Annotated in this window: 48 protein-coding genes and 2 pseudogenes (2 of these 50 only partly in view); 30 read left to right on the top strand and 20 right to left on the bottom strand. The window is 71.3% G+C overall.

From position 1 onward, the window contains the following. Positions 1–316, top strand: the 3' end of a protein-coding gene (locus tag VIS07_22670; GenBank protein ID HEY8518327.1) for an alpha/beta fold hydrolase. It extends 3,923 nt beyond the left edge of the window; only the last 316 of its 4,239 coding nucleotides appear in the window; its start codon lies beyond the left edge, outside the window; its stop codon occupies positions 314–316. A gap of 45 nt (positions 317–361) precedes the next feature. On the opposite strand, the gene VIS07_22675 is transcribed toward VIS07_22670, so the two are convergent. The 3 genes from VIS07_22675 to VIS07_22685 all read right to left on the bottom strand — a co-directional run bounded on the left by VIS07_22675 (position 362) and on the right by VIS07_22685 (position 4,102). Then, positions 362–1,195 (bottom strand): acyl-CoA thioesterase, encoded by an 834-nt coding sequence (locus tag VIS07_22675; protein ID HEY8518328.1) that lies wholly within the window; start codon positions 1,193–1,195, stop codon positions 362–364. A gap of 166 nt (positions 1,196–1,361) precedes the next feature. Beyond that, the gene (locus VIS07_22680; protein ID HEY8518329.1) at positions 1,362–1,916 is read right to left on the bottom strand and encodes a hypothetical protein; all 555 of its coding nucleotides are present in this window, start codon (positions 1,914–1,916) and stop codon (positions 1,362–1,364) included. 62 nt (positions 1,917–1,978) lie between these two features. Continuing rightward, positions 1,979–4,102: an AAA family ATPase gene (locus VIS07_22685; protein ID HEY8518330.1), complete on the bottom strand. Its 2,124-nt coding sequence runs from the start codon at positions 4,100–4,102 to the stop codon at positions 1,979–1,981. A 158-nt stretch (positions 4,103–4,260) separates the two neighbouring features. On the opposite strand from VIS07_22685, the gene VIS07_22690 reads away from it, so the two are divergent. From VIS07_22690 to VIS07_22700, 3 genes are all read left to right on the top strand, one after another. Next, complete coding sequence (locus tag VIS07_22690) at positions 4,261–4,788, top strand: hypothetical protein (protein HEY8518331.1); 528 nt, start codon at positions 4,261–4,263, stop codon at positions 4,786–4,788. A gap of 144 nt (positions 4,789–4,932) precedes the next feature. Continuing rightward, entirely contained in the window at positions 4,933–5,667 is a 735-nt protein-coding gene (locus VIS07_22695) for a hypothetical protein (GenBank protein HEY8518332.1), read from the top strand. Continuing rightward, positions 5,664–6,221: a hypothetical protein gene (locus VIS07_22700; GenBank protein ID HEY8518333.1), complete on the top strand. Its 558-nt coding sequence runs from the start codon at positions 5,664–5,666 to the stop codon at positions 6,219–6,221. The genes VIS07_22695 and VIS07_22700 overlap by 4 nt, the downstream gene beginning before the upstream one ends. Before the next feature lie 20 nt (positions 6,222–6,241). On the opposite strand, the gene VIS07_22705 is transcribed toward VIS07_22700, so the two are convergent. Beyond that, positions 6,242–6,769, bottom strand: coding sequence for an N-acetyltransferase (locus tag VIS07_22705; GenBank protein ID HEY8518334.1), 528 nt, complete (start codon positions 6,767–6,769; stop codon positions 6,242–6,244). Positions 6,770–7,005: 236 nt separating this feature from the next. Here VIS07_22705 and VIS07_22710 point away from each other — a divergent pair, with 236 nt between their 5' ends. Then, on the top strand, positions 7,006–8,229 hold the full coding sequence (locus VIS07_22710; GenBank protein HEY8518335.1) for a hypothetical protein: 1,224 nt from the start codon (positions 7,006–7,008) through the stop codon (positions 8,227–8,229). 27 nt (positions 8,230–8,256) lie between these two features. Beyond that, positions 8,257–9,042: an AraC family transcriptional regulator gene (locus VIS07_22715; protein HEY8518336.1), complete on the top strand. Its 786-nt coding sequence runs from the start codon at positions 8,257–8,259 to the stop codon at positions 9,040–9,042. A gap of 49 nt (positions 9,043–9,091) precedes the next feature. Here VIS07_22715 and VIS07_22720 read toward each other — a convergent pair whose 3' ends face one another. Next, positions 9,092–10,075: a DinB family protein gene (locus VIS07_22720; protein ID HEY8518337.1), complete on the bottom strand. Its 984-nt coding sequence runs from the start codon at positions 10,073–10,075 to the stop codon at positions 9,092–9,094. 180 nt (positions 10,076–10,255) lie between these two features. On the opposite strand from VIS07_22720, the gene VIS07_22725 reads away from it, so the two are divergent. Both VIS07_22725 and VIS07_22730 read left to right on the top strand, forming a co-directional pair. Further along, the gene (locus VIS07_22725; GenBank protein ID HEY8518338.1) at positions 10,256–12,148 is read left to right on the top strand and encodes a CocE/NonD family hydrolase; all 1,893 of its coding nucleotides are present in this window, start codon (positions 10,256–10,258) and stop codon (positions 12,146–12,148) included. A 141-nt stretch (positions 12,149–12,289) separates the two neighbouring features. After that, the gene (locus VIS07_22730) at positions 12,290–12,664 is read left to right on the top strand and encodes a hypothetical protein (GenBank protein HEY8518339.1); all 375 of its coding nucleotides are present in this window, start codon (positions 12,290–12,292) and stop codon (positions 12,662–12,664) included. Positions 12,665–12,810: 146 nt separating this feature from the next. Here VIS07_22730 and VIS07_22735 read toward each other — a convergent pair whose 3' ends face one another. The 3 genes from VIS07_22735 to VIS07_22745 all read right to left on the bottom strand — a co-directional run bounded on the left by VIS07_22735 (position 12,811) and on the right by VIS07_22745 (position 17,091). Continuing rightward, entirely contained in the window at positions 12,811–14,421 is a 1,611-nt protein-coding gene (locus VIS07_22735) for a hypothetical protein (GenBank protein HEY8518340.1), read from the bottom strand. A gap of 250 nt (positions 14,422–14,671) precedes the next feature. Next, positions 14,672–15,988 (bottom strand): acetyl-CoA hydrolase/transferase C-terminal domain-containing protein, encoded by a 1,317-nt coding sequence (locus VIS07_22740; protein ID HEY8518341.1) that lies wholly within the window; start codon positions 15,986–15,988, stop codon positions 14,672–14,674. Between the two features lie 95 nt (positions 15,989–16,083). Continuing rightward, entirely contained in the window at positions 16,084–17,091 is a 1,008-nt protein-coding gene (locus VIS07_22745; protein ID HEY8518342.1) for a hypothetical protein, read from the bottom strand. A gap of 271 nt (positions 17,092–17,362) precedes the next feature. On the opposite strand from VIS07_22745, the gene VIS07_22750 reads away from it, so the two are divergent. From VIS07_22750 to VIS07_22770, 5 genes are all read left to right on the top strand, one after another. Next, positions 17,363–17,848 (top strand): type II secretion system protein, encoded by a 486-nt coding sequence (locus VIS07_22750; protein ID HEY8518343.1) that lies wholly within the window; start codon positions 17,363–17,365, stop codon positions 17,846–17,848. Positions 17,849–17,906: 58 nt separating this feature from the next. Continuing rightward, a complete protein-coding gene (locus tag VIS07_22755) occupies positions 17,907–18,239 on the top strand; it encodes a hypothetical protein (protein ID HEY8518344.1) in 333 nt (110 codons plus the stop codon). 63 nt (positions 18,240–18,302) lie between these two features. Then, positions 18,303–19,256 carry a GNAT family N-acetyltransferase gene (locus VIS07_22760; GenBank protein HEY8518345.1) on the top strand — a complete coding sequence of 318 codons (954 nt, stop codon included), beginning with the start codon at positions 18,303–18,305 and terminating at the stop codon, positions 19,254–19,256. A 19-nt stretch (positions 19,257–19,275) separates the two neighbouring features. Then, positions 19,276–20,289 (top strand): methyltransferase, encoded by a 1,014-nt coding sequence (locus tag VIS07_22765; GenBank protein HEY8518346.1) that lies wholly within the window; start codon positions 19,276–19,278, stop codon positions 20,287–20,289. A 76-nt stretch (positions 20,290–20,365) separates the two neighbouring features. Further along, complete coding sequence (locus tag VIS07_22770; protein HEY8518347.1) at positions 20,366–22,009, top strand: sulfatase-like hydrolase/transferase; 1,644 nt, start codon at positions 20,366–20,368, stop codon at positions 22,007–22,009. Between the two features lie 101 nt (positions 22,010–22,110). Here VIS07_22770 and VIS07_22775 read toward each other — a convergent pair whose 3' ends face one another. Further along, entirely contained in the window at positions 22,111–23,532 is a 1,422-nt protein-coding gene (locus VIS07_22775) for an ATP-binding protein (protein HEY8518348.1), read from the bottom strand. Between the two features lie 161 nt (positions 23,533–23,693). Here VIS07_22775 and VIS07_22780 point away from each other — a divergent pair, with 161 nt between their 5' ends. Next, a complete protein-coding gene (locus tag VIS07_22780; protein HEY8518349.1) occupies positions 23,694–24,530 on the top strand; it encodes an alpha/beta hydrolase in 837 nt (278 codons plus the stop codon). Positions 24,531–24,688: 158 nt separating this feature from the next. Here VIS07_22780 and VIS07_22785 read toward each other — a convergent pair whose 3' ends face one another. Continuing rightward, positions 24,689–25,096 (bottom strand): response regulator, encoded by a 408-nt coding sequence (locus VIS07_22785; protein ID HEY8518350.1) that lies wholly within the window; start codon positions 25,094–25,096, stop codon positions 24,689–24,691. A gap of 144 nt (positions 25,097–25,240) precedes the next feature. Here VIS07_22785 and VIS07_22790 point away from each other — a divergent pair, with 144 nt between their 5' ends. Further along, positions 25,241–26,611 carry a hypothetical protein gene (locus VIS07_22790; GenBank protein HEY8518351.1) on the top strand — a complete coding sequence of 457 codons (1,371 nt, stop codon included), beginning with the start codon at positions 25,241–25,243 and terminating at the stop codon, positions 26,609–26,611. Between the two features lie 68 nt (positions 26,612–26,679). Here the strand turns inward: VIS07_22790 and VIS07_22795 are convergent, their stop codons facing one another. Beyond that, on the bottom strand, positions 26,680–27,138 hold the full coding sequence (locus VIS07_22795; protein ID HEY8518352.1) for a hypothetical protein: 459 nt from the start codon (positions 27,136–27,138) through the stop codon (positions 26,680–26,682). A 265-nt stretch (positions 27,139–27,403) separates the two neighbouring features. On the opposite strand from VIS07_22795, the gene VIS07_22800 reads away from it, so the two are divergent. Beyond that, on the top strand, positions 27,404–30,790 hold the full coding sequence (locus VIS07_22800) for a hypothetical protein (protein ID HEY8518353.1): 3,387 nt from the start codon (positions 27,404–27,406) through the stop codon (positions 30,788–30,790). A 33-nt stretch (positions 30,791–30,823) separates the two neighbouring features. Here the strand turns inward: VIS07_22800 and VIS07_22805 are convergent, their stop codons facing one another. Continuing rightward, positions 30,824–32,167 carry a TolC family protein gene (locus VIS07_22805; protein HEY8518354.1) on the bottom strand — a complete coding sequence of 448 codons (1,344 nt, stop codon included), beginning with the start codon at positions 32,165–32,167 and terminating at the stop codon, positions 30,824–30,826. 112 nt (positions 32,168–32,279) lie between these two features. On the opposite strand from VIS07_22805, the gene VIS07_22810 reads away from it, so the two are divergent. From VIS07_22810 to VIS07_22835, 6 genes are all read left to right on the top strand, one after another. Further along, a complete protein-coding gene (locus VIS07_22810; GenBank protein HEY8518355.1) occupies positions 32,280–33,419 on the top strand; it encodes a CaiB/BaiF CoA-transferase family protein in 1,140 nt (379 codons plus the stop codon). A gap of 217 nt (positions 33,420–33,636) precedes the next feature. Next, positions 33,637–34,293 (top strand): hypothetical protein, encoded by a 657-nt coding sequence (locus tag VIS07_22815; GenBank protein HEY8518356.1) that lies wholly within the window; start codon positions 33,637–33,639, stop codon positions 34,291–34,293. A gap of 145 nt (positions 34,294–34,438) precedes the next feature. Next, entirely contained in the window at positions 34,439–35,092 is a 654-nt protein-coding gene (locus VIS07_22820; protein ID HEY8518357.1) for a DsbA family protein, read from the top strand. A 14-nt stretch (positions 35,093–35,106) separates the two neighbouring features. Further along, positions 35,107–36,852: a glycerol kinase GlpK gene (glpK, locus tag VIS07_22825; GenBank protein HEY8518358.1), complete on the top strand. Its 1,746-nt coding sequence runs from the start codon at positions 35,107–35,109 to the stop codon at positions 36,850–36,852. Then, a complete protein-coding gene (locus VIS07_22830; GenBank protein HEY8518359.1) occupies positions 36,845–38,122 on the top strand; it encodes an MFS transporter in 1,278 nt (425 codons plus the stop codon). Before glpK ends, VIS07_22830 begins: the two co-directional genes overlap by 8 nt. A 10-nt stretch (positions 38,123–38,132) precedes the next feature. Beyond that, positions 38,133–38,705: a class I SAM-dependent methyltransferase gene (locus VIS07_22835; GenBank protein HEY8518360.1), complete on the top strand. Its 573-nt coding sequence runs from the start codon at positions 38,133–38,135 to the stop codon at positions 38,703–38,705. Between the two features lie 49 nt (positions 38,706–38,754). Here the strand turns inward: VIS07_22835 and cls are convergent, their stop codons facing one another. From cls to VIS07_22870, 7 genes are all read right to left on the bottom strand, one after another. Continuing rightward, the gene (gene cls / locus VIS07_22840; GenBank protein HEY8518361.1) at positions 38,755–40,236 is read right to left on the bottom strand and encodes a cardiolipin synthase; all 1,482 of its coding nucleotides are present in this window, start codon (positions 40,234–40,236) and stop codon (positions 38,755–38,757) included. A gap of 48 nt (positions 40,237–40,284) precedes the next feature. Then, on the bottom strand, positions 40,285–41,226 hold the full coding sequence (locus VIS07_22845) for an alpha/beta hydrolase (GenBank protein ID HEY8518362.1): 942 nt from the start codon (positions 41,224–41,226) through the stop codon (positions 40,285–40,287). A 58-nt stretch (positions 41,227–41,284) separates the two neighbouring features. Next, positions 41,285–42,601: an acetyl-CoA hydrolase/transferase C-terminal domain-containing protein gene (locus tag VIS07_22850; GenBank protein HEY8518363.1), complete on the bottom strand. Its 1,317-nt coding sequence runs from the start codon at positions 42,599–42,601 to the stop codon at positions 41,285–41,287. Beyond that, complete coding sequence (locus VIS07_22855) at positions 42,598–43,038, bottom strand: nitroreductase/quinone reductase family protein (protein HEY8518364.1); 441 nt, start codon at positions 43,036–43,038, stop codon at positions 42,598–42,600. Before VIS07_22855 ends, VIS07_22850 begins: the two co-directional genes overlap by 4 nt. Positions 43,039–43,201: 163 nt before the next feature. Continuing rightward, entirely contained in the window at positions 43,202–44,731 is a 1,530-nt protein-coding gene (locus VIS07_22860; protein ID HEY8518365.1) for an FAD-dependent oxidoreductase, read from the bottom strand. Positions 44,732–44,900: 169 nt separating this feature from the next. Next, positions 44,901–45,737, bottom strand: a complete 837-nt coding sequence (locus VIS07_22865; protein HEY8518366.1) for an SDR family oxidoreductase — start codon at positions 45,735–45,737, stop codon at positions 44,901–44,903. A gap of 190 nt (positions 45,738–45,927) precedes the next feature. Beyond that, positions 45,928–47,112: an amidohydrolase family protein gene (locus tag VIS07_22870; protein ID HEY8518367.1), complete on the bottom strand. Its 1,185-nt coding sequence runs from the start codon at positions 47,110–47,112 to the stop codon at positions 45,928–45,930. A gap of 209 nt (positions 47,113–47,321) precedes the next feature. On the opposite strand from VIS07_22870, the pseudogene VIS07_22875 reads away from it, so the two are divergent. Together VIS07_22875 and VIS07_22880 are read left to right on the top strand one after the other, a co-directional pair. Next, positions 47,322–47,888, top strand: a pseudogene (locus tag VIS07_22875) (DUF4215 domain-containing protein). Positions 47,889–47,917: 29 nt separating this feature from the next. Next, on the top strand, positions 47,918–48,682 hold the full coding sequence (locus VIS07_22880) for a hypothetical protein (GenBank protein ID HEY8518368.1): 765 nt from the start codon (positions 47,918–47,920) through the stop codon (positions 48,680–48,682). Positions 48,683–48,694: 12 nt separating this feature from the next. Here VIS07_22880 and VIS07_22885 read toward each other — a convergent pair whose 3' ends face one another. After that, a complete protein-coding gene (locus tag VIS07_22885) occupies positions 48,695–49,186 on the bottom strand; it encodes a nuclear transport factor 2 family protein (protein HEY8518369.1) in 492 nt (163 codons plus the stop codon). Positions 49,187–49,475: 289 nt separating this feature from the next. On the opposite strand from VIS07_22885, the gene shc reads away from it, so the two are divergent. The 6 genes and pseudogenes from shc to hpnH form a co-directional block, all read left to right on the top strand. Further along, positions 49,476–51,476, top strand: coding sequence for a squalene--hopene cyclase (gene shc / locus VIS07_22890; protein ID HEY8518370.1), 2,001 nt, complete (start codon positions 49,476–49,478; stop codon positions 51,474–51,476). Positions 51,477–51,556: 80 nt separating this feature from the next. Then, complete coding sequence (locus VIS07_22895) at positions 51,557–52,822, top strand: hydroxymethylglutaryl-CoA synthase (protein ID HEY8518371.1); 1,266 nt, start codon at positions 51,557–51,559, stop codon at positions 52,820–52,822. Between the two features lie 2 nt (positions 52,823–52,824). Then, complete coding sequence (gene hpnC / locus VIS07_22900) at positions 52,825–54,678, top strand: squalene synthase HpnC (GenBank protein HEY8518372.1); 1,854 nt, start codon at positions 52,825–52,827, stop codon at positions 54,676–54,678. Beyond that, positions 54,588–56,060 (top strand): annotated as a pseudogene (gene hpnE, locus VIS07_22905) (hydroxysqualene dehydroxylase HpnE). The gene hpnC and the pseudogene hpnE overlap by 91 nt, the downstream one beginning before the upstream one ends. Before the next feature lie 9 nt (positions 56,061–56,069). Beyond that, positions 56,070–56,861, top strand: coding sequence for a hypothetical protein (locus VIS07_22910; protein ID HEY8518373.1), 792 nt, complete (start codon positions 56,070–56,072; stop codon positions 56,859–56,861). A 1-nt stretch (position 56,862) separates the two neighbouring features. Then, a protein-coding gene (hpnH, locus tag VIS07_22915; GenBank protein HEY8518374.1) for an adenosyl-hopene transferase HpnH crosses the window boundary here: on the top strand, positions 56,863–57,541 show its 5' portion. It continues 320 nt past the right edge of the window; only the first 679 of its 999 coding nucleotides appear in the window; it begins with the start codon at positions 56,863–56,865; its stop codon lies off the right edge, out of view.

The following is a 57,541-nucleotide window of genomic DNA, read 5'->3' on the forward strand; positions in this document are numbered from 1 at the left end:
CGTCGAGATCATGAAGCGACGTCGCGCCGTCGATCGCCACGGTCGCGACGTCTACCTGCCGAACCATCGCAACCTGGCGAACGTCCCGATCACGTTCATCGCCGGCGAGCTGAACCAGATCTTCACGCCCGAGAGCTCGCTCATCACGCTCGAGTGGCTTCGCCACGTGAACCCGAACGGCACGTACGCGCGCAAGGTCTTCCCCGGCTACGCGCACATGGACTTCTTCGTCGGTCGCAACGCCTCCGACGACGTCTTCCCGTACCTCGTGAAGGCGCTGGGCGGTGTCCCGCCAGCAAGAATCGGCGTGCGCTAGGCGGTCCGGATCTCTCTGCTTGTCATCCGTGGGGACGAGGACGCCTCAGGCGTCCTCGTCCCACAGGCGCAGGATGCCGGACTGGCTCGCGGTCGCCATCAGCGTGCCGTCCTCGGCGAAGATGTGCATGCGGCCGTGCACGAAGCCCGCGTGGACGCCGTGGATGCGGATGTCGCAGCACATCCACTCGGTCTCGCGCAGCTCGCGGATGCGGATCGTGTTGTCGAGGCTGTTCGCGCCGGCGAGGCGGCCGAGCGCGTGGCCGGTCGCGGACGGCACGTAGTCGGCGATGATCGCGAGCAGGCCCGAGGTCACCGGACGGCGCTCTCGCGGGCGTCCCCACAGCACCGCGTGGCCGTCCTTGCTCAGCTCGCCTTTGCGCTTGTTTCCGTAGCGCCCCTTCGCGACGCGCATGTCGAACTGGTGGTGCAGGTCGCGCGTCTGGGCGTCGAAGTGCGGCATCGGCTCGCACTCGTCGGGCGGCGGCACGTCCGGCATCTGCGCCCACTGCGCGGAAACGTTCTGCGGACGCGCGCCGAGCGCCGCGTTGACGGTCAGGATCTCGCGGTCGCCGACGTGCCCGACGACGCGCGCTTGCGTCACGTGCTTGCCCTGCTTGGGCACGATCACGTCGACGTCGAGGTACTCGCCGGGCTTCGCGTAGGCGAGGTACTGCGCGGTCGCCCAGATCGCGGGGCGTCCCGTCGTGCGCTCCATCGCCGCGATCGAGGCGGCGAGCCCGACGCCGCCGAACAGGAACTTGTTCTCCGGCGGTCCGACGCAGATCCGCGTCTCGACGGGCAGGACCCAGCGGTGCGGGTTGTGGGTTTCGCGGAGGTCGAAGAGCTCGTGGGTGAGGGGTGGGACGACGGAACTCATGGCGTCCGTCCAGGGTATGCGACCACGCGTCTGACGCCAGTGTCGGCTGCTCGGATTCCGAGAGCGACGGGCCGCGCGTCGGTACGTAGGGTGTCAAGCCAAAGGAGACCCGAGCGCCCTTCCTGCACCGACGCCGATGCCGGCGCCGGCACCGCAGGGCGCTCGTTCACGTGGCCGTCGTGCTCGCCAGCCTCGTGGTGAGCCGCTCCAAGAGCTCGAGCTCGCGCGCCATGCCGAGCTGCTCGGCCTCGGCGCGTCCGGTGGCGATCAGCTCGGCGGCGCGCTCGCGGTCGCCGGGGGCATCGCGCTCGACCAGCATCTGCGCCCAGGAGCGGCGAGCGCGCACGACGTGCGGGCGGGCGCCGATCCGCTCGTTCATCGCCACGGACGCGGCGAAGTGGGCGTCCGCTTCCTCCCAGCGGCCGAGACAGGCGGCGAGCTTGCCGCAGTACGTCCCGAACGAGCCCCCGGAGATCAGCACGCCGGCCTGCTGGCACACCTGTCCCGCGACCGGGCGGAGCCGCTCGTAGAGAATCGCCGAGGTCGTACGGTCGTTCAGATCCGCGACGGCGTGGCTCAGGGCCACCATGTAGGCCGACCAAAGCCAGTTGACCGGTTGTTCGAACCCGTCGCTGCCGAGGATCGCGAGCTGCTCGCGCGCTTCGTCGAGCCGATCGGTCTCCGTGAGCGCCCGCGCCAGGGCGACGCGCCAGGTTTTCACGTCCGGGGCTCTCTCGACCTGGTCACGCAGCCCGTCGATGAACTCGCCGAGCCGGCCCTGGTTCAGCCGCAGATGAAGAGCTGCCCCCCCAGGGCGGTGGCGGCTTCGGGCTGCCCGCCGGCAACCCCGAACTCGAAGGCCGCGATGGCCAGCCGTTCCGTGTCAGGGTCTCCTCGCAAGCCCGCGAGCATCGCGGCGCCCAGGCGGGCGACCCAGCCGAAGAAGGGCTGGCGGAGCTCCGTCGCGAGGCGCTCGAGCTCTGCGAGTGAAGCCTCCGCTCCGGCGATGTCGCCCGCTTCGAGCAGCGCCACGGTGCGGTGGTACGCCGCGCTACACGCGAGCTCGCGATTTCCCAGCTCTTCTGCCAGCGACGTCAGCTCTTCGAGGAGCGTCAAGCGCTCGGCGAGCGTGAACGGGTTGCTGATCGCGACGATGCGCAGGACCAGCACCTGCGCCAGCCCGAGGCGGTCTCCGATCCGGCGCGCGATCGCGACCGCCTCGCGCGTCAGCGAGTTTCTGCGCTCCTGCTCGTGGGTGTGGAGCAGCTCGACGGCGAGCTGCCCGAGGACACGCGCCCGCAACAGGCTGTCGCCGTCGCCGAGGGCTGCGGCGGCCTCCTCGTAGAGCGCGATCAGCTCGCGGTCGATGACGTCGCTGCTGGCGTTGAAGCCGCCGGGGCGCGCCGTGGTCAGCACCGCGCGCGCGAGCCGCTCGCCGTCGCCGAGCGCGCGTGCTGCGTCGACCGCCTGCTGCACCGTCGCGCGATACTGCGGGTTCCCGGCGCGACGCTGCGCATCGCCGAGACCGATCAGCAGATCGCAGCGCAGCGCTTCGCCTGCGCGATCCCGTGGCGTCCAGACCCCGAGGGCGCGCTCGTAGTATTCGGCCGCCTCCTCGAACGCGAGACCCGCGAGCGCGCGCTCGGCTGCTTGACGCGCGTACGCCACTGCCTTTGCCGCGTCGACCGCTTCCGTCGCGGCGAGCCAGTGGTACGCGAGCTCCTCGACGCGTGCGTCGGGCGCTCCTTGCACCAGATCTTCGAGTGCTTCGGCGACCCGACGATGCAGTCGCGCACGCCGCGTCGCGCTCAGCTCCTCGTAGAGCGTCGTGCGGATCAGCGCGTGGCGGAAGACGAACTGGCCGCCCGTCACCTCGCGTACGAGCGCCGCCGCCGTCGCCTCGTCGAGCGCGTCGAGCACCGCGTCCTCGCTGGTCTCGGCGACTCTCGACAGCAGCGCGACGTCGAACTGCCGGCCGATCACCGCGCCGAGGCTCAGGATCCGATTCGTGGTTTCGGAGAGACGGCTCAGACGCCGCCCGATCACCTCGCGCACGCCTTCGGGGATGCCGAGCGCTTCGATCGTGCCGCGGTACTTCCAGCGCTCGCCTTCCTGGAAGAACGCGCCGCTCTCGCTGAGATGGCGAATGACCTCGCCGATGAAGAACGGGTTGCCCTCCGTCTCGCGTCGGATGGCGTGCGCGAGCGAGATCCAGGACTCGTCGAGGTCGTGGCGGGCCACCGCGCGAACGAGCGTTTCCACCGCCATGTCGTCGAGCCCCTGGAGCGACAGTCTCCGGACCTCGTTCTCACGCCGCAGGTCCGCGAGCACCGCCGTCAGCGGATGCGTGCGCATGAGGTCCGTGTCGCGGTAGGTGCCGATCACGAGGAGCCGCATCGGCAGCGCGGCGCGAATCATGTGCTTGAGGAGCAGTAGCTCGGGCATCCCGGCCCAGTGCAGGTCGTCGAGGATGAGCACGATCGGGCTCTCCTGCGACGCCGCCGAGAGCAGGCCCGTCACCGCTTCGAAGAGCAGGTAGCGCTCGGTCTCCGCCTCGGCCTTCTGCGGCGCGGGAAGGTTCGGCACGCGCCGCGCGAGCTCGGGGACGATGCGCGTGAGCTCTCCGCCGTGGCTCGCGACGTGCGTCGCGAGCGTCTCCTCCGAGGCGTGCGCGACGTAGTGGCGCAGCGCCTCGACGAACGGCCGGTACGGCATCCCGACGTCCTCGTCGCACGTGCCGAAGAGCACCGTGCCGCCCTCGGCGTGGGCGGCGCGTGCGGTCTCGATCGCGAGGCGCGTCTTGCCGATCCCGGGTTCGCCCGCGAGCAGCACGATCTGGCGCTGACCGTCTCTCGCTTTCGCCCAGGCGCTCTTCAGGGCCTCGAGCTCCTTGCTGCGGCCGAACATCGAGAACGCCGGTCGCGACGCGACCCGCGGCGGCAGCGGGATGCCCGCATTCGGCTTGTCGCTCCCAGGCGACGGCGCAGGCGACGACCGGCTCGGGTAGCCCCTTCAGCACCACGGGACCGATCGGCGTGAAGGTGTGACCGCCGCGGCCGCGCGCGGTGAGCCGCACCAGCTCGGCGACCAGGATCTGGCCGCCCTCGGCGGTGGCGCACAGGCGTGCCGCCTCGATCACCGGCACGCCGAAGCAGTCGTTCCCCTCCCAGGTGACGTCGCCCAGGCTGATGCCGATGCGCACCGAGAGCGATGGCCCCGAGCTCCGCCGGCTGTGTGCATCGACGGCCTGCTGCATGGCGACCGCCGCGCTCACGGCGTCCGCGGCGCCGGAGAAGGTCGCCATGATGCCGTCGCCGGTGTTCTTCACCACGGTTCCGTGGTGGGCGGCGACGGCGTCGGTGAGCAGACGATCGTGCGTGCGGCGGAGTTCCTCGGCGGCCGCCTCACCGATCTGCGTGCGCACCGCGGTCGATCCGACCAGATCGGTGAAGAGGATCGTCGCCGTTGTGATCTGCTGGTCGGACATACGGGCGAAGATCCCTCGCTATTCCCTCGCGTGCAGAAAAGGCCGCCTCGCCGGAAGGATCACGATGTGGGACGATGCGGGCCAAAAAACGGCTGCAACTTTATAGCGTTACAGACGGTGGTCCGTCGATGATCGGATCCGACAAGCGATTGATCTTTTCTGCCAGCCGAACGCGGGACGGCGCCGTGCGCAGCGCATGCGCGCTGCCTTGCCCGAGCGCACCCCTTTGGTAGGGACGACGCGAGCGAGGATGCACGAGTCCGCAACCGCGAGCACGGCGCAGCGCTTTCCCTGGCACGCTTACCTGGTGCTGATCCGCCCGAGCCGCATCGCCCGCGCGCTCGACGCGATCCGTGCGAGCGGCATCGTCGACCCGGTGCCGAATCTGTTCCAGATCGAGCTCGGCGTGCTGCGCATGTGGCACCGGATCGTCTTTCGCTCCGAGACGATCGGCACGACGACCGAGTTCCCGGTGCGCGACGATCCCTGGGCCCGGCTCCTCGAGCGGCGCTGGCTCCGCTTTCCTTTTCTATTGTGGGAGGGCTCGGTGGTGCCGTGGGACCTCTCGGGTCTGCTGAGCGACCCCGAGCGGCTCATGACGCACCTGCTCGGCACGCACCACGACGGCCTGCAGTTCGTCTACGACATGCAGATCCTGACCGCGTACCCCGGCGCGCTCGAGGAGCTGCGCGACCGCGCGCGTGCGGTCGTCGAGCAGCACACGCGTCGCCACCGCCGGCTCAGGAACCTCTGCGTCTACGAGCGCTACCACGAGACGCTGCTCGAGGTGGTCGAGCGCGCGCTGCAGGAAGGGATCACGCTGCCGCCCGATGAGGCCAACGACCCCGACATCTCGTTCCTCGCCCACCTCCGCTGGTGCGCGATGCAGCCCGCAACGCCGCGCGAGGCGTGGCGCGCGTGGCGCGAAGGGCGCTTGACGTTCGCGCCGTGCCGCCTCCCGTCGCCGGCCGCGGCGTCGCAATGACCGCCGAAGAATTGCTCGGCGCCGACCGGCGCACGCTGCGCGAGCTGCTCGCGCGCGGCCACCGCGTCGAGCCCGACGCGCTCGCCGGCTGGCAGTACCGAGGCACGAGCCTCGGCCTGCCCGAATTCGTCGACCGCCTCGCGTGGAAGACGTTCGTCAAGGCGTTCCATCGCGACCCGGGCGCGCCCTTCGTGCGCGGCTGGAACGTGCGCATCCGCCAGACCGGCCTGCGCGGCCCGATCGAGCCGCTCGTCAAGAACGGCCGTCCGTTCAGCTTCGGGCACTTCCGCGTCGTCGAGCCGCGCGGCTACCGCATGCCGCACGGCGCGGACCGCGGCCTGCTGCTCGACTACGGCCTCGGCGGAAATGCTTCGTTTGACCCGGTACGCCTGCTGCGCGATCCGATCGTCGCGCTGAACGAAGGAAGCGCGGATCTGCTGCTCGGGTGGAGCTATCTGGATCTGGGCGTCGCGCAGGTGCCGACGCCGAGCTTCTTCACGCTCGAGCGCTACGCGCCGGTCGAGGAGCCGGCTCCGCCCGCTGCGCACGGGTGACGCGGCCCGACGTCCGGCGCTCAGCTTTGCTGGCGAGACCCGCCGGCGTCCGCGTCGAGCGCGGGGTGGTAGCGCACGGTACCGGAGACTCCGGCGAGCGTGCCGTCGCGAAGCTCGAGCGCCATGAAGACGTCGTCCGCGACGTCGTACTCGGAGCGTAGACCGAAGAGCGACGCGGGCCGGAAGCCGAAGCGCGGATAGTACGCCGCGTGCCCGAGCACGACGACCGCGGCGGCGCCGAGGCTGCGGCATTCCTCGAGCCCGGCGGTGACGAGCGCGCTGCCGATTCCCTGCCGCTGGCGCTCCGGCATCACGGCCAGCGGCGCGAGGCCCATCAGCAGCAGGTCCGGCCGCGACGCGAGCGTCACCGGCGAGATCAGGATGTGCCCGGCGATCTCCCCGCCGTCCTCCGCGACTTGCGAGACGATCGGACGCGCGCGCTCGCGTAGGCGGTCCACGATGTCGGCCTCGGCGCGCCGTCCGAAGGCGAGCTCGTTCACGCGGCGGATCGCCGCCACGTCGCGCGGGCTCTCGGGGCGGATCGTCATCGCGAGATCCTACGCTTCCGACATGGGGCGTTCGAGCCTCCGCGCAGCCGCGATGCGCCTTGCCGGGGCGTTCCTCGAAGGCAAGGCGTGAAGCGGACGGTCGGGAACGATCGAAGTCGCGCGCCGCGAAAAAGTGGCATTTTGACTGCCGAAAGTCAGTCAGGCTGCCGATGAGGTCGGTAGTGGCAGCTCAGGCCCCGGCTCGGCGCCGCCGAGGCGACTTGTGCGGAGGACGCATGACGACTTCGAACGACACGACGCTCGACGTGAGGCGGCCGTGCGCCGGCTCGCCGATGCGCTGGCTGCTGCTGCTCGCGCTCGTGGCCGCGTGCAGCAACGCGGACTCGTCGTCGGACGACGACATCCAGTGGAACCTGCTCGAGGAGGCGCACGAGATCGTCGACGCGAGCACGGTGATGACCGCGCCCGAGGAGCCGCTCGCGACCTACAAGAGCGCCGACGATCCCAACGCGCCGGGCGACACCGAGGTGCCCGACGACGTGTGGCCGGACTACGAGCCGCCGCAGCCGTACCTGAAGAACACGACCCGCAACCTGCAGTTCAACCAGTCGTCGTTCATCGCCTCGCCGGGCGAGCCGGACGGGGTCACGCGCTACGTGACGACGAGCGACGGCTACACCTGGGCCGCGATGTCGTCGGCGAAGAGCGCGATGTGGCCCTACCGACGCTCCGACTACACGGGGCTTCCTGCGGTGAACGCGTACTACGCCGGCAACCTGGTGACGACGCCGCTCGCGGGCGTGGTCAAGGTGACCGCCAACTTCAAGGGCCAGTACATGAAGTTCTGGGCCAACGAGGACGGCGTCCCGCCGGACACGCCGGGCGCCGTACCGCTCGACCTGTACTTTGTCGTTGACGAGTGGGGCAACGAGTACATCATGCACGCCTCGGGCGAGCTCGATCAGGACGAGGTCGGTGCGGCGTTCGATGCCGCCGTGTTGCCGCCCGGGTGGAAGAAGTCGATCCGCCAGCTCGACGAGGATCTGATCCTCCGGCCCGCGAAGGGCGCGGACGGCAGCTACCACTACCTGATCTTCCGCGACAGCGCGGACAACACCTACCATCAGATCGGCTGGTCTTCGGCGGGATCGCTCGCAGCGCAGGTCGAGGGCATGCCGATCTGGGGCGGCCTGTCGGACGACGTCCTCGCGGGCGACGGCGGCGGCGCGTGGGACGACGTGATCCATGGAGCGGCCGGCAACGACGTCCTCCTGCCCGGCCTCGGCAACGACGAGGTGTGGGGCGACGAGGGGAACGACGCGGTCGTGCTCCCCGGCGCGCGCGCCGACTACGCGCTGGCCTCGAACACGGACGATCTGAGCGAGGTCGTGCTCACGCGCCGCGACGAGACGAAGAAGCTCTACTTCGTCGAGGAGCTGCGCTTCGACGACGGTGCGGTGTCGGTGAAAGACTTCGTGGCCTCGGCGCGGTCCCATTGACGCCGCAGCGACGCTACGCTGGCCGGCATGCCGCCCGGCCTGTCGGGGACGCTCTACACGCTGGAGGAGCACTTCCTCTACGTAGGGCCGCTGCTGCGCTCCGAGCCGCACGCGCACCACGCCGGACAGATCATGTGGGTGCCGGACGGCATCGCGCTGCGGACGCGCGAGGAGCCGCCGCGGCAGGTGACGTTCGCGGTGATCCGGCCGGACGAGGTGCACGAGCACGGCGACGCGGCGCGCGCGGCGGTGCTGTGGATCGACGGCGAGGATCCGCGCTGGCGTGCGGTCGCGCCGCTGCCGGTCGCGCAGGCACAGGATGGGCAGGCGGGGGCCGCGTCGTCGTCGCTCACCGAGGACGGTGCGCCCGTGGATCGGCTCTCGCCGGACGCCGCCGAGGAGCTCGCGCGACGCTTGTCGCACGCGCTCGGACCAAACAGCACCCCGCGCCCCAGCGCGCCACGCCACCCCGCCGTGCGCCGCATGTGCGCGCTGCTCGACGCCGGCGCGACCACGCCGTCGCACGAGATATGCTTGACGAGTCTCGCGCGGCGCTCGGGCTTGTCCGAGCGTCGCCTGCGCGAGGTGTTCCTGCGCGAGACCGGGCTCACGCCGCGCGCGTACCTGCGCTGGCGGCGCCTGCGGCGTGCGGTCGAGCGCATCCGGCAGGGCGCCTCGCTCACCGCCGCCGCGGTCGACGCCGGCTTCGCGGACGGCGCGCACTTCAGCCGCGTCTTCCACGCGCAGTTCGGCATGGCGCCGCAGCGCGCCTTCGCGTCGCTGCACTTCGGCGGCGCGCCCGCGCGCGTGTGACGCTACGCGCCGCTACGCCGAGCGCCCGCAACGTAGCACCGGCGCTCGCTCAGCCGCGCGGCTCGCGCTCGTCGAGGTAGTCGATGAACCGATCCGGCGCCGGCTCGAGCCCGAGCATGCGCATCAGCACGCCGACGTTGCCGCGGTGGTACGTGCCGTGCTGCACGACGTACAGCAGCACGTCGGCGCGGGTCAGCACCCTCGTGGCGCCGTCGGTGAAGCGGACCGAGAGACGCTCGGCGAGCGCCGCGCGGTCCACGCCGAGCGCGTAGTCGACGAACCAGCGGTCGACGCGCGCCACCTCCTTGCTCAGCTCGGCGAACGTCGCGGTCTCCGGCAGGCGCGGGCTCGTGAAGCCGTGCTCCGTGCCAAGGAGATGCGCCTGAAAGATCCGGTCGACGGCATGGTAGTGCCCGATCACCTCGCGGATCAGCACGGCGTGGGGCTCCGCTTCGAGCTCGGGGCGCGCGAGCAGCGCTGCGAGGAGATGCTCGTCCGCCCAGAGCTTGTAGCGCAGCAGCGCGACGAACGGCGCGCGCGCGGCGTCGTCGAGATCCACGTCGTCGGCGCGATCGCGGCGGTCCGTCGAAGTCGGGACGTCGGCGACGGACGGCGGCGGAGGCGTCTGCCCGTCCGCCCACTCGCGCGTGCCGCTGCGCGGTGTCAAGAATAGAACCGAAGCCGTGTCCGAGCAGAGCTCACCGCGGTGCGCGCTGCCTTGCGGGATCAGCAGCACGTCGCCGGCCTTCGCTTCGAGCCGCTCCACCGCGCCATCCGGGGCGCGCAGCGTCATGGTGACGCGCCCCGACAGGACGAGCAGCAGCTCGTCGCCGTGATCGTGGCGCTCCCAGGTGCGCGGACGGGTCCGGTCGACGGCGAGCGCGCCCACGAGCAGCGGCACGTCGCTCGCGAGCTCGCCGAGGAAGATCGGGGCGTTCACCCGGGCGGTGGCGGCGAGGGCGTGCGCGGGGTCGAGCGTGCCGCCGGTGCGCCCGTCCGCGCGTTGCGTTGCCTGCGATGCGTTGGCGTCCATGCCGGCATCTTGCAGCGCGCCCGGCGGACGCGCTTGAACGCAACGGCGGAAATGCGCCGCGGCGACCCTCCGTCTCGGCTCGTGCCGCTCTCCGTCACGTTCGTTCTTGAACGCCCGCGCGAAGTGGGCCAAGGTCGCGCGCCGTCACGAACGATCCACCAACGTCGAAAGGTTCTCGCCGTGCACCAGACGAAGCTCAGAGCCGTTCTGAAGATCCTCCTGCTGCCGACCCTGCTCGCGCTCGTGAGCGCCTGCAGCGACAGCGACTCGTCCTCGAACCAGATCATCACCGCGGTGCTCGAAGGGCAGACGATCAGCGGGCAGGCGATCCCGTGCGTCACCGAGGCCGACGGCGTGCGCGTCTGCCAGGGCGACATGAACAACGGCCCAGGCGGCGCCGACCTGCGCTTCCGGAGCTTCGACGGCGTGCCGCTCGCGGTGTGGGTGACGCTGCCGCCCGTGCCCGTGTCGGGGCCGGACGGCGGCTACCCGCTGGTCGTGCAGAACCACGGCTGGGGCGCCCCGCCGAGCGGACCCAACGACGGGCAGTACGGCGGTCCGACCGCGACGCAGTGGGCGCAGGACGGCTACGCGGTCCTGCAGTTCGCGGCGCGCGGCTGGGGCAACTCGTGCGGCACCCCCGACTCGCGCGCGGTGAACCCCGACGCCTGCGCGAAGGGCTACATCCGGCTCGACGACTACCGCTACGAGGTGCGCGACGTTCAGCACGCGGTCGGGCTGCTGGTCGACGAGGGCATCGTCGATCCGGAGCGGATCGGCGCGACCGGCGAGTCGTACGGGGCCGGCGTGTCGCTCGCGCTCGCGACGCTGAAGAACCGCATCATGAATCCCGACGGCTCGTTCGCGCCGTGGACGTCGCCCGGCGGGACGCCGCTGTCGCTCGCTGCCGCCGCGCCGTTCGCCGGCTGGAGCGATCTCGGCTACTCGCTGCGCCCGAACGGACGCACGCGCACGGACGCGATCACGCCGATCGACGCCGACGTGGTGCCGCCGGGCGTGCAGAAGCAGTCGATCAACACGGGCCTGTTCGGCGTCGGCGCGCTCTTCGGCTACTACGCCGCGCCCGGCAGCGATCCGGACGCCGACGTCGTGAACTGGTTCGCGTACGTGTCGGCCGGCGAGCCGTACGACCCGGTCGAGGACGCGCGGATCACCGAGCACTTCACGCGCTTCCGCTCGCCGTACTACCTGCTCGCGGGCGCCTACGGCGCGGAGCAGGTCGAGCCGGCGCCGGTGCTGATCGCGAACGGCTTCACCGACGACATCTTCCCGGCGGACGAGGCCCTGCGCTACGCGAACCTCGCGCGCTCGCTCTACCCGTCGTATCCGATCGCGCTTCTTTTGTTCGACGTCGGCCACCCGCGCTCGAACAGCAAGGCTTCCGACGTGCTCCTGCTGCGCGAGCGGATCTACGAGTTCTTCGAGCACTATGTGAAGGGGACGGGACCGCAGCCGACGCTCGGCGTGACGGCGCTCACGCAGACCTGTCCGCCCAGCGAGCCGAGCGGCGGACCGTACGTCGCCGACACCTGGGAGGCGCTCCACCCGGGCGTGGTCGAGTACCGCTCGGCGGAGCCGCAGACGATCCTCTCGACCGGCGGCAACCCCGCGGTGGCGCAGGCCTTCGATCCGGTCGAGGGCGGGCTCGCGTGCACGACCGCACCCGGCGAGCCGGAGGGCGAGGGCGTCGCGACCTACGACCTGCCGACGGTCACCGGCGAAGGGTTCACGCTGCTCGGCTCGCCGACCGTGACCGCGGATCTGACCGTGACCGGCGAGTACGCGTACATCGCCGCGCGTCTCGTCGACGTGGATCCCGCGTCGAACACGAAGACGCTGATCGCGCGCGCGCTGTACCGCATCGACCCCGCCGCGCCGAACGGCCGCCAGACCTTCCAGCTGCACGCGAACGGCTGGCACTTCGCCGAGGGCCACGTGCCGCGGCTCGAGCTGCTCGGTCGCGACGCGCCGTACGCCCGGCCGTCGAACGGCACGTTCTCGATCGAGGTCTCGAACCTCGAGCTGCGGCTGCCGATCGTCGAGGCGCAGTAGCGCGTCGGGCCACGCGCGGCGGCGGGGCGTTGGTGCGCCGCCCCGCCGCCGCGCGTAAAAATCCCTATTGACGACGCCGGTCTGCTGGACGACTCGAAACGGGCGGCGGGAGAATGCCACGCCGCGGAAAGGAGAGTCCCAGTGATCGGAAGAGCATTCCTGGCAGCAACCCTCGTCGTCGCGCTCGCGACCCCGGCCGCGGCGGGCATGCTGGCAACGCCGGTGATGTTCCGCGGAACGAACACCGTCGGGTTCGCCTGTGAGGCGGTGAACGTCGGCAGCAAGCCGATCAAGTCGGTGACCGTGCGGATCGTCCCCTTCGTCGGCCCAGTGAACCCGGTGTCGATCTGCACGAACCTCAGCCCCGGCTCCGTGTGCTTCGTCAGCACCGTCGAACCCGCCTTCCAGAGCGGGCACTGCCGGATCGAGTTCACCGGCGGCAAGCAGAACGTCCGCGGCTCGATGTCGGTGGTCGGCAGCGGGAACAACGTCCTGGAGCAGATCCCCGCGCTGTGACCTACGCCGCGCTCCGCGCGGACACGCCGCGAGCTCCTCGGCGGCTCGCGGCCCCGGAAACGACGACGGCCGCGTGAGCGCCGAGGCTCACGCGGCCGTCGTCGTTCGTGCTCGCACCGTTCACGACGCGGTGCGAGCGGAGAAGACTACTCGTCGAAGAAGAACTCGCAGTAGTCGCAGCGCGGGAAGTCCGTGTCGCCGTCCTCGTAGCCGAAGCAGATCGTGTTCATCAGCGCGGGATCGACCGGCGTGGTGACGCAGCTGCCGTTCAGGCAGATCCCGTAGTCGACGAAGCACTCGCAGTCGGCGGCGTCCTCCGGGTCGATGCCGCTGCACGCCACGGGGCAGTACGTCGGCGAGCAATCGATCTCGTGGTCGAACGGGATCCAGCAGTCGAAGTCCTCGAAGCACGGGCAGTCGCACGCGCTGCCGTCGTACTTGCAGTCGCTCGTGCACTTCACCTCGCCCGTGCAGTCGAGATCGGACGCGCCGTAGAGGTCGTAGCAGGTGATGTCGTCGGGAGAGATGCCGGCCTCGCCATCGCACTCCTCGCCGAGCTCCTCGTCGACCACGCCGTTGCCGCAGAACGGCCCGTCCGGCGTCGGGGTCGGCGAGGCGCCCGGGGGCGGCGTCGGGCCGGGCGTGGCGGTCGGACCCGGCGTGCCCGTCGGACCCGGCGTGCCGCTCGGACCGGGCGTTCCCGTCGGGCTCGGGGAGCCGCTCGGACCAGGCGTCGCGGTGGGCACGGGCGTGCCGCTCGGCGTGACCGTCGGCGTCGGGCCGGCGGTCGGCTGCTTCGCGGAGATCACGAAGTTCTGCAGACCCGTCTGCCAGTCGACGATCACGTCGCTCGTCGCATCGGGGAAGCCGGGCAGACGGAACGACGCCGTGAGGTCGGAGATGAACTCGCCGGCCGGCACCGTGACGGTGAAGGTCCGGGTGTCGAACGGCTCGCCGTCGACGAGGAGCACCGCGGTGTGCTCGCCGTCGCCGAGCAGGTTCGCGTTGAACAGGACGCCGAAGCCGTTGTTGGCGTCGCCGCAGATGCCCTCGGTGTCGCGGCGCGACGTGCCGTAGGCCGGGAAGATGTGCTTGTCGCCGTCGATCACGATCTCGACGCTCTTCGCGTCACAGAGCCAGCCCGAGAACACGACCACGCCGCTCACGAAGGAGCCCGGGCCGGGGTTCTCGAAGACGCCGACCGTGGTCGCCGACGGCGACGCGGTGCTCGACGCCTTGCTCGTCGTCTGGGCGTCGTCGGGCGCGATGCTGAAGCTCTGCGTGCCCTCCTGCCAGACGAGCCGCACGACCTTGCCCGGCGGAAACGGCACCCGGTAGGACGCCTCGAGGCCGGTCGCGAAGGGCTCCGCGGTCGGCTTCGTCACCTTGAAGGTGTGCGTCGCGAACGGGACGCCGTTCGCCTTGGCGACGGCCGTGTGCTCGCCGTCGCCCAGCAGATTGAAGTTGAACAGCGCGCCGAAGCCGTTGTTCTTGTCGCCGCACACCGACTCGGTGTCGCTGCGCGACGTGCCGTACGCGGGGTAGACGACGTGCGCGCCGCCGTCGATCTCGATGACGACCGACTCGGCGTCGCACACCCAGCCGGAGAACATGCCGATGCCGCTCTGCGGGGTGCCGTCGCCGGGGTTCTCGAGGACGGCCTGCGCGTGCGCCGTCGACGCGAGCGCGAGCACGCCGAGGGCGACGACGAACGAGCCTGGGCGACACAGGCGAGGACGACAAGAGGTGGTTCGCATGATCGTGATCCCTTTCAAAGGCGCGTAGTTTGGTGGTCGTTGCCCATGGTGGTCAATGTGGATAATTGCCCCACTCCGCTCGTGCGGCGCTGCAAGAACTTCGCAGACGCGATGGAGGGGCTGCGCGGTGCGTCACGTCGCGAGCGGGCTCCGAGAGACCCTCAAGCACGAAATTGAATCGGCCTCGCGAGCGGCGAGCTCCCGCACGTCGCGACGGTGAGGCGGCGCCATCCGACGCGCCCGCGCTCCGTCACGCCGGCAGCCGCACCTCGAAGTAGCGGATCGCCGCGAGCTCGCGCGCCAGCTCGGCGCGGAAGTCGGGGTGCGCGATCGCGATCAGCGCCTCGCCGCGCTCGCGCAGCGTCATGCCGTGCAGGTTCACGGCGCCGTACTCGGTCGCGACCCAGTGGACGTGGCCGCGCGTCGTCACCACGCCGGCGCCGGGCTCGAGCGCCGCGACGATGCGCGACACCTTGCCGCCCGCCGCCGTCGACGGGAAGGCGAGGATCGGCTTGCCGCCGCGCGACAGCGCAGCACCACGCATGAAGTCCATCTGACCGCCGATGCCGGAGTAGATCCGGTGCCCGATCGAGTCGGCGCAGACCTGCCCCGTGAGGTCGACCTGCAGCGCCGAGTTGATCGCCACCACGCGGTCGTTCTTGCGGATCAGCGCGGTGTCGTTGGTGAGATCGCAGGTGAGGAACTCGATCTGCGGGTTGTCGTCGACGAAGTCGAAGAGACGCTTCGTTCCCGAGACGAAGCTCGTCACCGTGCGCTGCGGGAAGACCTTCTTCAGGCGATTCGTGACCACGCCGCCCTCGATGAGGTCGATCAGGCGGTCGGAGAACATCTCGGTGTGGACGCCGAGGTCGTGCTTGTCGTGCAGCCGGGTGAGGACCGCGTCGGGGATCGTCCCGATGCCCATCTGCAGCGTCGAGCCGTCCTCGATCAGCGCCGCGACCACCTCGCCGATGCGCGCCTCGACCGGACCCTCGGGCTCCGGCACGTGCTCGAGCAGCGGACGGTTGGTGTGCACGAAGGCCGTGACCCGCGAGAAGGGTACGACGCCGCTGCCGAGCGTGCGCGGCATCTGCTCGTTGATCTCGGCGAGGACGACGCGCGCCGCATCGACCGCGGCCTTGGCGGTGTCGACCGAGGTGCCGAGCGAGCACATGCCGTGCGCGTCGGGCGGCGAGAGCTGCACGAGCGCCGCGTCGAGCGGGATCCGCCCGGACGTGAAGAGCCACGGGATGTCGGAGAGGAATATCGGCACGAAGTCCGCGCGTCCCTCGGCGATCGGCTGACGCAGCGCGGGGCCGGTGAAGAGCGACACCGAGCGCAGCCGTCCCGCGACCTCGGGCCGCGCGAACGGCGCGTCGCCCGCCGTGTGGAGGTGGTAGAGGCGGACGTCTTCGAGGTCGCTGCGCTCGGCGAGCGCGGCGAGCAGCGGCGTCGGCGTCGCGCAGGCGCCGTGCACGAAGACGTTGGTGCCGCTGCGCACGAGCCGCACGACGTCCTCCGCGGACGACGCACGGCTCCGCCATTCTGCTGCCGATGGGGCTGCCATGGCCCGGGGTTAGCCGGCCGCATCCCGCGGCTGCAAGTCGCGGCGTGTCCGACGCCCGCAGGCGCGGCTTGCGCTGCACGCCGCGCGCGATCGGCTCAGCGCTCGCTCGCGTGGCAGCCCGTGCAGATCTTGTCGCCCTCCATCCAGGTCTTCGGATCGTTGCTGGGGTCGTCGTCGAGGTAGAGGGCGGCGCGCGCGTCGGCCTGCGCGATGCGCTCGTCGAGCAGCTCGCGCAGCGTCCAGGTGTCGGAGTTCGGTGCCGAGCGTGCGCTCGCGTAGAGCGCGCGCGCCCGCCGAGCGTCGCCTTGCTTGACGGCGATGTCGCCGAAGGTCAGCAGGATGCCCTCCCAGACGTGCGCGACCACCCCCAGGTTGTTGCACATGCGCCGCGCGCTCGGCTGCGTGCCTTCAGGATGGACGAAGCCGAGGCCGTCCTCGCCGCTCGCGACGAGCCCGCAGCCCTCGATCGTCGCCTCCATCGCCGCGACGGCGTCGGCGAACGCCGGGTGCGAGCGAGGCAGCGCGCCGAGCGTGATCGCGCGCACGCCGTTCACGTACACCGGATGCAGCGGAACGGCGTCCGCGAGGACCGCGCGCCCGTACTCGACGCGCGATTCGTCGCCGACGTAGCTCCCGACCGTGACCTGCGCGACGCCGAGAAACGCTGCGGCGTGCTCGCTCTGCGGCCGCAGGGCGCGCGCGGTCTCGAGATGCTCGAGCATCGCCTGCGCTTCGTGCGCCATCTCGACGAGGTCGGGCTGCGGCGCCCCGCGCAGCTGCGTGAGGCGCCAGAGCCGCATGGTTCCGGCGTAGAACGCGCTCACGCCGTCCTGCGGGTCGCGGGCGACCGCGTCGTCGAGCGCCGCGATCACCGCGGGGAGCGCGTCGACGTCCGCGCGGACGAGCGCCGCGTACGCGTCCGCGACGGGATTGCCGCTCGGCGGCGTGGGCGGCTCGGGGTCTCCGTTTCCGCCGGGGCCGGAGGCCGTGCCGCCGCCGTCGCCGCACGCGCACAGCGCGGCGCACGCGAGCAGCACGTAGGCGGCGCGTCGCAGGCGTCGGAGGACCGAGTGGCGGCGGGTGAGCGGGGTCGTCGTACGCATTGGGAGCAGGGCGTGAACCACGAGATGTGAGCCTCCTCGCGCGGCGCGCGGCCCGCCGCGCGGACGCCTTAGTCCGGATCGCGGCCGCAGGGAAGCGGAGCCGTCGCGGCCGTCTCCGATCTCGAAGAGCGCCGGGGCGCGTGGCGCTGCGTTCAAGATGGGCAGCTCCGACCCGATCGTCCCTCTGAACGGCGTTCAGGCGAATTGAACGCCCCTCTCGCAGAACGACGGGCGCGAGCACGGCTCGGGCCCACGCGACAGGGAGCACGCCATGAACGCACGCAATCGGATTCGTCGCCAGGCCGGATTCACCCTCATCGAGCTGACCGCGTTGATCGCGATCGTCGCGGTCCTCGTCGGCACGCTGCTGCCCGCGGTGCAGCGGCTCGAGACCACGGCCACCGCCATGAAGCGCAACCCGAAGCTCGCCGACCTCGCGGGCGAGATCCTCGCCCTGCAGGACGAGGCGCGAAGCGGCGCGCAGACCTTCTTCCTCGACCTCGGCGCCGCCGCGGCCGACACGGACGATCCCCGGGCGATCGCCTCGCTCGACGCCCTCGAGCCCTTCTGCGACGCCGACGTGAGGCTCGCCAGCCTGCGCAAGGAGGTCGACCGCCGCGGCGCCGCGTCGAGCCTGCCGAAGGCGCAGCGCAAGCACCTGGCCGAGGTCAGCGGCGCGATCGACGACCTGCTGCCTGCCGTGCAGCGTCTCGGCGACCTGGTACGAGCCAGCGCCCACAGCCCGTGCGCTCGCTGAGCGCCCTCACCACCGAGCGACCTCCCTCACGCCGAGCCCCTCTTCAAGGAGACGCACGATGAACCTCACGACCAAGCTCAAGACCGCAACCGCCATCCTCGTGCTCGCCGTCTCGGTGGGCAGCGTCGCGGTCGGCACCGCGCACGGCGCGACCGACCGTGAGAAGCACCAGCAGCGCGGCGCCAAGTTCGCAGTGCCGCCTGGCTCCACGAAGCTGCGCGCGATGTGCATCTGTAAGGACGGCTCGTCGCGCCACGGCGCGCTCGGCAACCTCCGCCAGTTCCTTCACAACGACCTGGTGTACGTGTCCTGCAGCGTGCCGACGTTCACGGCGGCGGGCCAGACGAACGGCTCGTACGCCTGCTCGACCTTCGAGCCGCTCGTGAAGTGACGCGAGCGGCCGCGGCTCGCGAGGCGGCTGGTCTCGGCGCCGCACGGTGATAAGGGTGGCCGGGTGAGCCGCGTCACGATCCGGCCGCTGCGCGACACCGACCTCGACGAGGCGGATCGCATCTTTCGCCTCGCGTTCGGCACGTACGTCGGCCTCCCCGATCCGATGGAGTTCGCGGGCGAGGCCGACTACGTGCGTACGCGCTTTGCGACCGCTCCCGAGGCGGCGATCGCGGCGGAGCTCGACGGCGAGCTGGTCGGCTCGAACTTCGCGCTGCGGCGCGGCAGCCTCGCGTACTTCGGTCCGCTGACGGTGCGGCCGGAGCTGCAGAACCAGGGCATCGCCCAGCAGCTTCTCGCCGCGACCATGGACGTCTTCGCTCGCTGGGGCGTCGAGCACGCGGGGCTGTTCACCTTCCCGCACAGCGCGAAGCACGTCGCGCTCTACCAGAAGTTCGGCTTCTGGCCGGGGCACCTGATGGCGATCATGGCGGCGCCGGTGACGCACGAGGCGGTGCACGGCGCGCCGCTCGCCGGCACGGCGCTGCTCTCGGAGCTCGCCGCGCCCGAGCAGGAAGCGGCGCTCGCAGGCTGCTGCGCGATCGCGGACGCGCTGCTGCCGGGCCTCGACCCGAGCGACGAGATCGCGGCGATTGCGCGCCTCGGGCTCGGCGACACCGTGCTGGTCCTCGACGGCGACGACGTGCAGGCGTTCGCGTTCTGCCACTGCGGACCCGGCACGGAAGCGGGCGCCGACGCGTGCTTCGCCAAGCACGCGATGGTGCGTCCGGGCGCGGGCGAGGCGACGCTCGGACGGCTGCTCGACGGCTGCGCGGCGCTCGCCGCCAGGCGCTCGCTCGGAACGCTCACCGCGGGGGTGAGCACCGCGAACCGCGCAGCGTACCGTCATCTGATCGGGCGCGGCTTCCGCACGCAGCTGCACGGCGTCGAGATGCACCGGCCAGAAGGCCCGGCGTACCACGTGCCCGAGGCGCTCGTGCTCGACGACTGGCGCTGAACGAGGAGGGGAGCCGCAGATGACGCACGACCCGAGTCCCGCAGGTCTGTTCGAGGAGTTCTTCGCCTTCTTGCGCACCGGCGTGCTGAAGGCGGCGCTCGAGCTCGACCTCTTCACGCGCCTCGCGGACGGTCCGAGGACCGCCGAGCAGCTCGCCGCGGCAACCGCGAGCGATCCACGCGGGGTGCGCATCGTGCTCGACTCGCTGTGCGTCTTCGGGCTGCTCGAGAAGAACGCGAGCGGCGCCTACGCGCTGCGTCCGCTCGCGCAGATGATGCTCGTGCGCAGCTCGCCCGCGTACGCCGGCGGCTTCATGCGGATCACCGCGAACCGCCGGCTGTGGGACGCGGCGGGAGATCTCGCGTCGATCGTGCGCACCGGCGAGCCGCCGGAGGCGATGGTCGAGACGCCGGGGCACGAGTTCTGGGTCGAGTTCGCGGAAGCGTCGGAGCAGATGTCGACCATGGGCGCGGGGCTCGTCGCGGAGCTGCTCGAGCTCGATCGGGATGCGTCGCTCGAGGTGCTCGACGTCGCGTGTGGATCGGGCGTCTACGGCTTCGCGGTGCTCGACAAGGTCCCCGGCGCGCGCTTGACGTCGCTCGACTGGCCGAACGTGCTCGAGCGCGCGCGCCGGATCGCGGAGAAGCGCGGGCTCGCGGATCGCGTCACCTGGCTCGGCGGCAGCGCCTTCGACGCGCCGCTCCCCGAGGGCAAGTTCGACCTCGTGCTGGCGAGCCACTTCTACCACCACTTCTCGCCCGAGCAGAACGTCGAGCTCTCGCGTCGGCTGCTCGCGACGCTCAAGCCCGGTGGCACGCTCGCGATCCAGGACTGGGTCGTCGACGACGACCGCACGGGGCCGCCGCAGGCGGTGCTGTTCGCCGTCGTCATGCTGGCGTCGACGCGCTCGGGCGACGTCTATACGCTCGGCGAGTACCGCCGCATGCTCGAGAGCGCGGGCTTCGCCGACGTCGCCGCGCGCGAGGTGCCGATGATCGGCGCGCAGCTCGTGCTCGCCCGCCGTCCGACCTGAGCTCCGCAGCGTCCCCGTCCTCCTGACTAAGGTAGGAGGGCGCACACGCCGACATCGCCCGACGGAGGAGAAGGCGATGGCGATGAAGCGGCGTGACCAGCGACGACGTCGGGCATCGGCGGTCGACAGCAGCGGCAGCGGCGGCATGACGCGGCGCGAGTTCCTCGCCGCGGGCGCCGGCGCCGGGCTCATTGCGGCGCGCCCCAGGCTGCCGATCATCCGCCCGCGCAGCGATCGACCGCGCAACATCCTCGTCCTGATGACCGACCAGGAGCGCTACCCGACGCACTGGCCGGCGGGATGGGCGGAGCAGAACCTGCCCGCGATGGCGCGCATCAAGCGCAACGGGCTCACGTTCAACCGCGCTTACACGGCGGCGGCGGAGTGCTCGCCGAGTCGCGCCGTCATGCTGACCGGCCAGCACGCGAACGTGAACCAGGTCGCGATCACGCTGAAGCCGCCCGGCTTGCCGACCAAGAACCAGCTCGTGAACGTCGCCTCGCTGCTGCAGCAGCACACGGACTACATCGTCTCGTGGAAGGGCAAGTGGCACCTGAGCTTCTCGCTGCAGGGCAACGAGAGCTGGACCGAGGCCGACATCGCCGGGATGGCGGATCGCTTCGGACCGCTCTTCTGGAATCCGCCCGACGCCGGCACCTCGGCGGGCGGCGAGCGCATCGAGACCCTGGGTGGCGGGATCCCGAACAACGACGGCCGCTACGTCATGGGTCCCGACGTGGACGATCCCGGCCAGACGCCGGGCTTCGGTCAGAGCGTGCTCGAGTTCCTCGCCGAGATCGGCAGCACGCCGCGCGCGAAGCGGCGGCCGTTCTGCCTCTTCGTCTCGCTCGTGAACCCGCACGACGTGGGCTACTTCCCGAACGGCTGGGAGGAGGGCGGCTACCGGCTCGAGGACTTCGCGAACCTCGGCATCCCGCTCCCCGGCAACGCGAACGACGATCTGCTGACGAAGCCGAGCGTGCAGCTCCGCTTCCGCAACTCCTACGACGCGGTCGCGCCGCTCGACGGGCCGACGCAGTGGAGCAACTACGTCAACTTCTACGCCTACCTGCACACGGTGGTCGATCAGCACATCGGACGTGTGCTTGACGCGCTCGACGAGTGGGATCTCACCGACGACACGATCGTCCTGCGCCTCGCCGACCACGGCGAGATGGGCCTGTCCCACGGGCTCCGGCAGAAGAGCTACAACGCGTACGAGGAGACGATCCACGTCCCGCTGATCGTCTACAACCCGCGTCTCTACCCGACGCCGCTCGAGACCGACGCGTTCTACTGCCACCTCGACCTGATGCCGACGATCGCCGAGCTCGCCGGCATCCGCGGCGTCCCGGTCGGGCGCGGCGTCAGCATGGTGCCGGTGCTGAACCACCCGGACTTCGCGGTGCAGGACGGGATCCTGTTCACCTTCGACGACGTCTTCAACCTGTCCCCCGACGTCCCGGGCGGGCACATCCGCGCGCTGCGCACCGGCGACTGGACCTACGCCGTCTACTTCGATCTCGTCGGCGGGGCGTTCGAGTACGAGCTCTACGATCTCGCGAGCGATCCGGGTCAGCTCCACAACCTGGTCTTCGGCGATCCGCCGCCCGACGTGCGCAACGAGTGGAACTACCTGCACGCGCGGCTCACGGAGAAGATGCTCGAGGCGGACGCGATGCCGGAGGGCGTGATCTGGCCGGAGCGTCCGGCGGGCTGATGCTCGACGGCGACGTGCGCGTGGCGGTGTCGCGCGCGGCGCGGCAGGAGTGGTCTCGCGGCTAGGCCGCGGCGTTCCTCGACGCGGCAGCGCGCGGTGCGCTAGGCCGCGGCGTCCGTCGACATCGCGGCGCGCGCGCCGCCGATGCTCGCGCCGACGCCCGGTGCCGCGATCAGCCGCGCGGTGAAGTGGAAGCGGCTGCCCTCGCCGAGCTTGCTCTCGACCCAGATCTGGCCGCCCATCAGGCGCACGAGGCGCGCGCAGATCGCGAGCCCGAGGCCCGCGCCGTCGGTGCGCATGGTGCGCGCGGCGTCGCCCTGCACGAAGGCGTCGAAGATCTCGTGCTGCTGCGACGGCGCGATGCCGACGCCGGTGTCGGTGACGCAGAAGTGGAGCTGCCGGTGCGCGCCGCGGCCGCTGTTCGCGCGCCGCACGTCGACGTGCACCGAGCCCTCCGGCGTGAACTTGATGCCGTTCGCGACCAGGTTGACGAGCACCTGATTGAGGCGCTCGGCGTCGCCCTCGAGCACGTCGGGGACGTCCTCGGCGACCGTCCACGACAGATCGAGCCCCTTGTCCTGCGCGAGCCAGCCGAGCGGCTCGAGCGCGTCCTCGAGCCAGCGCCGCAGCGCGAACGGACGCGAGGTGAGGCGCAGCTTGCCGGCGTCGATCTTGGCGAAGTCGAGGATGTCGTTGACCAGCGTGAGCAGGGTGTTCGCGGCGCCGCGCGTGCGCTGCAGGTAGCTGCGCTGCTCCGGCGTGAGCTCCGACTCGAGCGCCATGTCCGTCATCCCGAAGATGACGTTCATCGGCGTGCGGATCTCGTGGCTCATGGTGGCGAGGAACTCGGTCTTGGCGCGGCTCGCGACCTCGGCGAGCTCCTTCGCCTGCGCGAGCTTGACCTCGCGCTCGCGCAGCTCCTGCGTCAGCAAGAAGTCCGAGCGCAGGTAGCGCTCGGTCAGCTCGGCGCCGAGGATGCCGACGCCGACGAGGACCAGCGGGTAGATCACGAGGACGTCGATCGGGCCGCTGACCTGGACCCCACCCGTCACGCCGAGCACCGTGCCCTTCACGAACAGCGACGCGATGTACGTCGCGACCGGACCGAGGCATGCCCACGCCTGCGCGCGCCAGCCCCAGGGTAGGACCACGCACGCGGTCGAGCAGATCCCGATCACGATCAGCAGCGAGCGCTCTGCCGACGCGCCGGTCGACCAGTGGTAGAAGTTCGACGCGATCCCCGCGAGGTTCACGCCGAGCACCGCGATCAGGATCGAGAGGTTGACGTTGCGGCGCACCGTCGCGAGCAACGCGCCCGCGATCATGACGAAGACGAAATCGGTCGCGAGCAGCGTCAAGCGTCGATCGGGGAAGTGGATCCACTCGAGCGCCGCGCCGGCGAAGCCGCACGCGAGCAGGATGCCGACGGCGAGCGGCAACCGCTCCGCGACGCGACGCCGTGCTTGGTCCCGGAACGCAGATTCGAAGGGTCCAAGGGTGACGGCGTCCTCGGGTGGCAGCATGGTGCGACACCTATAGGCTTACGTCCGATCGCTACGCAACAAAATTTCACTTGAGAGGATGATCTTCGGCGGCGTCCGGTCGGATGGATGCTTTCACCCTCGTCGCGGACCGTTAAGATGAAGCTTCTGGCCCGGGGCCGGGGAAGGGAAGCGATGAAAGAATGAGCACCGCCAGGATCGGAGACGTCGAGCTCTACTACGAGGAGCACGGAAGCGGCGACCCGCTGCTCCTGATCATGGGGCTCGCGGCCGACTCGCAGGCCTGGATGTTCCAGATCCCCGACTTTGCGCAGCGCTACCGCACCATCGCATTCGACAACCGCGGCGTCGGCCGCAGCTCCAAGCCGCCCGGACCCTACACCATCCACGGCATGGCCGACGATGCGGCGGGCCTGCTCGACTTCCTGAGGATCCCGCGTGCGCACGTGGTCGGCGTGTCGATGGGCGGCATGATCGCGCAGGAGCTCGCGCTGCGACATCCCGAGAAGGTGCGCGGGCTGGTGCTCGCCTGCACGTACCCCGAGCCCGACAGCGACGTCGAGGAGCGCCGCCGCTTCACGCTGCACCAGTTCGGCGGCACGCTCGACGAGTCGGGCACGATGAAGGTCGACGTCTCGACCATCAACCCGATGCTGTTCCTGCAGCAGCTCCTGCCCGCCGTCTTCAACCAGGAGTTCATCGAGCGCGAGCTGGCGAAGCTCATGCAGATCTTCGGCGGCGCGCTGCAGTGGGGCTTCTCGATGGAGGCGATCCTCGGTCAGGTGTCGGCGGTGATGAGCCACCGCACGACCGACCGCCTGAGGAACATCAAGAGCCCGACGCTGGTCATCACCGGCGACGCCGACCGCCTGGTGCCGCCCGCGAACTCCGACATCCTGGCGCGCGAGATCCCGGGCGCGAAGCTGGTCAAGATCCCGGGCGGCAGCCACGGCTTCAACTTCGAGACGCCGGAGATCTTCAACCGCGAGGTGCTGGCGTTCCTCGAGACCGTTCCTTGACGGCGTCGCGCTCGTCGAGCGGGACGGCGTCGCGCTCGTAGACCGGCTCGACGCTCGGCTCGACCGCGAGCGGCACGAGCGCGGTCCTCCTCGGGCTCTCTCGCGAGAACGTCATGGTGCGGTCGGCATGCTGGATCGTCGCGAGCCGCGCGACGCGCTCACCGCTCGCGCTGCGTGCCTGTGGACAACCCGTGCCGGCCATCGTTGCACAGGTTCGCGACCAGGCTCAGCAGCGCGCCGAAGTCGCCGCCCTTCTCGAGCGTGCCCGCGACGCGCAAGGTCTCGAGCCCGCGCTGCGCGTGCCCCGCCGAGTAGATCACGGTCGGGATGTCGCGCAGCTCGGGGTCGTCCATCTGCGCACGACGGAACGCCCAGCCGTCCATCCCCGGCATCGCGAGGTCGAGGATGATGAGACCGGGGTGGAGGCCGTCGTGCAGGCACCGCAGCGCCTCCACACCATCCCGGGCCGTCGCCACCTCGTAACCCTCGTTCTCGAGCAGCAGGCTGAGGATCTCGAGGATCTCGGCGTTGTCGTCGACCAGGAGAATCGATGGCCGTGACGACATCAGGGTTCCTTTGCGTCAGCGCAGAAGCTCGATCAATAGGGTTTGCAAGAAATTGAACGAGGGTCGCTGGGCGCGACGTCAAGTATGTCGACCACGCGCGATTGCTGCTTGCGGAGAGCGAACACGACGCTGTACCGCCGAGGCATGGCCCGAAGCGGCGGCTCGCACGTCCGATGGCATCTCGCGCTCGCGGTGGTCACGGCGCTCGGCGCGCTCGCCGTCGAGTCTGCGATGGCGGCGGGTCTCGAAGGACGCGAGCACGATCCGGTCGTCGTTCCGCTCGCGCGCCTCGACGGGCTCCACGTCGGCGACGGCTCGCTGCTGAGCCTACAGCGCGTCGAGCAGGGGCGACTCGTCCCGATCCCGTTCCAGCTCGATCCGCGCGATGCCGACGGTGAGCCGATCGTCGACGCGCCGCTCGATGCGCCGCTCGACGCCAACGACGAGCTCGTCTTCATGGCGCGCGACGCGGGCGAGCGCGCGACCCCGGAGCTCCTTCCCGCGAGCTGCACCGCCGCGCTCGAGATCGAGCTGCGCGATCCGCGTCGCGACGCGCGCGCCTGGGCCTATCTGCTCGCGCACTCCGAGCCGCCCGAGCCCCTGCCGTATGCGCCGTACGTGGTCTACGACTGGACCTCGCGCCAGGCGCGCTCGGACGCGTACCACGTCGACTACGCCGACGGTCGCAACTACTTCACCGGCCTGCGCGTCCTCGAGGTGGCCGGCGGCAACCGCGTCAACCTGCTGCGCCAGTCGCGGATGCGCGGCAGCCCGACGTTCTCGCTGCTGCTGACCGACTTGACGCTCGACTTCACCGAGCAGAGCACGCTGGTCGAGATCGAGGGCGTACGCGCCGGACCGGTGCGCGTCGTGCGACGCGTGCGCCTCTCGGTCGAGCTCGGACCGCTCTTCCCCGAGCTGCCGAACGGCGTCGCGACCACGTACCACTACCGCACGTCGTACTTGACGGCTTCGAGCATCCGCATCCCGTGGATCATGCTGCAGGCGCTGCGCGACTTCCGCTTCGAGAACGTGCTCGACTTCCAGCCCGAGACGCTGCCGATGCGCTACTTCGATCCCTGGTACCCCGATGGGATCGAGATCGCGCCGCACAACCGGCTGATCGTCGCGACGACCGAGGATCGCCCGTGGTGGGTGCACAGCAGCAGCGCAGGCACCGTGCTGCACTCGCTCGGCATCCCGCGCGTGTGGCGCGAGTGGGGCATCGTGCGCGGCACCGTCGTGCGCTCGGGCGTGCGCGGCGACGAAGCGGACGCGAAGGCCGAGGACGAAGACCAGCGCGTCGCCGACGCAGACGCCGACGCGAGCTCGAGCGAAGGCGCTTTCGCCGCGGGTTTCACCCTGCGCAACATGACGAGCCTGCGCGAGGGCGGCGCGTACGACATCAGCATGGCGAGCGTCGTCCTGCCGGGTCCGTACCAGCCGGGCGACGAGGCGCCGGCGATCGCGATGCTCGACGAGCCGCTCGCGGTCGAGGTGCGCCGCCTGCGCTGACGCCGACGAGCCTCGCTGCCGCGCGCGCAGCGAGTCCGGGTGGTCGTCGCTGCGCCCGAGCGCGGTCGCTACTGGCTCGGCGCCGCGAGGCCGCGGTTCACGCGCCCGTAGGCACGGATCGTGTCGAGCAGCAGGTTCGCGACCATGGCGACCGTCTTCTCGCGCGGCGATGCGTCCGGTGCGATCGGCACGATGCCGCGCACGCCACGGCGCGTGCCGAGCTTGCCGCGCGTCTTGCGCAGGTTGGGCGCCGCGGTGAGGCAGACGGCGAGGAAGCGATCGTCGTCGAGCAGATCGATGGGCTCCGTGTTGGGCAGTCCGGCGGCGGTGAGCACGACGCGCAGCACGCGGACGCAGGCCTCGCGGGCGGCGGCGAGCTTGTCCTCCTCGGTGTCGAGGCCGCCGTCTCCGGCGCCGACGTCATCGTCATCGGCCTCGTAGAGGGCGCCGAACAGGCCCGTGAGCTGGCGCGCGAGGACGACGACGTCGCCGAGCTCGCTGCCGGTATCGGGTGGGAACGTCGACATGGCGTTTCACCTGGCGGCGATGCCGGACGATCGGCGCGGCCCGGTCGAGCCAGACGCCGCGCAGCACCGCGAGCCTGTCCTTCCTCATATACGATCCGCGCGGCCGACGGCGAACCCAGGAACGACGTGTCGTATCTCTCGACAGGCCGCTCGCGCACCTCGACGGACCGCTCGCACGCCTCGGTGCCCGCCTGAGCGCCGCGGCGCGTCGCGTCGGCGAGATTCGCTTGTCCCGACCGGCGCGATTGTGATTGTGTGCGCGGCCATGACCGAAGCTCGAACCACCATCACGCTGGCCTTTCTCTGTCTGCTCGTCCCTGCGGTCGCTTCAGCTTCGTTCGACACCTTCGAAACCGGACAGGTGCGACCGCTCGCGATGTCGCCAGACGGCTCGCGGTTGTTCGCGATCAACACGCCGGACAACCGCCTCGAGATCTTCTCGCTCGCGAGCGGCAGCCCGATGCACACCGGCTCGGTCGAGGTCGGCCTCGAGCCGATCGCGGTCGCCGCGCGCACGGACGCCGAGGTGTGGGTCGTGAACCACCTCTCCGACAGCGTGAGCATCGTCGACGTCGCGTCGGATCCGCCGCGCGTCGTGCGCACGCTGCTCGTCGGCGACGAGCCGCGCGACATCGTGTTCGCGGGACCCGGGCGCAATCGCGCCTTCATCACCACCGCGCACCGCGGCCAGAACAGCCCGATCGATCCGCAGCTGACGACGCCGGGCGTGGGTCGGGCCGACGTGTGGGTGTTCGACGCTCTGAACCTCGGCGCGCCGCTCGGCGGCACGCCGATCAGCATCGTCACGCTGTTCGGCGACACGCCGCGCGCGCTCGCGACCGATCCGAGCGGCGAGACGGTGTACGCGGCCGTGTTCCACTCGGGCAACCAGACCACGACGATCAACGAGGCGGCGGTGTGCGACGGATTCGACGCCGCCGGTCCGTGCGTCGTGCACGGCGTCGTCATGCCGGGCGGCCTGCCCGGTCCGTCCACCAACTACGCCGGGGTGCCCGCGCCCGAGACCGGTCTCATCGTCAAGTACGACAAGGCGTCGGGCGAGTGGCGCGACGAGCTCGGTCGCAACTGGAACAACGCCGTCCGCTTCAACCTGCCCGACCTCGACGTGTTCGCGATCGACGCGATGGCGAACCCGCCGGTCGAGAGCAGGTCGTGGCCCTCGGTGGGCACGATCCTGTTCAACATGGCGGTGAACCCGGTGAACGGGAAGGTCTACGTCACCAACACCGAAGCCAAGAACGAGGTGCGCTTCGAGGGTCCGGGCATCTTCGGCGGCAGCACCGTGCGCGGTCGCCTCGCGCTCGCGCGCATCACGGTGATCGACCCGGCGCAGCCGAACCCCGACCTCGGCGTCACGCCGCGCCACCTCAACAAGCACATCGACTACGACGTCGTGCCGAGCCCGCCGGGCACCGCCGACCGGAGCCTCGCGACGCCGCTCGAGATGGCGATCACGTCGGACGGCCAGACGCTCTACGTCGCCGCGTTCGGCTCGTCGAAGATCGGCGTGTTCTCGACGAGCGAGCTCGAGAACGACACCTTCGTTCCGAGCGCGTCGTCGCACATCGAGGTGAGCGGCGGCGGTCCGAGCGGCGTGCTGCTCGACGAGGCGAGAGGCCGCCTCTACGTGCTTACGCGCTTCGACAACTCGCTGTCGGTGATCGACACCACGACCGCGAGCGAGATCGCGCACCTGCCGCTCTACAACCCGGAGCCGCCGCACGTGCAGATCGGTCGCCCGGTGCTCTACGACGCGCGCGCGACGTCGAGCAACGGCGAGGCGTCGTGCGCGGCGTGCCACATCTTCGGCGACTTCGATAGCCTCGCCTGGGACCTCGGCAACCCGGACGACGACGTGCTGCCGAACCTGAACGTGTTCCGCGTCGGCGATCCGCTCGGGATGTCGTTCCCCGACCACCACCCGATGAAGGGCCCCATGACGACGCAGAGCCTGCGCGGCATGGCGAACCACGGCCCGATGCACTGGCGCGGCGACCGCAGCGGCGCGAACGACGTTCCCTTCAAGCCGTTCGACGCGAAGGCGGCGTTCCTGCACTTCATCGTGGCCTTCGAGGGGCTGCTCGGCCGCTCGGGGCCGATCCCGGATCAGATGATGGAGGAGTTCGCCGACTTCATCCTCGAGGTGCGCTACCCGCCGAACCCGATCCGCAACCTCGACAATAGCTTGACGCCGGAGCAGCAGGCGGGGCGCGACTTCTTCTTCAAGCCGGAGCCGTCGGACGTGTTCCAGACGTGCAACGGCTGCCACGTGCTGAATCCGGAGGCGGGCTTCTTCGGCAGCGACGGACGCTCGAGCTTCGAGTTCGAGACCCAGCTGCTCAAGATCCCGCACCTGCGGAACATGTACCAGAAGGTCGGCATGTTCGGGATGCCGGCGAACGACTTCATCAACGTCGGCGACAACGACCACAAGGGCGATCAGATCCGCGGCTTCGGCTTCCTGCACGACGGCAGCGTCGACACGCTGTTCCGCTTCCACAACGCGCGCGTGTTCAACCAGGTCAACCCGGCCGGCTTCCCGATCCCGAACCCGGGCGGCTTCCCGAACGGCGCGCCGGGCGACCCGCAGCGTCGTCAAGTCGAAGCGTTCATGCTCGTGTTCGACTCGAACTACGCGCCGATCGTCGGCCAGCAGGTGACGCAGTCGCCGGCGAGCGACGTCGAGGTGAACCAGCGCGTCGCGCTGCTCGCCGCGCGCGCCGCGGTGGGCGAGTGCGATCTGGTCGTGCGCGGCATGCTCGGCGGCGAGCGTCGTGGCTGGTACCGGCTCCCGAACGGGACGTTCCAGAGTGACCGCTCGAGCGAGCCCCCGGTGTCGCTCGCGACGCTGCAGACGCAGGCGGGCGTCCCCGGACAGGAGCGCACGTTCACCTGCGTGCCGCCGGGCGCCGGCAAGCGCATCGGCGTCGACCGCGACGAGGACGGCTTCTTCGATCGCGACGAGCTCGACGCCGGCACGGATCCGGCGGATCCCGAGAGCTTCCCGGGCGCGGCGCCGATCGTGACGATCCGCTCGTCCGCGTTCGACCTGCAGGACGACCCGGTGCCGCCGTTCGAGCCGAAGAAGCGCAAGGTGCGCTTCCGCTCCGCGAAGAAGGGACAGTCGCCGAGCGGCGTCGTCCTGCCGGCCGCGGGCGGCGACGGCGACCCGACGCAGCACGGCGCGACGCTGATCCTCTACCGCGCCGACGGCACCGGCGACGCGGTGACGATCGCGCTGCCGGCCGCGCGCTGGAAGAAGGTTGGCCCGACGGCCGTCAAGCGCTGGACGTACAGCGATCCCAAGGGCGTCGACGGGCCGGTGCGCGCGGTGTCGCTGTCGGCGACGGCGCTCACGCTGCGCGGTCAGGGCGCCGGGCTGTTCTCGCTCGCGAACGCGCCGCAGGGCGCGATGGCGCTGCGGCTGCAGCTCGGCACCGAGGTGCAGTTCTGCGCGTCGGCGCCGGCCAAGGCGACGGGCAAGCCGCCGACGACCGCCAAGACCGACACCACGGCGAAGTTCGTCGGCGCGCCGAACACTCCGGCGCCGCTCACCTGCCCGCCGCTGCCGTCGGTCGGCTCGGCGTCGCGCGCGTTCCTGGTCGAGACGTCGACGCTGGTCGACTTCTGAGCTCGCGCGTACGGGGCCGGCTCGCGTCGTCGCTCACGACGACGAGCCGGCCCACAGCGCGCGGTGCAGGCGGCGCTCGGCCGAGATGAGGTCGCGCACCGCCTCGAGGTAGCCGCGGCGACCCTCGATTTCTTCTTGACGCGCTTCGAGCGCGAGCACGACCTGCGCGTCGTCGCTGCTGTCGACGTCGGCGGCTCGCGCGACGGCCTTCAGCTGCAGCGGCTCGAGCCGCGTACGGTAGAGCTCGACGTGCTTGCGGTAGAACGCGCGATCAGCGAGCGCGTTCAGAATCTCGCTGCGCACGCGGGCCTCGAGCGCGCGCAGGCGCTTCTGCCGCTTGCGGAGCTCGTACTCCGCCTTGGCGATCTGCGCCTGGTTCTGGTCGAACACCGGCACGGACATCTGCGCTCCGGGGCCGCCGGAGTCGCCGGTGCCGAAGCCGCCGGTGTAGATGCCGCCGAGCTGGATCGGGCCGAGCACCGAGCGCCGCTCGAGTTCGACTTGACGCTCGGCCGCCGCGACCTCGTGGCGCGCCGCCGCGACGTCGAGCCGCCGCTCGAGCGCGAAGGCGACGGCGGCTTCGGCCGTCCAGCCGTCGGGCGGCGGCGGCTCGAAGCGGCCGGAGAGCGTCGGCAGGCGCGACGGATCGTCGAGCCCGAGCACGGAAGCGAGGCGCAGGCGCGCCGTCTCGAGCTCCTTCTCGGCGCGTGCGACGGCGAGGTCGTGCTCCACGATCTCGGCTTCGATGCGCAGCATCGCGAGGTCGGCGTCCGCGGCCAAGCCGATGCGCTTGCGTGCGCGCGCCGCGAGCTGGTCGTGCAGGTCGCGGTGGTTGCGCTCCACCTGGAGCCGCGCCTCGCGGTAGAGCACCTCGTCGTACGCCTTCATCGCGTCGGTCGCGGTGAGCACGATGGCCGCGGCGACGCGCCGCAGCGCCGCCTCGCTCTTCTCCTCGGCGACGGCGCGCCGCGCCGGCACGGTCCAGAGATCGGAGATCATGGCCAGCAGCGACACGGCGCTGTTGCCCGTGGCGAGCGGCAGCGCCGGCGCGATGCTGAGCTGCGGATTGCTCGGCAGGCCCGCCTGCACGAGCTTCGCCTGCGAGATGCCGACCTCCTCGAAGGTCGCCTGCAGGCTCGGGTTGTTGAGCAGCGCGATGCGGATCGCCTCCTGACGGGTCATGCCGTCGGCCATCAGCCTCGCCATCTCGTCGGCGACCGCGCTCTCGTCCTCCGCGTCGACCTGCCAGCGCGGCGTCGCGTCCGTCGCCGGGCGGGAGAGGTCCTGCACCTGGCGCCAGCTCGCCGAGGGGTCGACGGCCGCGCACGCGCTCACGCAGCAGGCGAGCACGACGATGCGAAGCAGGGCGCAATGCATCGTCTTCGATTGGCGGCTCGCCGGCGCCCGAAGTTTATCGCGCGCGCCGCTTGCCGCCGGGCGCGATCCCGGCCAAGAGGTTTCCTCCGCTCCACCACCGACGAGGTTTGCCATGGCTCCGCCCCTGGGCACCTACAAGATGCTCGATCTCTCCCGGCAGCTGCCGGGTCCGTTCTGCTCCACCATGCTCGCCGACCTCGGCATGGAGGTGCTCGCGATCGCCGCACCCAACGATCCGTTCGGCGTCGGCATCCCGTTCTTCGCTCGCAACAAGCGCAGCATGACGCTGAATCTCAAGAGCGAGGCGGGGCGTGAGATCTTTTTTCGCCTGGTCGACGGCGCAGACGTCGTGCTCGAGGGCTTCCGGCCCGGCGTCACGCAGCGCCTCGGGATCGACTACGCGACCCTCTCGGCGCGCAACCCGCGCCTCATCTACTGCTCGATCTCGGGCTACGGCCAGGACGGCCCGTACCGCGACAAGGTCGGGCACGACGTCAATTACCTCGGCTATGGCGGCGTGCTCGAGTTCATCGGCGAGCAGGGCGGGCCGCCCGTGATCCCCGGCGTGCAGATCGCCGACATCGGCGCCGGCTCGCTGATGGCGACGGTCGGCATCCTCACCGCGCTGCTCGCGCGCGAGCACACCGGACGCGGGCAGGCGATCGACATCGCGATGCTCGACGGCGTCGTCGCGTGGAACGTCTACCACATGCTGCTCCACCAGCTCTCCGGACGTCTGCCCGGACGCGGCGCCGAGCAGCTCACCGGACGCTATCCGTGCTACGCGGTCTACGAGACGCGCGACGGTCGATACTTGACGATCGGCGCCTACGAGAACCACTTCTGGGCGACGCTGTGCAGGCACTTCGGGCGCGAGGAGTGGATCGCCGAGCAGTGGGCCGAGGATCCGAAGCGCTCGGAGATGCTCGCGTTCTTCCGCGCCGCCTTTCGCGAGAAGACGCTCGCCGAGTGGATGAGCGAGCTCGGCGCGCTCGACATCTGCGTCGGACCGGTGAGCACGCTCGACGAGGTCTACGCCGATCCGCAGGTGCGCCACCGCGGCATGATCGTCGAGATGGAGGGGCCGTTCGGTCGGCAGCGCATGCCGGCGAGCCCGATCCGCCTGTCCGACACGCCGCCGTCGCTGCGCACGCCGCCGCCCGCGTTCGGCGCCGACACCGAAGCCGTGCTGAACGAGCTCGGCTACGGCGCCGCCGACGTCGCCCGGCTGCGCGACGAAGGCGTCATCTGAGGGCGCAGCGCGAGGCCTTCGCGTTAGACGCTGTGCGTCGGACGCACGATCCAGCGCCGATCAAACATATACTCTTATGTAGTTCGCCACGGCGTGCACAAGAGCGTATTTTCACGTGCTCGACCGCGGCGAAGAGACCGTATACGGACCGCCCGACCCCGAAACCGGATGGCATGCTCTTGACGTCATCCTCAAGCCGATTCCCAGGAGGGCAAACATGAGGAGGTCCGTAATCGCCGTCGCAATCGCGACAACCGTCGTGCTGACGGCCGGGAGCGCAAGCGCGCAGTACGCGTACCCGAAGGCAGGAAACAAGTACCAGGCGACGTTGGTCACCGCGTACGCGCCGTGTAACGCGCCCAACACCACGACGTCGGGAGCCGTGGCGCTGCCGGCGTGTAGCCCGGCGGTGCCGAACGACACCGTGTGCGGCTTCGACGTCTCGAACCCGGCCAAGCCGACCGGCCAGGGGCAGATCCAGGCGACCGTGGCGGGCAAGGGGGCCAAGGCGGACATCAAGCTGCAGGTCAAGCTGCAGGGGCTGAGCGCCGGCTGCATCGGCCAGACGCTCTGCATCGTGCCGTCCGTGCGCGCGTCGAGCGGGGCTTGCGCCGACAACAACCCGGGCGGCTGCACCGTGCTCGAGGCCCTGAGCAACCCGTTCCCGCTCGGGGGCGCGGCCTGCGGTGTCGTCGACGCCAAGGGCAAGCTGCAGATCAAGACCACGGTCGACACGGCGGCGGGCACCGACCTCATCTCCGGTGGCAACCGTCTGCAGCTCGACCTGTCGCGCTCGGGCGTGCGCCGCACGACCGGCCCGAGCCTGCCGCCGGCAGGCGCGCTGACCTTCGCGGCCGGCGTCACCATCCCCTGAGCTGAGGCATCGTTCGCGTCCGCGCGCGATCGCGCGACGCGGCAAGGGGCCGGGGAGGTTTCTCCCCGGCCCCTTTTTTCGTGCCGGGCCCCATTCGGGCGCGCGCGCTCCCACCCGGGCGACATCCCTGCTAGAGGTCGCCCGCATGTCGCTATCCTTCGAGCTCTACTGGTCCTTTCGCAGCCCGTACTCGTACCTCGCGACCGGGCGCATCGTGCAGCTCACGCGCGAGTACGACGTCGACGTGGACGTGCGCATCGTGATGCCGCTCGCGATCCGTAAGCCGGACTTCTTCGAGCAGGTGAACCCGCTGTGGCCGATGTACCTGCTGCGCGACACGATGCGCATCGCGCAGTACCACGGCATCGACTACGCGTGGCCGCAGCCCGACCCGGTCGTGCAGGAGTTCCCGAGCCGCAAGGTGGCCAAGGAGCAGCCGCATTTTCCGCGCTTGACGCGGCTCGGCCAGGCGGCCGTCGAGAAGGGCAGGGGCCTCGCTTTCATCGACGAGGTGTCGAAGATCATCTGGAGCGGCAAGGTCGTGAACTGGCACGAGGGGAGCCACCTCGCCGACGCAGCGAGCCGCGCGGGCCTCGACTTCGCCGAGCTCGAGCGTCTCGCCGCGGAGAACGCCGCGCGCTACGACGCCGAGGTCGACAAGAACCAGGAGCGTCTCGAGGCCGCCGGACACTGGGGCGTGCCGACGATGGTGTTCGAGGGCGAGCCCTTCTTCGGCCAGGACCGCATCGAGCTGCTGGTTTGGCGGATGAAGCAGCACGGCCTGCAGCCGCGACGCTGACCGGAGGAGAGCGCATGCCGTACGTCCTCGCCCTCGATCAGGGAACGAGCAGCTCGCGCGCCATCGTCTTCGACGAGACCGGGCGCAAGCTCGGCGTCGCGCAGCACGAGTTCACGCAGCACTTCCCGCAGCCCGGCTGGGTCGAGCACGATCCCGAGGAGATCTGGCTCACGAGCCTGACCAGCATCCGCGAGGCGCTGCACGCGGCCGGCATCGCGGCGAGCGACGTCGCGGCGATCGGCATCACCAACCAGCGCGAGACCGTGGTGCTGTGGGAGCGCTCGAGCGGCCGCCCGCTGCACCGCGCGATCGTCTGGCAGGACCGGCGCACCGCGCAGCGCATCGAGCAGCTGCGCGCCGCCGGCAAGGAGAAGCGGATCCAGGAGAAGACCGGCCTGCTGCTCGACCCGTACTTCTCGGCGACCAAGCTCGAGTGGCTGCTCGAGCACGTGCCGGGAGCGCGCCAGCGCGCGCGCCAGGGCGAGCTCGCCGCGGGCACGATCGACTCCTGGCTCGTCTACCGCCTGACCGGCGGCACGACGCACCTCACCGACGTCACCAACGCGTCGCGCACGATGCTGATGAACCTGCGCACCGCGACCTGGGATCCGGAGATGTGCGAGCTGTTCGGCGTGCCGCAGGCGGTGCTGCCGCGCATCGTCCCGACCAGCGCGCGCCTCGCCGACACCACGCGCGATCTGCTCGGCGCGTCGCTCCCGGTGTGCAGCATCGTCGGCGACCAGCAGAGCGCGCTCTTCGGACAGCTCTGCACCAAGCCCGGGCTCGCGAAGAACACCTACGGCACCGGCTGCTTCATGCTGCTGCACACCGGACGGAAGCCCGTGCCGAGCAAGAACCGGCTCTTGACGACGGTCGCCTGGAAGATCGGCGACGCCCCGCTCGAGTACGCGCTCGAGGGCAGCGTCTTCATGGCGGGCGCGACGATCCAGTGGCTGCGCGACGGCCTCGGGATCATCCGCAGCGCGCCCGAGGTCAACGACCTCGCTTCGCAGGTCGGCGACTCGGGCGGCGTGACGCTCGTGCCCGCCTTCACGGGTCTCGGCGCGCCGTACTGGGATGCGAGCGCTCGCGGGACGATCGTTGGCTTGACGCGCGGCACGACCGCGGCGCACATCGCGCGCGCGACGCTCGAGGCGATCGCGTTCCAGGTCGCGGACGTCCTCGCGGCGATGCAGGCGGATGCAGGCGGTCGCCTGCGCGAGCTGCGCGTCGACGGCGGTGCCGCGGCGAGCGATCTCTTGATGCAGCTTCAGGCCGACCTGCTCGGCGTGCCGGTCGTCCGCCCGGCGGACCTCGAGACCACGGCGCTCGGCGCGTTCTTTCTGGCCGGGCTCGCGGCCGGCGTGTGGCCGAGCATCGACGCGCTCGCGAGCCAGGTGCGCATCGAGCGCACGTTCACGCCCGAGATGCCGAAGCGCGAGCGTGACGCGCGGCTCGCGCAGTGGCGGCGCGCGGTCGAGCGCGCGCGGGCGTGGGACGTCGCCGCGACGCCGAGTGTGCAGCGCGGCGCCAAGGCCAGCGCGCGCGGCGCGAAGGTGAGCACGCGCGGCGCCAGGGCTGCCGCAACCAAGCCCGCGAAGAAGGCCACGGCGACGCGCGCCAAGACGTCGGCCGCGGCACGCGCGAAGAAGGCCACCGCGACGCGCGGCAAGAAGACGGGTGCCGCTGGCGGCAAGACTCGCGCTGCCGGCGGACGCGGCGCGGGCGCGGCCAAGCGACGTCGGGCGAAGCGTGCCTGAGGTCGGACGCGAGCGCGCCGGCCCGCGGCCGCTCGCGATCGTTGCCGGCATGTCCGGCAACCTCATGGAGTGGTACGATTTTGCGCTCTACGGGGTGCTCGCGGCGACCCTCGCCGAGCTCTTCTTCCCGCACGGCAGCCGCCTGACGGCGCTGCTGTCGGTCTTCGCCGTCTTCGCGGCGGGCTACGTGATGCGTCTCGCCGGCGGAGCCCTGTTCGGCCACGTCGCCGACCGCGTCGGCAGGCGCCGCGCGCTGCTGCTCTCCGCGGTCGCGATGACGACGGCGACGGTGCTCGCCGGGCTGCTGCCGCCGTACAAGGACGTCGGGGCGCTGGCGCCGATCCTGTTCACCGCGCTGCGCCTCCTGCAGGGGCTCGCGGTCGGCGGCGAGTTCACGACCTCGATCGTCTACCTCGTCGAGCACGCGCCAACCGACCGGCGCGCGCTCTTCGGCACCTGCGCGTCGCTCACCGCCGGCATCGGCATGCTGCTCGGCTCCGCGGTCGGCAACGCGCTGTTCGCGCTGTTCCCGACCGAGCGCATCCTGGTGTGGGCCTGGCGCCTGCCGTTCCTGCTCGCGCTGCCGCTCGGCCTCGCGATCGTGCTGCTGCGCTCGGCGCTGCCGGTGGACGAGATGACGACCTCGGAGCGCAGCGAGCGGCGGTCGCCGGTGCGTCGCGTGCTGCGCGAGCACCCGCTCGAGGTCGTGCGCTGCGCGCTGCTCGCCTGGGGGCCGAACGCGTCGTTCTACGCGATCGCCGTGTTCCTCGCGTCGTTTCTCGCGACCGAGCGCATCCTGCCCGAGGACTCGGCGCTGACCCTCGCGACCGCGACGATGGCCTACATCGTGGTTTTGACGCCCGTCGCCGGTTACCTCGCCGATCGCATCGGCCGGCGGACGATGGTGGCCGTCGGTACCGCGGCGTGCGCCGCGCTCGCGGTGCCGCTGTTCGCGGTGCTGCGCGGCGCTGCGGACCCCGGGCGCGACCTGCTCGCCCAGCTCGTCTTCGCCACCGCGGTCGTCACCTGCCTCCCGCCTTGCCAGGTTTGGCTCGCCGAGCGCTTTCCGTACGCGGTGCGCGCGAGCGGGCTCGGCGTCTCCTACAACCTCGCGGTGGGGATCCTCGGCGGCGGCACGCCGCTCGTCTGCACCGCGCTCGCGGAGTGGAGCGGTAGCCCGCTCGCGCCCGGGGCGTACCTCGTGCTCCCCGCGCTCATCGCCTTCGTGGTCGCGCTGCGCAGCGACGACACGCGCGGACCGTTGCGCTGAGGCGAGACGCATGCCGCTGCGGACGTTCATCGAGCGGATGAAGGAGCGGCCGAGCCCGTCGGTGCTCGAGCTCGGGACGCTGCGCGTGCAGGGCGAGGAGAGCACGCTGCGCAAGCGCTTCGTGCCGCACGCCGCCGAGTACGTCGGCACCGACTTCCGCGCCGGACCGGACGTCGACGTCGTCGCCGACGTGCACGAGCTGACGCGTACCTTCGGCGAGGAGCGCTTCGACGCCGTGATCTCGTGCTCGACGCTCGAGCACGTCAAGTATCCGTGGATCGCGGTGGTCGAGATCAACCGCGTGCTGAAGCCGGGCGGGCTGGTCTTCGTCCAGACGCACCAGACCTTCCCGATCCACGCCTACCCGAGCGACTACTGGCGCTTCACGCGCGAGGGGCTCGAGGCGCTGTTCGCGGCGCAGGTCGGGTTTCGCACCGTCGCCTCGGCGCACGAGTTCCGCTGCGCGGTCGCGTCGGCGCGCGAGCCGCGGCTCGCGCTGCTGCCGGCCTACCTCAACGCGCTGCTCACGACCGAGAAGGTCGCGCACGCCGGTCCCTCGTTCCGCTGGACGAGCGACCTCTAGGACGTGCGTCCGCGAGGCGTCGCGCGAGGCTCGCCGCGCCGCGGTGACGTCAGAGCAGCGGCTGGAAGAGGTAGCAGAAGTTCTCGGCGAGCCGCCGCGTCATCGAGCGCGCGCGGTGTGCCGCGAGGTCGACCTCGACGCTGTGCGCGAGCTCGCTCTCGATCTGCGCGTTGAGCCGCGCGAGGAAGGCCTCGTCGACGACCTGCACGACGCTCTCGAAGTTCAGGTGCAGGCTTCGGTAGTCGAGGTTCGCCGAGCCGAGCACGGCGTACGAGCCGTCGACCACCATCGCCTTGGCGTGCGAGAACGGCGGGCGACGCTCGAAGATCCGCACGCCCGACTCGAGCAGCGGCGTGTACAGCGAGCGCGCCGCGTAGTCGACGTACCAGTGGTTGCCGAGCTGCGGGACGACCAGGCGCGTGTCGACGCCGCGCAGCGCCGCGGCGCGGATCGCGTGCAGCACGGGCTCGTTCGGCACGAAGTACGGCGTGACGATGCGGATCGACTTCTTCGCCGCACCGATCGCGGCGAACAGCAGATCGGTGAGCGCGAGCGCGCCGGCGAAGGGACCGGTCGCGAGCACGTCGACCAGCGCGTCGCCGCGACGCTCGGCCGCGGGGAAGTAGCGCGGCAGGACGACGTCCGCGGGCGGCTCGCCGGACGCGAACGTCCAGTCGGCGACGAACTGGAGCTGCAGCTCGGCGACCGCGGGCCCCTCGATGCGCACGTGGTAGTCGCGGATCGGCGCGCCGTCCGTCGCCGCGCTCAGGTTCAAGTCGCTGATGTTGATGCCGCCGGTGAAGCCGATGCGGCCGTCGATCACCGCGACCTTGCGGTGGTTTCGTAGATTGACCTGGAAGCGTCCGCGCAGCGGGCTCGCGTGCGAGATCGACGCGACCTTGACGCCCGCCTTGCGCGCCTTGCGGAACATCGTGCTGTAGTGCGCGTAGGTCGAGCCGAAGCGGTCGTAGAGCAGGCGCACCGTGACGCCTTCCGCGGCGCGGCGCGCGAGCCGCTCGACGAGACGCCGTCCCGTCGCGTCGCGCGCGATGATGAACGACTGGATGTGGATCGAGTCCTGCGCGGCGTCGATCGCGGCGTCGAGCGCCGGGTAGAACTCGTCGCCGTCGATCAGCAACTCGATCGCGTTGCCGCCGAGCTGCGCGAGCTCACGCCGGCGAAAGGTCGTCGTGCGCAGGATCTCGGTGCCGCGACCTTCCGGGACGGGCGCGCGCCGCGCGAGCGCCGCGGCGCTCGCCTCGCCCTCGGGCTGCGTCAGCTCGCGCAGGATCGCGCGGCAGGCGTCGCGCGCCGCGGCGCCGCGCTCGACCTGGTCGATGCCGAAGCACAGGTAGACCAGCGCGCCGAGGAACGGGAACGCCCACAGGATGCCGAGCCACAGCACCGCCGACACCGGACGGTGCTTGTGCAGCAGCACGTGCAGGCTCAGCACCACGCCGATCAGGACGTGCGCGAGGCCTGCGAGCGTCAGGTCCTGGAGCAGCGTGCCGAGTATCGTTCCGCCGGTCACCGGTTCGTCGCGATCCTCCTCAACCCGGCCGGCGGCGCGTCGCGCGGCTCAGTGCGGCTTGAGGAACGAGCGCTTGAGCGCCTCCGCCGCGTCCTGCATCGCGACCTTACCCTTGGCGAGTACGTCGGGCATGCTGAAGAAGCCGTGGATCACGCCGTCGTAGCGCTTGAGCTCGGTCGGCACGCCGGCCTCCTTCAAGCGCGCGGCGTACGCCTCGCCCTCGTCGCGTAGCGGATCGAACTCGGCGGTGATCACCGTCGCCGGCGGCAGACCCGTCAGGTCCTTCGCCTGCAGCGGCGACGCGTACGGGTTGGTCGCGTCCTGCGGACCGCGCAGGTAGTGGTTCCAGAACCACTCCATGTCGCTGCGCGTGAGGAAGTAGCCCTCGGCGTTGTCGCGGTAGGACGCGGTGTCGAACTTCGCGTCGGTGACCGGGTAGATCAGCAGCTGGTGCACGAGGCGCGGCTTGCCCAGGTCGCGCGCCTTGAGCGCGACGCACGCCGTCAGGTTGCCGCCCGCGCTGTCGCCGCCGATCGCGACGCGCTCGGGATCGCCGCCGATCGAAGCCGCGTTCTCGACCACCCACGCCGCCGCGGCGTACGCGTCGTCGATCGCCGCGGGGAACTTGTGCTCGGGCGCGAGCCGGTAGTCGACCGACACCACGATGCCGTCGATCAGCTTGGCGAGCGCGCGCGTCGTGCCGTCGTGCGTGTCGAGGTCGCCCAGCACCCAGCCGCCGCCGTGGTAGTAGACCAGCACCGGCAGCCCGGGCTCGCTGCTCGCCGCGTAGATGCGCACCGGGATCTCGCCCGCGGGACCCGGGATCGTGCGGTTCTCGATCCGCGCGAGCGGCTCGGGCGGCGCGGCGCGCAACGCGGTCAGGTTGCGCATGTTGGCGCGCGCTTCCTCGACCGACAGCGAGGTGAGCGTCGGCATCCCCGGCGCGTTGAGCATGTTCAGCAGCGTCTGGACGTCCTCGTCGAGCGGCATCGAAAATCCTCCACTCCGGCCGCGTCGCGGCGGCGATCGGTCGAATATGGTCGGCGCGCTAGCGGCCTGTCAAATTCGCGCTCCACGCGGCGCGCAGCTCGTCGCGGAACGCGGGATCGGCGATCGAGATCAGCAGCTCGGCGCGCTCCTTGTCGCTGCGGCCGAAGAGATTCACCGCGCCGTGCTCGGTCGCGACCCAGTGCACCTGGTGGCGCGGCGTGGTCACCACCGAGCCCGGCGGCAGCGCGGCGACGATGCGCGAGCGCGGCTCGCCCTGTACCTGCACGGTGGAGTGCAAGCACAAAATCGACGTTCCGCCTTCCGCTTCGCGCGCGCCGGCGACGAACGACTCGTGCCCGCCGACGCCCGAGTGCTGACGTCCGGCGACGGTGTCCGCGACCACCTGACCCGCGAGATCGATCATGATCGCCGAGTTGATGCTGACCATGCGCCGGTTGCGTCCGATGATCGACGGCAGGTTGGTCGCCGACACCGGGAGAAAGCGCACGCTCGGCTCGCGCTCCGCCCAGTCGTAGAGCGCGCGCGAGCCGAGCGCGAAGGTGCAGACGGTGAAGCCGTCGTAGACGCCCTTGCGGTTCGCGACCTTGCCGGCCTCGTGCAGCAGCCGCACGCCGTCGACCAGCATCTCGGTGTGGATGCCGAAGCCGCCGCGCGGTCCCTCGGCGAGGATGCGCGCCACCTCGTTCGGCACGCCGCCGATGCCGAACTGCAGCGTCGCGCCGTCGGGCACGAGCGCGCTCACGTGCTCGGCGATGCGGCGGTCGGCGTCGCCGCGCTGCTTGCCGGCGAGCTCCATGAGCTCCGCGTCGTGCTCGACGATGACGTCGACCTCCGAGCAGTGGATACGGTGGTCGCCGAGCTCGGGCAGCCCGCGCGTCGCGGGCATGTGCCGGTTGACCTCGACGATCGCGAGCCGCTCGGGATCGCGCGCCGCCTCGCGCAGCGGCACCTCGGTCGCGCCGGCGTGCACGCCGAGCGAGAGGAAGCCGTCCGCGTCGGGTGGTGCGACCGCGCAGGCGACGACGCGCGGCCGCGTGCGCCGCGCGATCAGCTCGAGGCCGTGGAAGTCCGAGGTCAGGTGCTCGAGCGGCGCGCCGTCGCGGCGCAGCTCGCGCTCGACGTGGCCGAAGAACTGGCTCACGACCCGCACGCCCGGACGCTCGAGCACCGGGAAGCGCTCCTGCAGCAGCGCGCAGAGGATCGTGAGCCCGGAGAAGCGCTCGCGCGCGCCGAGCGCGTGCAGCAGGCCAGCCGGCTGCGCAGGCGCGAGCGGCAGGAAGACGGTGTCGTCGTCGCGGATCAGCGCGGCGGCGTCGGCGGCGTCGCGCAGCCGCGCTCGGTAGGCGTCGTTCATCGGCTCGTCCGCTCGGGGGAAGCCTCGCCGGCGCGCGCCGGGTCGGGGTCGAGGCGCACGGCGATCGAGCCCGAGGTGTCCTGCAGGAGCCCGACCCACCAGTCGGCCCAGCCGTACTTCGCGGCGAGCAGCGAGCGGATCAGCGCGTGCCCCTCGGCGCCCGGCTGCGGTCGCGCGAGCACCGGCAGGACGGCGTCGCCGCGCACGATCTCGATCTCGGGGCGCGCGAGCAGGTCGCGGTAGAACGCGCGCTCCGGCGTCGCCGCTTCGACCCACAGCGCGCCGTCGTGCTCCGCGACCCAGACCCGGGTCTCGCGCGCGCTGCCGTCGTCCGCGGTGGTCCGCATGACCGCGACCTCGTTGCCCTCGAGCGCGACGAGCGTCACCGCGGCGAAGGCGGCGACGAGCAGGAAGAGGACGAGCAGCGCGCGTGGCATCGAGGCGAGCTTCCTTCAGACGAGCTCGCTCCGGTCCGTACCGTCTGGCAGGGACGGAAAGCAACGCGGCGCCTGCCCGGGCGGACGCGTGGGCGACGCAGCGCGCACGCCGAGCCCGCATCGGCGGCACGCCGTCCGCCGCCGCGCGCCAGCGCGCGTTCGCTCAGCGCGCCGGCACGGCCGCCGCGCACGCCGCGAGCACGGCCTCGCGGTCCGGTCCCGGCGGGATGCGGTACGGCGCGTTGCGCCGCTTGCCGCGCAGCATCACGCGCAGCGCGCGCAGCATGACGCGCGGCTTGCTGAACGCCTGCTCCGGCGTCTCGAGCATGTTCATCATGCGCACGAAGGCGCGGTAGACGACGGGGTCGCAGCGCACCGCGACGTTGACGCCGTCCTCGAAGAAGCGCGCCACCAGCTTGCCGCGCAAGCCCTTCGGCATGCGTCCCTCGGCCTTGCGCATCGCCTCGCGGTCCGCGGCGACCGACGCGCGGTAGAACGGCTCGATGTCGCGCCGCGCCGCCTGGTCGAGCGCCACGGCGACGGCGCGCAGGTCGCGGCCGTGGCGCGCGAGCGCCTCGCCGAGCATCTCGGCGTGCAGGAAGCCCTGCGAGCAGCCGCGTCCGTAGAGCGGGTTCGAGCAGTAGGCCGCGTCGCCCAGCACGAACAGGCCCTCCGCGACCGGGCCGCGCTCGTCGACGAAGCGACGCAGGCGGTTGATGAGCCCGCCCATCGCCTGCACCGGGTGCTCCGGGTCGCCGATCGGCTCGGCGCGCTCCGGATCGACCCAGCGCGCGACCGCCGGCAGCGAGCGCGCGACGATGTCGAACGCCTCGGGGCGCGCCAGCATCTTCATCTCGGGGAACGCGAGCGGCGCCGCGAGCGTGACCGAGAACGTCCGGTCGTCGGCCGGGAAGATTGCGTACTTGACCCAGTTGTAGTCGGCGGCGCCGGGATGGATGTCGGGCTCGGGCTCGGTCGCGCCGGGACGCAGCGCGTAGAAGCGCGTGTAGTAGACGATGCCCGAGGGCTCGGACTTCTCCTCGGGAGCGCGCGCGCCGATCGCCGCGAGCCAGCGCGTCACCTGTGATTGACGACCGCTCGCGTCGACCACCAGATCGGCGAGCAGCTCGCGCTCCTCGCCCTCCGCCTCACCCGAGCGCAGCACGATGCCGCGCACGCGAGGCGGATCACCCGGATCGGCGACGAGCCCGGTCACCGTGGCGCCCGACACCAGCGACACACCGGGCAGCGCCAGCACGTGCCGCCGCACGACCCACTCGAAGGTCGTCCGCCGGCAGCCGAGCGTCACCACGTCGTCGTCGCCCGGCTCGGGCGTGAGCTCCTTCAGCGTGACCGGCCGCACCTCGAGCATCTTGAGCTCGCGCGCCCCCGCCTCGAGCAGCTCGCGCAGCAGCTCGGGATGACGGTCGCGCAGGAGGTTGCGCAGGCGGCCGAGGAAGACGTGCGAGTGCCGCACCTGGATGGCGCCCTTGCGCTTCCAGCGCCGGAACGCCTCGCTCGCGGTCTCGGTGGCGGGCTCGGCGTCGCGCTCGACGATCGTCACCTCGAGCCCGCGGCGCGCGAGCACGAGCGCCGAGGCGAGCCCCGTGATCCCGCCGCCGATAACGACGGCGTGCGCGCCGGTGAGGTCGTTCGCGGTGGGAGAAACGGTGGTGGTTGCGCTTGCGGCCAAGGTCGATCCTCCAGGTGGGGTCGCTGGTACTGTTACGATCGACGGTCGCGCGCACAAGTCCCGTTCGGATTTCCGACGCCGCAGCGCGGCACGGCGTGTGCGCGCTGCGGCGTGACCGGCGCGCGGGCCGCGAGCGACGTCCGACGCGCGCGCGCGCGCGGCGCCGGCGTCAGTCCCGCCAGCCGAGCGCGTCGCGCATCGCCTTCTCGTAGTCCTCGAACGAGAGCTGGCGGTAGGTCGACGCGATGAGCTGCGCGTCCTCGCCGGCCAGGTAGCGGAGCTTCGGCGCGGGGTCGTGCACGGCGTCGTAGATCAGGCGCGCGACCTCGGCGGCGTCGCCGCCGACGCCGTTCGTACGCAGCCGCTCGAGCGCGGTGTCGAAGCGCTGCGAGCGCTCCCAGTACGGCGACTGCGGTCCGAAGGAGCTGCCGACGAGCGCGTTCTCGAGCAGCCGCGTGCGGTACTGCCCGGGCTGGATGATCACCACGCGGACGCCGAACGGCTGCAGCTCGAAGTGCAGCGCCTCGGAGATCGCTTCGAGCGCGTGCTTGCTCGCCGCGTAGAGCCCGCCGTAGGGGCGCGCGACGATGCCGGCGATCGACGACACGTTGACGATCGTGCCGCTCTTCCGCGCCCGCATGCCGGGCAGCGCCGCGCGGATCGTGCGCAGCACGCCGTGCACGTTGGTGTCGAACAGGCGCTGGACCTCTTCCTCCGACGCGTCCTCGATCGACGAGCGCAGCTCGATGCCGGCGTTGTTCACCAGCACGTCGAGCGGCCCCGCCTCGGTGACGCGCGCGATCGCGCCCGTGACGCTCGCCGGATCGCAGACGTCGAGCGCGACGAGCTCGAGACGCAAGCCTTCTTCACGCGCGATGCGCTCGAGCTCCGAGCCCTTCGCGACGTCGCGCATGCTCGCGAACACGTGGTCGCCGCGGCGCGCGAAGACGAGCGCCGTCTCGAAGCCGAAGCCGCTGCTGCAGCCGGTGATGAGGACGTTGGCCATCGGAATCGTCGGTCGGCTCCGCGCGGGCGCCGGAACGGGCTGACATAGATTCCGGCCGCGCAATCGGCAACGCGACCGCGCGGACGCCGATCCGGGCGGTCTGCGGCCGCTCGAACGACGCGTTCCCCGACGGCGGGCCGTTGCGAGCGCTGCGGTCGCGCCCGCACGACGGCGGCGGGTCCCGCCTCCGTCAAGCAACGAGCGCCGCGAAGTTGTCGCGCAGGATGCGGCGCACGTCGTCCTCGGGTAGCCCCTCGAGCTCGTCGGCGAACTCCGTCGGCCAGAGCAGCCCTTCGGGATGCGGGTAATCGGAACCCGCGAGCACCTGCGAGGCGCCGATCAGCTTCGCGAGCCCGACCACGTCGTCCTCGTAGAACGGCGACACCCAGAAGTTCGTGCGGAAGGTCTCGCTCGGGCGCAAAGGCGGCGCGCCGAAGCGCCACATGTCCTTGCTGTAGAGGCGCGCGATGTGGTCGAGCTTCCAGAGCAGCGGCTCGACCCAGCGCGAGCCGTACTCGACGCTCAGGATGCGCAGCCGCGGGAAGCGGCCGAACAGGTTGTCGGCGATCAGCGCGGTCACGGTGTCGACGATCGGGCGCTCGGTGAACGACAGCGCGTACTCCATCAGCGAGTGCCGGTGCGACGGCGGGTGCGGCCGGAGCCCCCAGGGCACGTTGTACATCTCGCTGAACGGCGTGCGGCCGATGTGGAAGACGACGTTCGTGCCGGCCTCCTGGCACGCGGCCCAGAACGGGTCGAAGCGCGGGTGTCCGGGCGAGTGGCCGGCGTAGGGACCGGCCGTCAAGACCACAAACCGTGCCCCGAGCTTCTGCGCGCGGGTGAGCTCGCGCAGCGCCTCGTCGACGTCGAGCAGCGACAGCAGCGGCGCGCCGTAGATCCTGCCGTCGGCGCCGTAGCCCCAGTCCTCCTCGAGCCAGCGGTTGTAGGCGCGCAGGCTCGGGTAGAGGACGTCGGGCGTCTCGCGGAGCTGCGGCTCGACGCCGACGCCGGCGGTCGGCAGCATCAGGCACTTCTCGACCCGCTGCTCGTCCATCTTCGCGAGCCGACGCTTGCGGTCGACGAACTCCGGCACCGCGAGCGCGTTGATCGGCTGCAGGCTCGGGCTGCCGCCCTCGTCGGTCTCGCCGCGCAGGAACGCCTTCATCACGCCCGGCGCGCCGACGCTGTCGCCCGCGCCGACGCTGAAGAAGTGGCAGCGCTGGTCGCCGACGTACATGCGCGACGGCCCGTCGCCGCGGCGATCGATCCACACCGTGCGCTTCTTGAACGGCGCCTCGATGTGCCGGGTGAAGCAGTCGTCCGGCTCGTAGAAGTGGTTGTCGGCGTCGTTGATCCAGTAGCTCGGTCGACCCATGCGTCTCTCCCGCGGCTGCGTCGTCGCGCGCCGGCTGCGACCTCGCGAAACGGTAGCAGCGCGGTCGGCGTGCCGCAGCGAGCCGCGCCGTCCGCGTCAGGATCGAAAAATGCGCCGGACAAGCGCCAACTTTCGCTACGCTCCCCGATGGGTCCGGCGACGGCGCCTTCGGTACGAACGGCGTCCTCACGACCGCGCTGCTCGGGAACATCGCACCCGCAGGCGCGTCGACCTCGCTCGCGCTCGGCAGGGACGGCTCCTTCGTGATCGGTGGCCGTCTCCCCGACGCCCCGTTGACCGGCGCGGTGGCGCGCTCCGACGCTGACGGCACGCCCGACCCGGACTTCGGCGACGACGGCGTCGCGATCGTCGACCTCGACGGGGGCGAGGAGTACCTCACCTCGATCGCGCTGCAGAGCGACGGCAAGGTGCTGCTCGGCGGCGTGTCGATCCTCGGGCCGGCGGTGCGCGCGGTGATCGTGCGCTTGACGGCGGACGGCGTTCTCGACCCGAGCTTCGGCACCGGCGGCGCCGCCATCCTGCCGATCGCGCCTCCGGACCCGTGGCGTCCGGTCAGCGTCGCGGTCGCGCCGGATGGCGGCGTGATCGCCGCGGTCGCGACGCGTGGCCCGCAGACGATCGACTTCGGCGTCGTGCGTCTGCTCGGCGACAGCGTCTCGATCTGCGGCAACGGGCTGCTCGAGCCCGGCGAGCTCTGCCACGACGGCAACCTTGCCTCGGGCGACGGCTGCGCCGCCGGCTGCTTCATCGAGACCTGCTTCCGCTGCACCGGCGAGCCGTCCGAGTGCGTCGAGAGGATCCCGAGGATCCGGCGTGCGAGCCGATCGCGTCCTGCCCGACGAGCGACGACCCCGGCTACGTCGATGGCGACGGCGACGTGCGCGCCGACGCCTGCGACCGCTGCCCGGACGTCGCGACGCCGATCGACGTCGACTCGGACCGCGACGGCATCGGCGACGCGTGCGATCTCTGCCCGTTCGATTTCGATCCCTCGAACGCGGATCTGAACGGCGACGGCGACGGTGACGTCTGCGAGCGGTGCGGCGAGGGCGTGCAGCTCGAGACGCCGAGCCGGCTGCGCATCCTGAACTTCGACACGCGGCCGGGCGACGACCGCCTGGTGCTGCTCGCCACCTTCGCGGTCGAGCCCGGGACGATGCTCGAAGAGGTCGCCAAGCGGGTCGACGTCGAGGTCCTCGACGCGCGCGAGGCGGTCGCGTTCGTCGCGCGGCTCGGCGATGGCAGCCCGGTCGGCCGGAACGGCTGGACGCAGGCCCCGGCCGCCTTGCCGTGGACGCTGCGCTTCAAGGCGCCGCAGGGCGCGTTCCCCAAGATCCGCGCCTGGCTGCGCTTCCACCCGCAGGACCCGACGCGGGTGCAGCTCAAGGTGCGCGCGGTGCGCGGCGGCTTCGCGGCGCTCGCGCCCGAGCTGCCGCTGCGCGTGATCATCGACCACGCCGGCGCCGGCCCGTGCGCGAAGGGCGTCTATCGCGCGGACGGCGCGCCGACGTGCGTGATCCGGGCGGGTGGCAAGGCGCGCTGCCGCTGACGTCGTGGCGTCCTAGCGTCCGGTGGGAGGAAGCGCAGACGCAAGGATGCGCTGCGCTTCCTCCTCACCGACGAGACGCGTCGTGCGGCGCGCGATCAGCCAGCGTCCGTCGCGGCGCTCGAGCTCGAAGCGGTTGAAGCTGAGGCGCCAGAGCCGGAGCGCGTCGCCCTCGCGGAGGTAGACCCGGGAGTACGCGGTCGCGACCGCCGCGTCGCCGTCGACGGTCACGACGGCCGGACCGATGGTGTGCGCGCAGCGCGGCAGCAGCGCCTGGTGCCGCTCGCCGCGCACCATCTCGGCGACGCCGTCGCGGCCGCGTAGCACCAGCGTCCCGTCGATGTCGTAGACCGCGTCGTCGGTGAAGAGCGCGGCGGTCGCCTCGGCGTCGCCGCTGTCGACGGCGAAGCCATAGCTGACGATCAGGCGGTGGATCGCGAGCTCGTCCTCGAGCCGCGCGATCCGCCGCTCGAGCGTTTGGATGCGCCTTGCGAGGCGGCCCGCCATCGCGCTCGGTTGTGGGCCGAAGCGGGTCGGCCACGCAAGTCGCCGGGTGGCGCGCATAGTGAGACGTTCGCTGCCGAACCGCGCCGGAGTCGCCTCGCGGCGTCTCCGCGGCCGTCGCGTAAGACACTGATCTGGCTGCAGATTTCAAGAATCCCGCGAGTCCGCCCTTGACAGTCCGGTCGGTCAGCCGGTAGGTCTCCTGACCGATCGGTTTAGGGTGCTCGGTCAGGAGCACTTGACCGATCGGTCAGAATCCGGCGGGGTGAGCGGTATGGGGACGACTGGCGCCATGCGGCGCATTGGGGAGGAGCTCGGCGGGATCCTGGGAGGGGCCATCGGCGCCGCCCGGGAGTCGCTGCTGCGCAAGCAGCATCCCGCCGGTTACTGGCACGCGCCGCTCGAAGCGAACGTGGGGATGGATGCGCAGTACATCATCTTCAATCGCTTCATCGGGCGGCGCCCCGAGGCGATCGAGCGGCGGCTCGTCGAGCACATGCTCGCGACGCAGACCGACGAGGGCTGCTGGACGCTCTACCAGGACGGCCCGGGGCACCTCAGCACCACCATCGAGGCCTACTGGGCGATGAAGCTCGCCGGGCTCTCGCCCGACGAGCCGGCGCTGCGCCGCGCGCGCGACTACATCCTCGGCCACGGCGGGCTCGCGCGCGCGCAGGTCTTCACGCGCGCCTACCTCGCGTACTTCGAGCAGTTCCCGTGGTGGGGCCTGCCGGCGATGCCGGCCGAGCTGATGCTGCTGCCGCCGTGGTTCCCGCTCAACATCTACGCGATGTCGAGCTGGGCCCGCGAGACGGTCGTGCCGATGCTGATCCTCTTCGCGAAGAAGCCGCGCATCGCGCTCGACCCGAAGCAGGGCGTCAAGGAGCTCTGGCTGCGTGAGCCGCGCCGCAGCGACCTCGCGTTCCCGCCCGACGACCACTGGTTCTCCTGGCGAAATTTCTTCTTGCGTCTCGACCAGGCGCTGAAGATCATCGGCAAGAGCCCGTGGAAGCCGCTACGCCGCCGCGCGCTCGAGCGCGCCGAGAAGTGGATCCTCGAGCGTCAAGACAGAAACGGCGGCTGGGGCGGCATTCAGCCTCCGATGCTGAACTGCGTGATGGCGCTGCAGACCCTCGGCTACCCGAAGGACCATCCCGCCATCGTCGCCGGCATCCAGGCGATCGACGACTTCCTGATCGAGTACGACGGCCACCTGATCTACCAGCCGTGCGTGTCGCCGACCTGGGACACCGCGCTCACCATGCGCGCGCTGCTCGACTCGGGCATGCCGGGCGATCATCCGGCGCTGCGCCGCGCCGCCGAGTGGCTGATCGACCACCAGATCTTCGTGCCCGGCGACTGGAGCGTCTACAACCCGGACCTCGAGCCCGGCGGCTGGGCGTTCGAGTTCGCCAACGACTGGTACCCCGACGTCGACGACTCGGCGGTGATCCTGATGGTGCTGCGCCGCATCCTGCTCGAGGACCGCAAGCGCCTCGACCGTGCGATCGCGCGAGGCATGAACTGGACACTCGGCATGCAGTCGAAGAACGGCGGCTACGGCGCCTTTGACACCGACAACGACTCCGAGTTTCTCAATCGCATCCCGTTCGCCGACATGGAGGCGATGATCGACCCGCCGACCGAGGATCTGACCGGACGCGTCCTCGAGCTGATGGGAAGCTACGGCTTCGATCTCGACTACGGCCGTGCGCGTCGCGCGCGCGACTTCCTGCTGCGCACGCAGCGCAAGGACGGCTCGTGGTGGGGCCGCTGGGGCTCGAACTTCATCTACGGCACCTGGTCGGCGCTCATGGGCCTGCGCGCGATCGGCGAGGAGCCGGAAGCGCCGCACATCCGCCGCGCCGTCAAGTGGCTCGAGGATCATCAGAACCCGGACGGCGGCTGGGGCGAGACGCTCGCGTCGTACGACGACGAGAGCCTCGCCGGCAAGGGACCGTCGACGCCGTCGCAGACCGCGTGGGCGATCATGGGTCTGCTCGCCGGAACGCGCGGCATCAGCCCCGCGATCGAGCGCGGCGTCAAGTATCTCGCAGAGACCCAGAAGGACGACGGCACCTGGGACGAGCGGCCGTTCACGGGCACCGGCTTCCCGCGCCACTTCTACCTCCGCTACACGATGTACCGCGAATACTTCCCCCTGATGGCGCTCGGTCAGGTGCAGGCGAGGCTCGCGGCTGCGGTGACCGTGCCGCTCAAGCTCGCCGAGCGGCGTGAAGCGGTCGCGGTCGCGGCCGTGCCGGTGCGCGGGCAGGCCGCGTCCGCAGGGTAAAGCACAAAGCCCGCGTCGCGCGGGCCGCGGAGGCGCGGGGCACGCTCGAGCGTCGCTCCGCCGGGGGAAGGGAGAAAGTCGTGACAGCGAACCGTTTCGAGACCGCCCAGGGCGGTACGGGAAGCGTCGGCATCGATCAGCTCGCGGTGTACGTGCCGCGCTACGTCCTCGACCTCGGCGCGCTCGCGCGCGCCCGCTCGGTGCCGCCCGAAAAGATCTCGATCGGGCTCGGCGCCTACGAGATGGCGGTCGCGCCGCCGTGGGAAGACACGGTGACGCTCGCCGCGAACGCCGCGAACCGTCTCTTCGCGCAGGGGCTCGCGAGCCCCGAGGAGGTCGGGCTGCTGCTGGTCGCGACCGAGACCGCGGTCGACCACGCGAAGCCCGTCAGCATCTTCGTGCACGAGCTCCTCGGCCTGCCGAAGAACTGCCGGACGTTCGAGCTCAAGCACGCCTGCTACAGCGGCACGGCCGGCGTCATGATCGCGGCCGACTGGCTGCGCTCGCCGGCGTCGCGCGGCCGCAAGGCGCTGGTGATCGCAGCCGACATCGCGCGCTACGACGTCGGCTCGAGCGCCGAGTTCACGCAGGGCGCGGGCGCTGCGGCGATGCTGCTGTCGCGCGAGCCGCGGCTCCTCGAGCTCGATCCCGAGAGCGGCGTCTACGCGAACAACGTCTACGACTTCTGGCGTCCGCTCGAGCGGCGCGAAGCGCTCGTCGACGGGAAGTTCTCGCTCGACTGCTACCTCGACGCGCTGTCCGGCGCGCTCGCCGACTACCACGCGACGGTGAACGGCCGCGGCGAGGATCTGCTCGAGCGCTTCTCGGCGCTGCTCTACCACACGCCGTTCCCGAAGATGGCGTACAAGGCGCACCTGCGGCTCGCCGAGGTCGAGCTCGCGAGCAAGATCGGCGACGCCGAGCGCCGCGCGCAGGAGGCCGAGCGCACCTACAAGGAGCTCGTCGAGCCGCACCTCGCGATGGCGCGTCGCGTGGGCAACTCGTACACCGCGTCGCTCTATCTGTGCCTCGCCTGGTACGTGTCGCAGCACGCGAGCGAGCTCGCCGGCAAGGAGGTCGGGCTGTTCTCCTACGGCTCGGGCTGCTGCGCGGAGTTCTTCACCGGACGCTTCACCGAGCGCAGCGCGACCGCCGCGTCCAAGGTCGCGGCGAGCGATCTGCTCGACGCGCGCCGCTCGCTGAGCGTCGAGGAGTACGAGCGCTGCGCGCGCTCGGGCGTGGGTGAGCCGCCGGCGACGGACGGCACGGGCGCGTTCTTCTTCGCGGGGGTGCGCGACGACAAGCGCTACTACGCGCGCACCACGACCGCGGCCGCGGCGGCCTGACCATGAACCCCTCGATCGCCGCCGTCGTCGCGGGAACGCCGTCGAGCGATCTGCCGCGCCCGCCGGCCGCGAGCGCGCGCGAGGTCGCGGCGGCGTACCGCGCCTGTCTGCGCATCGCGCAGACGCACTACGAGAACTTCACGGTCGGCTCGCTGCTGCTGCCGCGCGCGCTGCGGCGCCACATCGCGGCGCTGTACGCGTTCGCGCGCGCGGCGGACGACTTCGCCGACGAGGGCGAGCTGCCGCGCGAGGAGCGCCTCGCGCGCCTCGACGCCTGGGAGTGGGCGCTCGAGGAGGCGTACCGCGGACGTCCGACCGAGCCGATCTTCGTCGCGCTCGCCGACACCGCGTACTCCTTCACGATCCCGATCACGCCGTTTCGGCGTCTGCTCGCGGCCTTCCGCAGCGACGTCGACTTCCAGCCGTTCCGCACCTTCGAGGACCTGCTCGGCTACTGCCGCAACTCGGCGGATCCGGTCGGGCACCTGGTGCTCTACCTGTTCGGCTATCGCGACGAGCGGCGCCAGCGGCTCTCCGACAAGATCTGCACCGGGCTACAGCTTGCGAACTTTTGGCAGGACGTCTCGGTCGACGCACGCAAGGGCCGGATCTACGTGCCGCAGGAGGACCTCGAGCGCTTCGGCGTCACCGCGGAAGATTTGCTCTCCGGACGGTTCCGGCCCGATGTGCGCAACCTGCTGCGCTTCGAGGTCGAGCGCGCGCGCGACCTCCTGACCGAAGGGCAGCAGCTCGCGGATCTGGTCGAGCCGCGGCTCGCACGCGAGGTGCGGATGTTCGCGGGCGGCGGGCTCGCGATCCTGCGCCGCATCGAGGAGATCGACTACGACGTGCTGTCGCGGCGCCCGACGCTGTCGAAGCTCGACAAGCTGCGCCTCGTCGCGGGCGGGCTGCGCACGCCGGCGCAGGCGACGAGCGAGCCCGAGCTCGCGTCCGCTCCGCGTCCGATCGGGCCGTCGGGCGCGCTGCACCCGCTCGACGGCCCGCGCCTCGAGCAGGCGTACGCGTTCTGCCAGGACGTGACGCGCAAGAGCTCGAGCAACTTCTTCCGCGCCTTCCAGCTGCTCGCGCCGGTGCAGCGCCGCGCGCTGTTCGCGGTGTACGCCTTCTGCCGCTTCGTCGACGACGCGGCCGACGAAGCGACGCCGCGCGACCCCGAGACGCTGCTCACGCTGTGGCGCAGCGAGCTCGACGCGGTCTACAACGGCACGCCGACGCGCAAGGTCGGCGTCGCGCTCGCCGACGCCGTGCGCCGCTTCAACCTCGATCGCCGGCACTTCGAGGACATCCTGCGCGGCGTCGAGATGGATCTCACCCGCAAGCGCTACGAGACCTGGGAGGAGATGCAGCAGTACTGCTACCTGGTCGCGTCCGCGGTCGGGCTGCTGTGCATCGAGATCTTCGGCTACACCAATCCGGCCGCGCGCAGCTACGCGGTCGACCTCGGGCTCGCCTTCCAGCTCACGAACATTTTGCGCGACGTCGAGGAGGACGCGAAGCGCGGACGCATCTACCTGCCGCTGGAAGACCTGCGGCGCTTCGGCGTGGGAGAAGAGGAGCTCCTCGCCGGACGCTACTCGCCGCGGGTCGCAGCGCTGCTCGCCTTCGAGAGCGGGCGGGCACGCGCCTTCTACCTGCGCGCCAAAGGCACGCTGCCGCCCGAGGACCGGCGCTCGCTCGCCGCGGCGGAAGCCATGCGCGCGATCTACGAGCGCCTGCTCGACCGCATCGAGCGGCGGCGCTTCGACGTCTTCGGTCGGCGCGTCGCGCTGCCGGGCTACGAGAAGGTGAGCCTCGCGGTCTCCGGCTGGGCGCGCGCGCAGCTCTCGTTTGCTTGACGATGGCCGGAACGAGAAAACGCGTCGCCGTGATCGGCGGCGGCTTCGCCGGGCTTACCGCGGGGGTGGCACTCGCCGACGCCGGGCACGAGGTGATCGTGCTCGAGGCGCGGCGCAGGCTCGGCGGCCGTGCGTACTCGTTCCGTGACGCAGCGACCGGCACGGTCATCGACAACGGGCAGCACGCGATGATGGGCTGCTACGTGCGGACGCTCGCGTTCCTCGAGCGCATCGGGGCGTCGGACCGCGTCGTGCGCCAGCGCGACCTGCTGGTCGAGATGCGCGACGTCGAGCGCGGCGTCGCGGCGATCCGCGCGCCGGGTCTGCCCGGGCCGCTGCACGTGCTGGGCGGGCTGCTCGGCTACCGCTTTCTGTCGCGCGGCGAGCAGCTGCGCGCGCTCGTCGCCGGGATGCGCGTCATGGCGATGCGCCGCCGGCGCGACCCGCTGCTGCGCGAGGCGACCGTCGCCGAGCTGCTGCGGCGGCTCGGGCAGTCGCAGAACGCCTGCGAGAGCTTCTGGTATCCGCTCGCGGTTGCGACCTGCAACGAGACCCCGGAGCGCGCCGCCGCAGCACCGTTTGCCGAGGTGCTGGCGCTCGGCTTCTTCGGCTCGCGCAGGGACTCGCAGTTCGTGTTCGCGCGGGTCGGCTTGAGCGAGCTCTACACCGAGGCCGCGCGGACGTACATCGAGGCGCGCGGCGGGCGCGTCGAGGTCGGGGCGCCGGCGACGGCGCTCGAGGTCGGCGGCGACGGGAACCAGGTCAGCGCCGTGCGGCTGCGCGACGGGCGCCGGCTCGAGGTCGACGCCTGCGTCGCGGCGGCGTCGCCGGGCTCGGTGCACGCGATGCTGCCGGACGGGGTCGCGGCGCGCAGCCCGTGGCGCGAGCTCGAGTCGCTCGGCGCGTCGCCCATCGTTTCCGTGCATCTGTGGTATGACCGGCCCGTGCTCGACGGCGAGTTCTCGGGCCTGCTCGGGACGACGACGCAGTTCGCGTTCGACCGCACGCGGCTGTGCGGCGCCCGGCTGCTCGACGACGAAGGCTCGAGCCAGGTGAGCGCCGTGATCAGCGCCGGACACGAGCAGGAAGGCTGGGAGAACGGCCGGCTCGCCGCGACCGTGGTCGCGGACATCGAGCGGCTCTTTCCGGCGGCGCGCGGCGCGCGCGTCGTGCGCTCGGTGGTGGTGAAGGAGAAGCACGCGACGATCTCGTGCACGCCGCAGGCGAATCGCTTGCGACCCGGTCCCGAGACGCCGCTCAAGAACTTGATGCTTGCCGGCGACTGGACGGCGACCGGACTGCCGCCGACGATCGAGGGCGCGGTGCGCAGCGGCGAGCGCGCGGCCGAGCTGGTCGCGACGCGGCTCGCGGCGGCGGCGTAGGAGCGCTCCATGGTCGAGCGCATCGCGATCTTCGCCGCGCTGCCCTGGGAGGAGCGCAGCGTGCGCCGCAGCCTCGAAGGCGTCGCGCGCGTCCACTCCGCAGGCTGGCCCGCGACCTGGGCGGGGCACGCGCCGGGACGCGAGGTCTGGCTCGTGCGCACCGGCATCGGCGAGGAGCGCGCGCGGGCGGCGGCGCAGGCGATCGCGCAGGCGCAGCGCTTCGACGCCTTCCTGGTCACGGGCTGCTGCGCTGGATTGACGACCGAGCTCGAGCCGGGCGACGTCGTCGTCGCGGACTCGGTGTACGGCAGCGGCGGCGCGCAGCGCTTCCCCGCCGACCTCGATCTGCGCTCGACGCTGCACGACGCGGCGTCGCGCGCCGGCGTCCGCGTCTCGCTCGGAGCGCACGCCTGCTGCGGCGAGCTGCTCGCGACGATCGAGGACAAGCGGCGCGCGGCCTCGCAGTACGGCGCGGTGGTCGCGGAGATGGAGAGCGCGGCGATCGCGCGCGTCGCGCTGCGCGCGGCGGTGCCGTTCGCGGCCGTGCGTGCGGTGCTCGATCCGCTCGACGCCGAGCTGCGCCACGCGACGGGGCTCGTCGATCCGGCGAGCGGTCGCGTGCGGCCGCTGCATTTGATCGGCAAGCTCGCGACCGCGCCCGGCGTGTGGCCCGAGCTGCTCGCCATGCAGAAGATGATGCGCGCTGCGCGCACGAGCCTCGAGCGTGTGCACGCGGCGCTGCTGTCGCAGGATCCGCGTTCACCGGCGCACGCCGAGGCGCGCGCCGGCGAAGGAGGCTGAGATGCGTTTCCCGGTCCACATCGCGACCGACATGATCAAGTGGCAAGCAAAAAACTGGTGGCGTGGGAACAAGCGCTACCCGTACGTGCTGATGCTCGAGCCGCTGCACACCTGCAACCTGGCGTGCCTCGGCTGCTCGCCCGAGCGCTACTCGGGCAACCTGAAGGACCGGATGAGCCTCGAGCAGTGCCTCAAGGCGGTCGACGACTGCGGCGCGCCGGTGGTGTCGATCTGCGGCGGCGAGCCGACGATCTACCCCGAGCTGCCCGAGCTGATCGAGGGCATCATCGCCCGCAAGCGGCACATCTACCTGTGCACCAACGGGCTCCTGCTCGACCGCTTCTACAAGAAGAGCAAGCCGCACAGGCGCCTCGCGATCAACGTCCACCTCGACGGGATGAGGAAGACGCACGACTTCATCACCAACCGCCCGGGCGTGTTCGACAAGGCGATCGAGATGATCAAGGAGGGCAAGCGGCGCGGCTACTTCGTGTGCACGAACACGACGATCTACCGCGAGACCTCGCTCGAGGAGCTCGAGGAGCTGTGCGCCTTCCTCGACCAGCTCGGCATCGACGGCATGCTGGTGTCGCCGGGCTACCACTACGCGAAGCTCGACGAGGAGCACTTCCTGGTGCGTCAGGAGACGCAGCGGAAGTTCGAGCGCGTGCTGGAGCTCG

This window comes from Candidatus Binatia bacterium, assembly GCA_036563615.1.
Lineage (GTDB): Bacteria > Desulfobacterota > Binatia > UBA12015 > UBA12015 > DATCMB01.

Coding starts and splice junctions, on each gene's coding strand:
- VIS07_22675 (HEY8518328.1), bottom strand. CDS start 1,195: ATGAGTTCCGTCGTCCCACCCCTCACCCACGAGCTCTTCGACCTCCGC.
- VIS07_22685 (HEY8518330.1), bottom strand. CDS start 4,102: ATGTTCGGCCGCAGCAAGGAGCTCGAGGCCCTGAAGAGCGCCTGGGCG.
- VIS07_22695 (HEY8518332.1), top strand. CDS start 4,933: ATGCACGAGTCCGCAACCGCGAGCACGGCGCAGCGCTTTCCCTGGCAC.
- VIS07_22700 (HEY8518333.1), top strand. CDS start 5,664: ATGACCGCCGAAGAATTGCTCGGCGCCGACCGGCGCACGCTGCGCGAG.
- VIS07_22705 (HEY8518334.1), bottom strand. CDS start 6,769: ATGACGATCCGCCCCGAGAGCCCGCGCGACGTGGCGGCGATCCGCCGC.
- VIS07_22710 (HEY8518335.1), top strand. CDS start 7,006: ATGACGACTTCGAACGACACGACGCTCGACGTGAGGCGGCCGTGCGCC.
- VIS07_22715 (HEY8518336.1), top strand. CDS start 8,257: ATGCCGCCCGGCCTGTCGGGGACGCTCTACACGCTGGAGGAGCACTTC.
- VIS07_22720 (HEY8518337.1), bottom strand. CDS start 10,075: ATGGACGCCAACGCATCGCAGGCAACGCAACGCGCGGACGGGCGCACC.
- VIS07_22735 (HEY8518340.1), bottom strand. CDS start 14,421: ATGCGAACCACCTCTTGTCGTCCTCGCCTGTGTCGCCCAGGCTCGTTC.
- VIS07_22740 (HEY8518341.1), bottom strand. CDS start 15,988: ATGGCAGCCCCATCGGCAGCAGAATGGCGGAGCCGTGCGTCGTCCGCG.
- VIS07_22745 (HEY8518342.1), bottom strand. CDS start 17,091: ATGCGTACGACGACCCCGCTCACCCGCCGCCACTCGGTCCTCCGACGC.
- VIS07_22750 (HEY8518343.1), top strand. CDS start 17,363: ATGAACGCACGCAATCGGATTCGTCGCCAGGCCGGATTCACCCTCATC.
- VIS07_22755 (HEY8518344.1), top strand. CDS start 17,907: ATGAACCTCACGACCAAGCTCAAGACCGCAACCGCCATCCTCGTGCTC.
- VIS07_22765 (HEY8518346.1), top strand. CDS start 19,276: ATGACGCACGACCCGAGTCCCGCAGGTCTGTTCGAGGAGTTCTTCGCC.
- VIS07_22770 (HEY8518347.1), top strand. CDS start 20,366: ATGGCGATGAAGCGGCGTGACCAGCGACGACGTCGGGCATCGGCGGTC.
- VIS07_22775 (HEY8518348.1), bottom strand. CDS start 23,532: ATGCTGCCACCCGAGGACGCCGTCACCCTTGGACCCTTCGAATCTGCG.
- VIS07_22780 (HEY8518349.1), top strand. CDS start 23,694: ATGAGCACCGCCAGGATCGGAGACGTCGAGCTCTACTACGAGGAGCAC.
- VIS07_22785 (HEY8518350.1), bottom strand. CDS start 25,096: ATGTCGTCACGGCCATCGATTCTCCTGGTCGACGACAACGCCGAGATC.
- VIS07_22790 (HEY8518351.1), top strand. CDS start 25,241: ATGGCCCGAAGCGGCGGCTCGCACGTCCGATGGCATCTCGCGCTCGCG.
- VIS07_22795 (HEY8518352.1), bottom strand. CDS start 27,138: ATGTCGACGTTCCCACCCGATACCGGCAGCGAGCTCGGCGACGTCGTC.
- VIS07_22800 (HEY8518353.1), top strand. CDS start 27,404: ATGACCGAAGCTCGAACCACCATCACGCTGGCCTTTCTCTGTCTGCTC.
- VIS07_22805 (HEY8518354.1), bottom strand. CDS start 32,167: ATGCATTGCGCCCTGCTTCGCATCGTCGTGCTCGCCTGCTGCGTGAGC.
- VIS07_22810 (HEY8518355.1), top strand. CDS start 32,280: ATGGCTCCGCCCCTGGGCACCTACAAGATGCTCGATCTCTCCCGGCAG.
- VIS07_22815 (HEY8518356.1), top strand. CDS start 33,637: ATGAGGAGGTCCGTAATCGCCGTCGCAATCGCGACAACCGTCGTGCTG.
- VIS07_22820 (HEY8518357.1), top strand. CDS start 34,439: ATGTCGCTATCCTTCGAGCTCTACTGGTCCTTTCGCAGCCCGTACTCG.
- glpK (HEY8518358.1), top strand. CDS start 35,107: ATGCCGTACGTCCTCGCCCTCGATCAGGGAACGAGCAGCTCGCGCGCC.
- VIS07_22835 (HEY8518360.1), top strand. CDS start 38,133: ATGCCGCTGCGGACGTTCATCGAGCGGATGAAGGAGCGGCCGAGCCCG.
- VIS07_22845 (HEY8518362.1), bottom strand. CDS start 41,226: ATGCCGCTCGACGAGGACGTCCAGACGCTGCTGAACATGCTCAACGCG.
- VIS07_22850 (HEY8518363.1), bottom strand. CDS start 42,601: ATGAACGACGCCTACCGAGCGCGGCTGCGCGACGCCGCCGACGCCGCC.
- VIS07_22855 (HEY8518364.1), bottom strand. CDS start 43,038: ATGCCACGCGCGCTGCTCGTCCTCTTCCTGCTCGTCGCCGCCTTCGCC.
- VIS07_22865 (HEY8518366.1), bottom strand. CDS start 45,737: ATGGCCAACGTCCTCATCACCGGCTGCAGCAGCGGCTTCGGCTTCGAG.
- VIS07_22870 (HEY8518367.1), bottom strand. CDS start 47,112: ATGGGTCGACCGAGCTACTGGATCAACGACGCCGACAACCACTTCTAC.
- VIS07_22885 (HEY8518369.1), bottom strand. CDS start 49,186: ATGGCGGGCCGCCTCGCAAGGCGCATCCAAACGCTCGAGCGGCGGATC.
- shc (HEY8518370.1), top strand. CDS start 49,476: ATGCGGCGCATTGGGGAGGAGCTCGGCGGGATCCTGGGAGGGGCCATC.
- hpnC (HEY8518372.1), top strand. CDS start 52,825: ATGAACCCCTCGATCGCCGCCGTCGTCGCGGGAACGCCGTCGAGCGAT.
- VIS07_22910 (HEY8518373.1), top strand. CDS start 56,070: ATGGTCGAGCGCATCGCGATCTTCGCCGCGCTGCCCTGGGAGGAGCGC.